Here is a 53,889-nt window from a genome sequence, read left to right on the forward strand (position 1 = left end):
GGCTCGATGCCGGCCTCGGCCATCATCCGGCTCGTCTCGCGGCGCTGGCCCGAGAGCACGAGCGTGACCACGCGGCCGGACTCACCGGCGCGGGCGGTGCGGCCGGCCCGGTGCACGTAGTGCGACAGGTCAGCGTCCATACGTGTCGTGGACATCAACCTGACCACCCGCTACCGCACCTGCCGGGCCTTCACCCCCGCCATGATCGAGCGCGGCCGGGGCCGGATCAACAACGTCTCATCCGTCAACGCCCGCCTCGGGCGCGCCGGACTCACGGCCTACAGCACCGCCAAGGCCGGAGTCCTCGGCCTCACCCCGTCGCTGGCGAGGGAACTTGGCCCGCACGGTATCACCGTGAACACTGTCCTCCCGGGGGCAATCCAGGTCCCCGCCGAGAACGACCTCCCCGCCCACCATCGCGCCAGGCCCGAGGACCAGATCGCCCGCCAGTGCGTCCCCCGCCACGGCCAGCCCGAGGACGTCGCCGCCGCCATCACTTTCCTCGCCAACCCCAACGCATCGTTCATCACCGCACAGTCGTTGACCGTCGACGGCGGCTGGATGCCCCACTGACCCACCACGACCACAGGGAGAAGCCCATGAAGGAGCGCGTCCGCGCCATCCTGCTCACCACCGCCGGCACCATGCTCGTCATCAACCGCATCCGCCCTGGCATCCCCCCGTACCAGGTCCTCGTCGGCGGCGGCGTCGAGCCCGAGGACGCCGACCTGGAAGCCGCGCTGCTGCGGGAGGTCCGCGAGGAGATCGCCGGCGACGCCATCGACCTGCACCCGTTCTGCCAGCTGGAGAACGACAAGGGCGAGACCGAGCACTTCTACCTCGCCCAGATCGCCGCCTGGAACTTCGACGACCGCACCGGCCCCGAGTTCACTCGCGACGACCGCGGCAAGTACCTGCTCCAGGAGGTCCCGCTCACCGCTGAAGCCGTCGAGGCACTGAACCTGATGCCGCCCCAGGTCAAGGAGGCGCTGCTCGACGCGATCCGCGCGGGAAGCCTCACCGTCCCCGTGGCGTAGCCAGCCGCCGCCGAGTCGAACCGGTCGGCTTCCCCGCTGCGAAGGTCGCCTTCACGAGAACGGGTTCGTCGTCGGAGGGAGTGACGACGAACCCGTGCGGATCAGGAGACCTTCACACGGACCGGATCGCCGAACAGACCCGGGGTGAACGTCACGTAGTCCGCCGTGAAGGCGCCCTTCCCCCTGACGACGCCGGACACGTTCTCGCCGGGGGCGAGCTTCACAGCGTCAAGCTGGTTCTCGTCCGCGGCCAGTTCGTGGGTGCGCTTCGTGCCGTTCGTGTCCGTGATGGTGAAGTACAGCGGGTTGACGTCGACCGTCTCGTCGCCGTTGTTCGTGATCGTGACCTTGACGCTCGTGTACGCCTCGTCTCCGGCCAGGATGGACTTGGCGAACTTGGTCTTCGTCGCGGTGACCTTCACCGGGGAGTCGCTGGCCGGCTCCTCCTTGGCCGGGGCCTGTGCGGCCGGCTTGGCGGCCGGCTGCTCCGCGGCGCTCGTGGGCGCGGGCGTGTGGGCCTTGTCGTCGCTGGTGCCGCCGTCGTACGTGAACAGGGCGATGGCGATGAACAGGACGCCGAGGACGAGGAGTCCGCCGCAGCCGAGCGCGATGCCGCCGCCGACGCCGATGCCCTTCTTCTGCGGGGGCGGGGGCGGCGCGCCGTAGGGGCCGGGCTGCTGGGGGTAGCCGTAGGAGGGCAGCTGGCCGGGCTGTTGGGGCTGCTGCGGGCCCCATCCGGGCTGCTGGGTCATGAGTCCCCTCCGGGGTGTTTGTGCTGTGAAGGCCAGGTGAACGTACCGTGTGCTGGCCTTATGCGGAGGGGTCGTTCGCGGATCGGTATGCGGAAGCCCCGCCGGGCGCTGTTCCGGCGGGGCTTGGGGTCCACGTATCTAGCAGCCGGGGACAGGGCCCACGGTATGGCGAGGGTCTGACATCGTGACGAGGTGCTCCGCGTTGGGCCTCGTGGGAGAGGCCGGGAGGAAGCGCCGAGAGTGTCCTCGCAGTGCAGGTAGAAGGAGCGGACGGCGCTGGCAGCGCGGGCCCGGGCGACCTCGCTCATCGGGGTGCCGTTGTCGGGTCTACGACCTGTTCCGCCGCTGGCAGCGCAATGGCATCTGGCACCGGATCTTCGCATTGCTCCAGGCCCGGGCCGACGCCAAGGACCTGATCACCTGGGACATCAACGTCGACTCCACGATCGTGCGCGCCCACCAGCACGCCGCCGGGTCGCGAAACAGGGGGACCTGCAGAAGGAGCCACCTGGCGGCGTTGTCGCCGAGTTGGACGATCACGGGCTCGGCCGCTCACATGGCGGCTTGACCACGAAGCTGCACTTGGCCGTCGAGCAGCGGCAGAAGCCCATGTCGATCGTGATCACGGCCGGGCATCGGCGCGACTCCCCGCACTTCGAGGCCGTGCTCGGCGGCACCCGGGTCCCCCGCCTCGGGCCGGGCAGGCCCCGCACCCAGCCGCTGCAGGTGCGCGCCGACAAGGCGTACGCCTCCCGCAGCAACGGTGGCTACCTGCGGCAGCGTGCCGCTGCACCATCCCGGACAAGGCTGACCAGGCCCTCAACCGCAAGCAACGCGGCTCGCGCGGCGGCAGGCCGCCGAAGTTCGACCCGGCCGACCACCGCGAGCGCCACGCGGTCGAGTGCGGCGCCAACCGCCCCAAGAGGAACGGACCGTGGCCACGCGGTATGACAAGCTTGCGGTCCGATACGAGGCGACCGTCCTCGTCGCGGCCATCAACGAGTGGCTGTGACCAGCACATTCAACTTACCTGCGGACGTGCTCAGTCGGGGACGTGGACGGCAGCATCCGTGCTGATGCGATCCGTCGCTACCTGCTGGAAATGGGCGCACTGGGTGAAGTCCTCGTGATCGCAGCCGAGGGCGCATTCGATGAGGTCGAGGGATGCCTGCGCAGCGGCGATACGGGAGCGAAGCGCCTTGGCCTCTGCGCACAGGATGTTCCGTCGCTTCACGGCATCGGCGGTAGCGGTCAGCGAGCGGATGATGTCGAGGGAGAGCCCTGCGTCCTTGGCGCGCAGGATGACGGCGACGCGTGTGAGGTCGGCGATGCGGTAGCGGCGGCGGCCGGCGGCGTCACGTGCGGGGGTCAGGAGTCCCATCGACTCCCAGTGACGCAGGACGTGCGTGGCCAGCCCGAAGCGTTTGGCGAGGGCCCCGATGCCCATCGAGTCACGCTCCCCGCCACCAGGCGCCCTTTGCTCGCTTGACTTCATGCCGACATTAAGTCCCAGTCTGGCGTTCATGACCAGGGAAACGGAACAGACGCCCCAGTCGGCGAACGACCTCGTAGCACGGCTCGACGCCGCCGACCGACTGCCGGGCGCCGAGTTACTGAGGGCTCTCTCCTATGACTTGCTCGGCGCCGAACCCGGAACGTCCGTGGTGGACGTGGGCTGTGGCGCCGGACGGGCCGTGGCGGAACTGGCCGAACGGGGCGTGAAGGCCGTGGGTGTGGACCCGAGCGAGCGGATGATCGCCGTCGCCCGTGGTCGGTGGCCCGAGGCGGACTTCCGGATCGCGGGAGCGTACGAGCTGCCGCTGCCGGACGCCTCGGTGGACGGTTACCGAGCCGACAAGGTCTTCCACGAACTGGACGAGCCGGAGCGGGCGTTGGCGGAGGCCAACAGGGTTCTTGCGCCTGGAGGGCGGATCCTGCTGGTCGGCCAGGACTGGGACACGTTCGTCATCGACTCCGACAATCCGGCCGTCACCCGCACCATCGTGCACGCCCGCGCCGACCTGACCGCCGACCCGCGTGCTGCTCGCCGATACCGTAACCTGCTACTGAACAGCCGCTTCAGCGATGTGACGGTCGAGGTGCACACAGGCGTGTTCACCGGGTCGGCGATGGTGCTCCTGCTCACCGGACTGGCCGAAGCAGCCTGCTCCACCGGCGCCATTACGCGCGAGCAGACGGACAACTGGATCGCCGAGCAGCGTGCGCGGGCCGAGGCCGACCGCCTCTTCCTGGCACTGCCGATGTTCGTGGCAGCGGCGACCGCACTACAGTGAGGCAGCGATCACCTGACCAGGCGTGGGCCAAAGCCGCGCGTCCAGGCCCGCCCCACCGCAGGACAGCCACGGCAGCGTAACGAGTCGGACCTCATCTCTCGATACACGCCCTAACGAGCTCGTGCACGGTTGGCGGTGAGACGTCGAGGTCTTCGGTGTGGCCCGTGTTCACGTTTTCCGTGTCAGGTTCAGGTCCGCCGTCTGCTGGTGGGACAGCAGGCCGGCGATGGCTTGGATGGTGTCGCTCATGTGCTCGCGACGGCCGAGGTGGCGGGCCGGGCAGGCTTCGAAGTCCTGGGGCTCGACGGCGGGGGCGTAGTTCCCGTAGCTGTCGAGGAAGCGGACGCCGACCCAGTTGGCGGTCTCCGTAGCCGATGCACCCCGACACCCTCTCCGCTCTGGTCAATGACCTCGGCATCCCCACCACCGCCGGCCGGGCGTCCGCGATCCGCCAGCACGTCCTGGTGATGCCCGCCCCGTCGTCGCCGACGCCCTCGGCTACCACCAGGTCACCACCGCCAAACTGGCCGCCCAAACCGGAGGAACCTGGAGCCGATACGCCGCTGGAGACCACCTGCGGTCACCATCCGGCTGAGCACCACAGAGAACTGACGACAGTTGAACAAGCAAGTTCACCAGTATCAGCTCCCGATCATGTCCCGATCCGGACACTCCACCGGGTGAGACCGCCGCTGCTGCTACGGTCCGGCGCCATGAACACTGACGACTGGACGGCGTTCGGTGCCATTGTTGCCGCGGTCGGGGTGGTGGTCTCCGCGGTCATGGCGTACTGGACGACCCGCAAAGCGGCGGCGGCCGCCGCGGACTCGGCTGACACCGCGCGAGAGGTGGCGCAGATCGAACGCGACCGCTGGCACCGCGAGCTGACTCCTGAGCTGGCCTTCAGCCTGATCCGCGTAGGATCCAACCGCCTGAGGCTCACCACCACACTCGCCGGCCCCGTCGGCCTGGATCACCTCGACACGATCACCCTCACGGTGCGCGACGAGGCCGGACGGGATCACTCAGCCAGACCGCATGACGACGAAGCCATGCGTACGGAGCTGCCGTCGGTGATCTGGGGGCCCGCCCGATTCAGCCCTGGGGTCGACGGGGTTGCCGCGCCCGGCCGCCAGAGCATTATCCGGAGCCTGGAGCGCGGCAACTTCGTGCACCGGCAGATGGATAACTCCGAGCCGCCGAGCTGGTTCCAAGACCCTGGAGACTGGGTGGACGGGTACTGGGAGGCGAAACTGCGCCTGCACGCGGTCTGCGAAGTGGAGGGGCACAAACCCTGGATCGTCGTTGCCGAGGTCGCGAACCCGGGGGTGGAGTACATCTCCGACGGTTCAGACGAGATCGAAATTCCGGAGCAGTACCGCTGAATCACGGCGGCCCGGGGTCGAGGCCCAAGCAGCCCGGCGGCAGGTCCTCGCCGAGCGCCGCTGAACGCCACCGGCCCCGGACCAGCACAAGCAACTCACCCGGAGTCGATACGCCGCTGGAGATCACACACGGTCTCCGGTGGGCTGGGCTCCTCGGGGAACTGGCGACAGTTGAATACGCGAGGTCACCAGTATCACACCCGTGTCCGGCCGCTAACCGGAGGCACCCCCACAGTCGAGAACGTGGCCACGCATCCGTAGTTCAGAGAACCGGCGCAGGCCGCAGCGCTGGAGCGCTTCGGGCTGCACACGATCGGCGCGCTCGCCGCGATGGACCAGGCGACCGTGTGCCGGATCCTGGGCGGCAAGGCCGGCCGGACACTGCGCGACCGCGCCCGCGGCATCGACCCGCGCGCCGTGACGGTCGCCCGCATGCCCGACTCCACCACTACAGCCACCCCTTCCCCGCGGACACACTCCCCCGCCGGTCCGCGGGAGCCTTCGTCGATTCGGGGCAACGTCATTGACCGGTAGCGCCCTTGACGGCTCCGGGCCTGCGCGAAATGGTCGTGCAAGAGCGCGCAAGCGGCTGGACAACGGAGATCGTCATGGCGTTACGGTTCGTCGGGATAGACCCCAACACCCAGGGCAACGGCTCCCCCACGGTGTGGGTGGACGACGAGAAGAACGAGCTGGTGATCCAGGGGTGGAAGGCGGACGACGTCACGTCGGCCGAGATCAGTGAGACCGAGTGGGTGACCGTCCACGCGACCGGCATCCCCGAGCACGAGACGGTCGTGCGGATCCCGCTTCGCATGGTGCCGATCCTGAGGGAGGCGTGTGATGTCGCAGAACGCGGTGCCGGAATTCGATGAGCTGCTGAGGGCCGCCCAGCACTCCGCGGTGCACCTGGAGATGCGCGACGTCTACGGAGTCGGCGACGAAACCGCGGACTTCGAGCGCTTCAAGCGCACGGGCATCCACCCCGACACGGACCCCGCGACGGCTGACTGGGGTGGCTGGGTGCCGCTGGTCAAGGAGACTGTAGCCCGCGGCGTCGTGATGCGCCGGGCCCGCATCGTATCCGAGCCGGTCACGGACTACATCCGGTTCGAGCACGCCGGAACCACCGTGAACCTGGCGGCCGGGGAGCTGGTCCGCTGGCTGCCGCGCCGGAAGGCGTCAGACATCGCGCTGCCCGGAAACGACTTCTGGATCTTCGACAACAAGGCGGTCCAGTTCAACCACTTCACCGGCGCAGGCGACTGGGCGAACCCGAAGTATTCGATGTCCGAGGACCCCGACGTGGTCAAGCTCTGCGCCTCCGCCTTCGAAGCGGTCTGGGAACGCGGCACCCCGCACGAGCAGTACGACGTCTGAGCCGGCCCGACACCGAGCAGACAGCCCATGCCCACGTCTCCCTCCTCCAGCGCCCAGGCCGCGCGTGAGGCCGTCGCCGCGCGTCTGCGGGAGCTGATGCTGGACGCCGGGATCGACGGCAAGCGGCTGTCGGCCCGGTGCGGGTGGAACCCGGCGAAGACCTCCCGCGTGCTGACCGCCAAGGCAGCCCCGTCCGAGAGCGACATCCGCCGCTGGTGCGCCGCCTGCAACGCCGATGACCAGGCCGCCGACCTGATCGCCACCTCCCGCGCCGTCGAGTCGATGTACCAAGAGTGGCGCCGGCTCCAGCGCACCGGGATGCGTAGATTCCAGGAACAGGTGTACGCCCTCAACGAGAAGGCGTCCCGTCAGCGCGTCTACGTCTCCAACGTCGTCCCCGGCTTCTTCCAGACGCCCGCGTACGCCACCGCACTCATGCGGAGCATCACCCGCTTCCAAGGCACCCCCGACGACGTCGCCGAGGCAGTGACCGCCCGGATCGCACGCAGCCGGTTCCTGTACGAAGGCGGCCACCGCTTCGCCGTGGTCGTCGAGGAGGGCGTGCTGCGCCACCGCTTCGGGACCGCCGAGGAGATGGCCGGCCAGCTGCGGCACCTTCTCACCGTCATGTCCCTGGCCTCTGTGTCCCTCGGCGTCATCCCGTCCGGGGCCGAGCGCACCGTCTGGCCGCTGGAGGCGTTCTACCTGTTCGACGACCGGCACGTGGTCGTCGAGACGCTCACCGCAGAGATCAACGTGCACCAGCCGCGCGAACTCGCCGACTATGCCCGCGCCTTCGCCGATCTGTCCAAGATGGCCGTCTACGGCGACCAGGCCCGCGCCCTCATCACGGCCGCGATCGACGCTCTCCGGTGAATCCGCGCAATCAGCCGCAATCGCGTTGAGGCGCTGACGCGTTCAGCCGTTCACTGGTCACATGCCCCCGGAGGGCCTGAAGGACGCTCCGGGTGGTTCCCCCGAAGGCAGCGGGCCGTGCTCGTCCCGTTCGTAGCGCGGCCCGCTGCTGCCTCATGAAGGAGTGCGCGATGACCACGCCCCTCCCCGCCGACGAGCAGCCGGAGTTCGGCGTCCCGAGTCCGGAGCTCGCCGCCCGCGCGGCCGACGGGTTCGCCAGGTTCCTCGCGCAGGCCGCCGACGACCAGGCCGAAGAGGAGACCGAGCAGTGAGCACCGCCGGGTCCTTCTTCCACGAGGACAATCACCCCTGGCTCCACAGGACCGTCCGCGACATCGCGAGCCGGGGCGAGGGAGAGCTCACCGCGATCGTCCACGAGGAGAGCCGAGGACGGACCGTTCGCGTCGCGCACATCCGTCCCGCGTCGGGGATCGAGTGGACCACGGCCGCGGACAATATCCAGCTCGTGCCGTGAGGCAGCGCGTGGCCGTCGTCACGTACGTCCTGGCCTTCAGCGCTCTCGTCATCACTCTGGCCCTCGCAGGCCGCTAAGACGTCCCTCGCCGACACCTCCTACAGCACTGCCGCCCGGCGAGGGCTGCACCACCCCTGCACCACTCGAAGCAGTCGAGAGGACCACCATGACCCTGCTGGCCACCGAGCCGGAAGCCGCCGACGCCCGCGAGTACCGCAACCCGCGGGACTACGTGAAGCCCGAGGTCTGGGATCGCGAGATCGCCCTCCTGATGCGCGACCACCCGTTCGACGAGGTGATGGCGACCCGGCTGTTCCACGCGGCCGTCTCGTACCTCATCACCGCGATGGAGCGGTACGACGAGAAGCTGGAGATGTGCTGCGGCCGGGTCGTCGACATCGCCGTGCACGTCTTCATCCTCGACACCCGGAACTACCGCGAGTTCTGCCACCAGCACTTCGACGGGAAGTTCCTGGAGCACATCCCCGAGCTGGAGTTCAAGTACGACGGCTCGGTGGAGCGCACCGCGCACATCATCGCGGACGCCGGGTTCGAGGTCGACTGGAAGCTGTGGGAGGCCGACTACGGCAAGTGCGGCCCCTGCGCGCCCGGTACGAGCTGCCACTGACCCGCACCAGCACGAGACAAGCCGGGGCTGCCTTCGGGCGGCTCCGGCCATCTTTTGTGCCCTTTTGCGTGAGTTTCGGGCTTTCGCTGCCGCCTCGGGGCTCCCACCGGTAGCGTCTCGCGCACACGCTACGGAGCCCGAGGAGCCTCATGTCCAGCGCGCCCACCACCCCCGCCGAATACTGGGACAAGTACAAGCCCCACCGCGGCGACGAGCCCCAGCAGCCCCCCGCGGCCGACTGCTTCGACTGGACCGGTGTGGGCAGCAACGGCCCCGGCGCCGAGCTCCTCGGCACCCCGAAGACCGCGCTCGACCTGGGTCCGGCGGAGGGCGAGAACGCCGCCTTCCTCGCTCGGGCCGGGGTGGAAGTGACCGCCGTCGACTTCTCGCCCGTCCAGACCGAACGCGCCCGGGCCTTCTGGCCCGACGTCGCCGGCCTGGAGTTCGTCTGCGCGGACGTGCTCGACTTCCTCGACCAGGACGTGCGGCAGTGGGATGCGATCTACTCGACGTGGGGAGCCGTCTGGTTCACCGACCCCGACGAGCTGCTCCCCCGCGTCGCCCAGCACGTGGCCCCCGGCGGCGTCTTCGGCTTCTCCCACCGCGAGCCCGTCGTCGGGCAGTACGGCGCGCAGAAGATGGGCGGCAAGTGGCTGGACATCCCGGACATGGAGCTCACCGTCTACCGCTGGCAGCACACCCCCGCGCAGTGGACCGACCTCCTCAAGCGCCACGGCTTCACCGACGTCCACGCCGACGTCGTCCCCGCCCCGGATGCCGCCCTCGGCACTCTTCTGGTCACCGCACGCGCCTGACCCGCGCACGCCGAAGCCCCCGCCTCCGGTACGTCGAGGGCACCTGGCACCGTGCTGTCGGCGCGGAGGCCGGCAGGAAGCCGGGCGGCATCGAGTCCGTCCCGCTGGCGTGACAGGATCGGGGAGGCAGGACTCGTCGTAGTGGACCCGAGCGCCGGAGAAGATCGCGTCGCTGGACACATGGATCAGGCGGGTTCCATGCCTCGCCGCCGTAATGGCGAGCCGAATCGGGCCTTCGGCTGTGACCGCCCAGTCCGTCTTGCCACTCGACACATTGACGATGAACTGTGGGCTCACTGCATCCATGACTGCGTCGAGGCTGCCCGCGTCCCGCAGATCAAGGAGGTACCACGCGGATGGGGAGGCGTTGCTGGGTTTGTTCGCGTACGTCGCGACCGTCGTGTGGCCGGCGCGACGCGCCTGTTCAACCAGCTCGGAGCCCAGGAAGCCGCTTCCGCCGCTGATCAGAACTGTCATTGCGACACCGTAGACCGCCTGCCGGGCGAAAACGGTGAGCGGGCGGGCCCCTGTCCGGCCCTGCCGCTCGCTGCACGCGGCTTCGCGGGAGCCTGCGCAGTGCGATCTTCGCGGCCAGGACAGAGCCGGTGAGGTCGGGTTGGAGGAGGAATGGTCAAATCCTGTGGATCGGTCGGGCCTCCATTGCTGGCTGAGCTGGCTGACGGCATGGGCTGCTGACCGAAGTGTCTAAAAGTGGTTGGCTGGCTATCGGCCGCTCTGGTGAGAATGAGCGGATGATCGCCTCCTCGCCCCAAGAACCTGTCGAGCCTCCACGTATCGTCACCGAGCTCGCGGCGGGGCAGCCGGTACGAGCCGTATGGAAGAACGGACTCGGCGGGTTGACGTACCAAGTCGGCTTGGGTGATACGCGTCGGTTTGTAAAGTGGACGCCGGTCGGCAGCGGTATCGACCTTGCGGCTGAGGTGGCGCGCCTGCGGTGGGCGGCGAGGTTCACCGTGGTGCCGCGGGTACTCGGTGAGGGCGCTGACGAAACGGGGTCCTGGATCATCACCCATGGCTTGCCCGGACGTATGGCGGTGGACGGTCACTGGAAGCGCGACCCCGGCACCGCGGTACGTGCGGTCGGCTCCGGGCTGCGGGCGCTCCATGACGCGCTGCCCGTCGCGGACTGCCCGTTCGACTGGTCGGCCGAGAAGCGCCTGGAGAGTGCGCGGTCACGAGCAGCGGCGGGCCGGACCATTTCGGCGGACTGGCCTCAAGAGCTTCAGCACTTCGGCACTGTCGAGCGCGCGCTCGGCGTGCTCGCTGACATCCCGTCCATCGACCGGCTCGTCGTCTGCCACGGCGATGCCTGCGCTCCCAACACGCTGGTCGGTGACGACGGCATGTGGACCGGACATGTCGATCTCGGCACGCTGGGTGTCGCGGACCGTTGGGCCGACCTTGCTATTGCCACATGGAGTACGCAGTGGAACTACGGTCCGGGATGGGAAGAGCCGCTGCTCGAAGCCTACGGAGTCGAGCCGGACCTGGAACGGATCATGTACTACCGACTGCTGTGGGAACTGTCGGACTGAGCAGTGCAAGCCGCAGTGACGTGGTTCACGCGGTCACCGCCTCCGGGCATACAACGAGGTGGCCGCGTTCGAAGCAGGCTCCGGCGCGGACGAGGGCGACGAGGTGGGGCGCGTTCACGGCTCGCCAGCGGGCCTGGGCGGACTCGACGAGCTTGAACACCATCGCGAGTGCGGCAGCGCGGCTGCCCGCGCCCTTGGTGACCTTCGTGCGCAGGCGAACGGTCGCGAAGGTCGACTCGATGGGGTTCGTGGTCCGCAGGTGTATCCAGTGCTCGGCGGGGAGGTCGCAGAACGCCAGCAGGTCGTCCTCGTCGTCGAGGTGTGGCCCTGCGCGGAAGACTCGCGGCGGTGAGTGGAGCCTGGCTCGTCTTCGAGGACGAAGCCGGATTCTCCATGACGCCGCCGCAGGCCAGGACCTGGTCCCAGCGTGGCCGGACCCCGATCGTGCGCGTGCGAGGCCGCTCCCGCAGGCGGATATCCATCGCGGCACTGACCTGCTACAAGCCCGGCCACCGGTCCCGGCTGATCTACCGACCCCGTCGGGACGACGGCCGGCGGGACGGACGCAAGAGCTTCTCCTGGCAGGACTACCGGGACCTGCTGACTGTCGCCCACCGGCAGCTCGGCGGTCCGATCGTGCTCGTCTGGGACAACCTCAACGTCCACAAGGCCGCCGACTTACGGCAGTGGGCGGAAGGCCGGGACTGGCTGACCATCTACTACCTGCCGCCCTACGCGCCCGACCTCAACCCCGTCGAAGGGATCTGGTCCCTGCTGCGGCGCGGCTGGCTCTCCAACGTCGCCTTCAACACCCCAGAACACCTCGTCCAGCGCAGCCGACGCGGTCTACGGCACATCCAGTACCGCAGTCACCTCATAGACGGCTGCCTCGCCGAGACCGGCCTGACCATCCGACCCGCATAACCCGTCACGACATCACGAGTTCAGCCTCAGTACTCATAGAGTACATGTCCGCAACGAGGGATTGGGGGGCATCGCTCGTCCAGTGGTCTCGGTGTTGGTGGCGGTCCTGCAGGGTCTCCCGTGGGCGTTCTGTCCGATCAGCCTTCGCTGTTGGTTTGTTGATCGATACGGTGAGAGAGATTGTCGTCTCGGGGAGGGGTGTCGATGGATCTCGCGGACAGATATCAGGCTCTGGCGCGTGGTGCGCTGTTGGTTGCTGAGTCTGCCGAGGACGCCTACCGGCTCGGTGCTCTTGATCGCTTCCTCAAGCCATGGATCCGGGACAGGCTGCACTCACTGGGCGGTCTGCTCGGCAGTTGCGACACCAGACCGCAACTGGCCGAGGATACAAGGGCCTTCGCCCAGGCGGCCGCCCGGTACTCGGAACTGCGGGACCAGCTCTTTTCCGACGTTCACCACACGCGTCCGGAGCCACCCTGGCGGATCGTGGGACAGAATGCGATGGCAATCCGGGCACAGTCCGGAGTGCTGCTGCGACAGCCGACGTTCGTCCTGCGGCGTCTGGACGCCGGCTCGGACGTCCCCGGAGCGGCAACCTGGGACTTCACGGTAATCGCTAATCCGTCTGACCCAGCAGACGAGGGTATGTCGTTCGTGGTCATGGTGTCGACCGGCGACCACGCCGGCGGCTTACCCGTTCAGGTGTCCAAGGAGCTTGAGAGCGAACGAGCGTGGTACCAGCAGCTGGAATACGGCTTCTATGCCCTGGGAATCACGCCGTTTCTCACCGCGATCTACGACCCTGATCGTCACCGGAAGCGGGCGGCCGATGACGGCTACGGCGGCTGACCCGTCAGGGCGTCGCGATTGCGGAGAGCCTGCCGTGTTGTCCGGCCCGACACCACGGTATCCCCGTGGGCATCGGGCCGGTCAAAGCGGCTTGTCACGGGTTCGCCAGCTGCCCGCGAGCTGGGCTTCGAGGTCAGCGACGCGTCGGTCCTGGAAACGGAGGTTGGACCGGGCGGCCTTCAGCCGTTCGTCGAGGGTGCGGTTGTCGGTCGCGAGTTGGCGGACACGCTGCTTGAGGGAGGTGTTCTCGGAAGGGATCCGCTGGATGGTCTCCTCGGTCCATTCGGCTTTCAAGTCGCGGATCTGGCCGAGGAGTTCGCCGATGCGGGTCCGCTGAGCGAGGATCTCGGCCTTGGCGGCCTTCAGGCTCTCCTCGGCGTTCAGCGCGCGTTCGCGCCAGTTGCCTCGCGTTCGTCGTCCTGCTCGGCGACCGTCCGGACGCGGCGTTCGCCGGCCTCGGCCATGGCGCGGTGGTGATGGCGGCTCTCGCCTCCAGGTTGTCATACAGGAAGGTGCGGGAGACGTCCGCGCGGCGGGCGACGGCGGCAACGCTGACCTGGGCCTTCTCACGCCGTAGCCGGGCGATGGCCGCGTGGACGCGGTGGAGGGCGGCTTCGGTCCGCTGGCGGCGGGCCGCCAGCGCCGCGGCCGTGCGCGGTGCGGGAACCGCTGCGGTGTAGGTGGGGTCGCGGGACGCTTCGCCTGGAAGCAGCAGGGAAGCAGCAGGCACGAGAGGAGCATCAGGCCGGCCGCGGTCGACATGCCCCTCGCCATCGACGACGCCGTGGCAGACGTAGGTGTCCAGGACTTCCGACACTGGCGTCATGCCCGGCCCGGACCCGGCAGCCCGCCCTCTCCAGCCCGGCCGCCGCCTCGCCCGTCTTCACGTCCGAGCCGGACACCTGCGCACCGCGTCCGGCGAGCAGGTGGGCCAGCGCGGACGTGCCCGCCCCGCAGATCTCCCCACGAAGTGAGGACGAGTCAGGTCCAGCGGACCGACCGGCGACGGGATCTCCACCTACCTTGTCTCAACCACAGCAGCGAATGGACCTGCTGAGCACCGCTGACTCCCGCGACACGTCGGCGGGGGTACTGCGCAGACCGGGCCCTGTCCGAGACGCCAACAGCGACTCCGTCCTCCCAGATAGGGCCACCAGCATGATCATTTGGCTGAACGGGACCTTCGGCGCCGGCAAAACGACGACCTCGGAGGAACTTGCCGCGCTCCTTCCTGACGCAAGGGTCTTCGACTCCGAGACCGTCGGCTTCATGCTGAGGCATGTCCTCAACTCCGTTCCCGTCAAGGACTTCCAGGAATGGCCGCCATGGCGTGGTCTGGTCGTGGAGACCGCTTCGCAGGTCCTCGACTTCGTCGGCGGAGTGCTCGTAATACCCCAGTCGGTGCTGGTCGAGCAGTACTGGGGAGAGATCCACGCCGGGTTGGCGAAGGCTGGCATTCCGGTGCGGCACTTCGTGCTGCACACCGATCCAGACACGCTGGCCCAACGCATCGAGAGCGACATGGTCGAAACCGGCGCTCGACAATGGCGCCTGGACCACATTCCTCGCTACCAGGACGCCCTGGCCTGGCTGCGTCAAGAAGCCGAAGTCATCGACACCACTCACCTCTCGCCCACCCAAGTTGCGCAGACGATCGCGAGCAGCGTTTCCAGCTGAGCGACTGGAGACGATTCGATCACCCGACATCGACATGTCCGTCTCGCAAACCAGCAGGTCAAAGGCACCAGAGACCGCAGAGATCGACATAACGTGGAAGAGCAGGACCCCGTTGCACAGCAGGGTCCAGCCCTGCTCGGGATAGGAGGCGGACGGCTTGGCCGCCTCCCGGTCGCGCGCCGTGGCGGACGGGCAGGGGGTCGGGTGCTCGCACAAGGTGGGGTCATTGCCGGAGAGGGATAGCGGAGGTGAGGCGGAGACGCGTCGGTCAGGCGCGCTGGGGGAGACGAACGCCCGCCGCGGCAGCTGGACGGGCACGACGCCGCGCCCCAGATGGAGCGCTGGGCGTATTGCGCCGGTAGTCGAAAGGCCGGGGTTCGTTCTTCTTGCCACTGCCGACGAGGTTTGTGCGGGTGAGGTCGGAGCGGCTCTTGAGGAACAGTAGGGTCTGTTTCACGCCGCCGGCGCAGGCGAGGAACGCCGAAGCAGCCGCCGCTTCCCGGACCGCGGTTCGGGCTGGCGCCCGGTCGGCCGGAGCTCTTCCAGGCCCCGGACTACGCCCGCCACCTCCTGGTACAAAGCGCCGATCTGATGCGGTCGCCGCGGGACACGGAGGCCGCCGTTCGCCGCCCGCATGCGCCGCCAAGAGGTCCTGTACGAACAGGGGAAGCTGTACCGGCAAGGTCATCGGCTCCCTCCACCGCCGCCATCGGGCGGCGGAGTTCAAGAAGTTCCTGGCCAGGCTCGACAAGGAAGTCCCCCGAAGGCCACGAAGTCCACCTGATCCTGAACAACTTCGCGACTCACAAGACACCGGACATCAAGCGGTGGCTGCTGGCGCATCTCCGGTTCCACCTGCACTTCACGCCGACCAGCCCGTCCTGGCTGAACCTGGTCGAGCGGTGGTTCGCCGAGCTCACGCAGAAGAAGCTCAAGCGCGGCGTCCACCGCTCCGTCCAAGCCCTCGAACGCGACATCCGAGCCTGGCTCGCCAACTGGAACGAGCACCCCAGACCGTTCGTCTGGACGAAGACCGCCGACGAGATCCTCGACAAAGTCGCCGCCTACTGCCGACGAATCTCTGACTCAGGTCACTAGGGGAAGCCCTCGGGTCAGTAGAGCTTGTTGACGGCGGTCTTCGTCGTGGTACGGAAGGCCGTCAGCGGGGCGTCCTTCAGATCGCCCATCTGACCCCACCGGACGAAGGTGACGGTCCGGCCGTCACGGCCCACCGAGAAGAGGTGGATGTCGGTGATGCCGATCTGCGGGTCGGCGGTGTCCAGGCTGTAGACCCAGGCGCCCTCCTCGACGGCGACCTTGCCGTGGGCGGCACTGACGGCGTGCAGGCCCGGGTTCTGCCGCTCCAGCAGCGGCCCGCAGCCGACGAGGGCCTTGCGGAGGGTGTCGACCAGCTTCACCGCCTCGGCCTCGGTGCGGGCGACGGTGGTGATCTGGACGCCGTTGGTGTCGAGCTCGGTGTTGAACTCGCGGTAGCGGGTGTTCTGCGCCGGGATCTTGTACGGGGCGCAGAGGGCGCCGCCGTTCTCCGGGACGCCGGTGAAGACCTGGGTGGCGGTCCACGGCGTCGACGACGGCGGCATCTGGGAGGCGGCGAGGAAGGCGGGCTGGACAGCGGCCTGCGCCGGGGCGGCGGCGAGGGCCGCGAGGCCCAGCGCGGCAGCGGCGGCGGTGGCGAGTGCGGTACGGAGCTTGTTCATGGTGGTGGATCCCCCGTCGGGTCGTTCGGTCAGTGCTCCACCAGCGTCGGGGCCGTGCCCGCCGCCTGCAAGGGTGACGCGCCCGGCATCCGTCCCGGAACCATTCCATCCCCACTGACGTGCAAGGACGTGAAGGGTGGGACGCAGGGTCGAGGGGGATGGAATGCCGAAGGACGCCGCCGTCGAGGAGTTCGCGCGGCTCGTGCGTGCGCTGAAGGCGCGGGACGGGAGGAGTTACGAGGCGCTGGGCCGGCGCCTGAGCGTCAGCGCGTCCACCCTCCACCGCTACTGCTCCGGCGCGACCGTCCCGGAGGAGTTCGCCGTCGTCGCCCGCCTCGCCCTGCTGTGCGGTGCGGACGGGGCGGAGCGGCGGGCCCTGGATGTGGCCTGGAACCGCGCGGACGCCGCCCGCCGCCCTCCGGCACCGGAACCCCGCGCGAAGCCGGCGCCCGAGCCCGCGCCGGCCCCGGAGGCGGCGCCAGAACCCGAGCTGGAACCCGTGCACGCGCGCGCGCCGGGGCTCCCGTCCGAGCGGTGGAGGCGCCGGTGGGAGCGGCCGGGTGTGGTCGGCGGGGTGCTGGCGGTCGTGGCAATGGTGACGCTCGGAGCCGTACTCCTGCCCGAGAAGGCCCGGGAGCGGCCGCCGAACCACCGGCGCCGCTGACATGGACGGTTGCCTCGGACCTCTGGAAGAACCGATGCGGGCACACCCACCTCGTGCGGCGGACGCCCCCTGCCTCGCCAGAGGCGGCCGACGCGCGGGACTGGGCGACGGCGCAGGGGCCGTGGACGGCGGGGAGACGCTGGTGCGGGTGTCGGTGCAGGGGAAGATCGGAGTCACACACGCACTCACGCGTCTCGGGTTGGGTGGTCATTCCGTGCCAACGCCAGAGCTTGGCGATGCGATCGGGCCCTGAGGCAGCGTCACCCATACCGCCGCGTGCTGCGCACGCCAGAGCGGCGGAGTCGCCGCTGGGCGGCGAGCCGGCCACTGGGAGCCGTGCTGCTCGGGGGATGGCACGGTTCCCAGCGCGGGGAGACAGCGCGTCCGGTCCTGTCCACGAACGCGGCTGTGGTTCCCAGATATACCGCTGCGGCACCACAGGCGCGTGTGGCGTAGGCGAGGCGGCGTAGCGCTGTCACACGCCGATCAGGCCCATTCCACGCCGAGTTCGGCGAGCTGAGGGCGCTGCGGGTCGGTGAGTTTGTCGCGGCGGGTCTTGGTGTTGGGGATCCACACCCCCAGCCGGACTGCCACGGGCTCGGCGGTGCCGTCGGGGAGGATCTCCTCGGTGTGGCCGCGGGGAACGCGGTGGGCGCCCTCCTTCGCGATGTACTGCGCGAGGGCCGCCAGGCCCCGCTGGAAGGCCGCGGCCGTCTTCCCATGTCCCTTCGCCGCGGCCACGGCCGGGTCGGGCGTGTTCCGGCGCCGGGCCGCTGGTCGCCGATCTGGTCCTTGGCGAACGGGGAGAAGTCGGGGCCACCGCCCTGGGCGAGGTGTCGTAGGAGGCCGCCTCACCGCACCGACCGAGCCGTCCGGGGCGGGGAACAGGCGTACGTGCCGGGGGCAGCCAGGTCAGCCAGTCCGGCCGTCCGCGTTTCACGAAGCACGGCTGGCTTCGGATGCTCGACGCCGCCGGGGTCGGGAAAAGGCCTCGTCCTACCGCTCTGGACAGTCGAGTTCCTGGGCACGTTTGGCAGCGTGCAGGGCGTCTCCCTGCTGACGCCACGTTGCGGCTTCCTCTGGCCGACCGAGTTTCTCGAGAACGTAGGCCCGGTGCCAGGCGCCTGCTGGTTCGCCTGCTTCTGCGAGTTGTTTCCAGCACTCTGCGGCTTCTTCCAGGCGGCCCTGCCTCAGGAGGAAATCGCCCAGGGAGTCACGCGCAGAAAGGCCGATCCAGCCGGGTTCATCCGTGGCTCTGCGGTACCAGTGCTCCGCTTCGGAGGCCCGTCCCATCTCGTCGAGAACGCCGGCGAGGTTCGACGGCGCCCAGGGATCGCCGGTTTCCACGGCTTTCCGGAGCCAGCACTCGCGCTCATCTTGGTCCGCGGCGTACGCAGGCATGCTCCGGATCGCTGGTATCCATCCTGCCTGGGCGGCCCGCCTGCACCAGGACGCCGCCGTGAACTCGTGGTCCCGGCCGTGCGGAGACGCGTTCACTGCCCGGTCATGGTGGACCCGGGTCAGGGAGTACATCGCTTCGGCATCACCGGCCTCCGCGGCAGCGAGCAGCCACTTCTCGGCTGGAGCGTTGCCTTGGCTCCCCGTTTGGTAGAGGTACTGTCCGAGCCGTTTCATCGCGGCTACGTCGCCGGCCTCAGCAGCCGGCTCGACCCACGACTCCAAGGGATCCGGACGCTTCGGTATCGCCACCTGGTCTCCATCTCGACCTCGTCACCCGGGTACCCGGGCTTTCACTGATCGCAGTATCCAACCGCATGCGAGCACCGCCGAGCAGGCACATTTCCTTGCAGGGGACCGGACCCCAGGTCCACGTCGCTCAACGGTCCGGCCGGGGTGGGCCGTTGTAGTGTCGGTGGGGCCGGATACCGTGCGCGTTGTGAAGATCGAATCCCTTCTCGACGACCTCCGTACGCTGCGCGACCGCGGCGCGTTGGGCACCGTGGACGCGCTGGAGGACCTCGGCGATCCGGGTACCCTCGGCGGTCTCCGTGGCCTTGGCGGTCTCCGGGGCCTGGGGGATCCGACCGGCGCCGACGGTGACGAGCGGGCCCGGGCCGAGGCCGTCCTCGCGCTCCTCACGGAGCGGGCCGACGACGTGGTGCCCGCGCTGCTGGCCGACGTCGCCGACGCCCGGTCGACTGCCACGCTCCAGCCCGTCATTCGGATCCTGGCCCTGATCGGGCCCGCCGCTTTCGACGCCGTGCTCGCGGCCTGGCGGCGCGGCAACGTGAAGGACTGGGCGGCGGGCCGGCTGCTCGGGTCGTTCGACGAGCGGTGCGCCGACCGGTACGCGGAGCTGGCCACCGATTCCGCTCGCGGCGCGTCGGGCAACGGGTTCGCGGGGCTCGTCCGGCTGCGGACGGACTCCGATGCCGGGCTGCGTGCCCTGGTGGAGTGCTACGCGGGCCGCCGCCCCGCCCCGTACAAGGCCGACGACTACGCCCTCCTGATGCACGAGGCGTACCGCACCAGGTTGCGCGCGCTGCGCCGGGACCCGGCCGCGTCGCCGCGGACCCGGCGGGGCGCGATGGCCGCGCTCGTCGCGGGCGGCGGCGCCGACGGGCTCGACGCCCGCGACCGTGCGGCGATCGAGCGCCTGATCCGGGTGAAGATCGTGGGCGAGACGCCGAGCGCACCGTCGCCCCAGCTCTCCGGCTGGTGGCTGGCCGTGCCGGGGGCCTCGTACGAAGGGCTCTTCGACGCCCTGGACCTGCACCACCGGCGACCCATCACGTGCGCCACGGGCGTCGAGGCGGCGGGCCGAGACATCCAGGTGCCCATCCCCGGCGGTGACGGCGCCGTCCAGACCGTGGGCCGCGTCTTTGTCACCCCGGAGCTGGACGGCTGGCGCCTCGTCTTCGGCCCGTACGACCTCCTCATCGGGGAGGGCTGGGAGGACATGGTCGAGACCGTCGAGCGCGTCAGCCGGCACTGCGCCCAGGCGCAGCTCTTCTTCGTCGACGAAGCGGGCGGCTCCGACGTGTGGTTCGTTGCCGAGGAGGGCTGCGTGATCCGACAGTACGCCGCCGAGAGCGACCCCGAATGGGAGGGCGACCCGCTCCCCTGGGAGACCCTCGCGGTCGATGACCCAGACTTCGACCCGGAGTACGACGACGCCCCGCCCAACGCGGGAACCGTCGGCGCGCGCACCGCCTGCAGCCACCTCTCGGTCGACCCGGACATGGTCGGCTCAGGCACCGAAACCCGGGGCCACGGCTGGCTCGCCCTCACCTCCCCGCATGCCGGCCACGGCGCCTTCCCCGGCATCCTCCCTCTCTGAGCCCTCCCCCCTCTCCCCCAGACCACTCGGCCCTGCCGACCGGACCCACGTGCCCTTGCGCCGCCCACGCCCGCCCCTGCACGGCTTCAGTGTGTGCGGCTCGGCACTTCGGGTGTCACCCGGGGGAAGGGCAGTACGTCACGACACCTGGCGGATGACGCCCGCGGAGTAACGCGAGGAGCCACCCCAGCGAGGTTCTGGGTGTCAGCGGTGGCAGGTCACGCAGCCTACGGAGCGGCACCGGGAGGCCGAGTCGGGCCGGGTCTATCCCTTGTCTTCCTGACCGGACACGAGCGCATCGCGCGGGCCTGCGACCTCGCCCGAGCCTTCACGGACCTCGTCCGCAAGCGCCGAGGCCAACTGCTGACCGCCTGCATCCGGCAGGCGGAGCAATCCGACGTTGTTCCCGTCGCCAAGTTCGCCGCGTTCCTCCGCCAGGACATCGACGCCGTCACCGCCGGACTCACCCACGAATGGAGCTCCGGCAGAGTCGAGAGCCACGTCAACCGCGTGAAAACGATCAAGCGAGCCATATACGGTCGGGCCCCGTTCCGGCTTCTTCGCATCCGGATCCTCACCCGGCCGAAGTAACGCAATCGCCCAGCTCAGCGTCCTATCGCCACAGATCCGCGCCACCGCGACCACTCGGATCCATCGTCAGCAAGTCCTCGTGAAGGCCAGTGAGGGGGCGACCGGTGGACGACCCGTCGTCACCGGTCTCCATGACCGCCCAGCCGACATCCACCCCGGACACGTTCACGTCCCCACCGCAGTCCAACTCGTCAACCGCAGCGAAGACGGCTTCGTAGGCAACAGCCCGCACCAGGAGCACCAGGTCGGTCCTGTCAGCCCCCGCGTCCAGCAGACGCTGGGCCGCCGCCACCTGCTCCAACGCTCCCGGGCCTGCCCAGCCGTCGATCGCACCACGCCACAGCGAACGGAGCAGGACGAAGCGTGCCAGGTGTGGCTGGTTCTCATCGATCTCCAGGGCGGCCCGGCACACCTGTGGGACGACGTCGCCGAGCACATCGCCCGCTGGCGCAGCGACGGCTCCCCAGACCTCGAACGGTTCAACGTCGTCGTCAGCCCCGCAGGGCACCCGCACCGGGCCGCCCACATCGCCCCGCCCGGGCCACGCCGATCCGAGCACCAGGCGCACGACGCGCTGTCGCGCTGACGCTGGGTCAGCCGGTACTCGTGAATGGCGTGGGCGGGCCAGTCCCCGCTACCTCGTCAACCTGCCCGGAGTTGTCGCCGGTCGAGTATGGCGTGCCGGTGGACGTTCCCGAGATGAGGGACTGTAGCCGGTCATGCCAGTTACCGAGTCGTCGGCAGCGTCGAGGTAGTCCAGTGCGTTCTTCTTCCGATCAAGCTGACCCCGGCGGCCGTGGCCGCCAGCGGGGCCACTGCGGTGTGCCGGCACTGCTTCTTGCTGTAATCCCAGTTGGCTGCATGGGTTCAGTTGGGCCTGACCTCTGTCCGCCGGAGACCTCACTCTCGGCGTCGAAGCCTTCACCCTATCGGCGGCCCCGACCACCCGGTACTGCCGCAACCACGGCTACGGCCGTCGTGCCGGTGATGGAGTGGGACCCCGCCGATGTCATCCGCTCCACGGAACTGCCCCCCGATCCACGGAACTGCCCCCCAAGACGACCGATCGCCGATCTCACCCGATCGACGCACAACGTTCCCCGGGCCGCGCCGTTCTCCAGAGAGGAAGGGACCTCCGCCAAGGAGGTCTGAGGAGGAAGTCACCAGTGACGGCTTCACCGGGGTCTCGGTCAGGATCGTCGCCGACAACGAGATCCTCGCCGACGTCAACGACACCATCCCGGCGTAACAAGCCACACAGCCTGAGTACGCAAAGGCTGGCGCCTTGCTGCCGAAGCGGGTGGTACGGGTGCCGGCCAACCGAAGACCTCCGAACCGTCACCGAAATCGACCATGCGCAAGGGAGCTCCAGTGGCCGACGCAACGACGAAAGCGATCATCGACACCATCTCGCGGTACCTCGCCCGGTGCACCGACGACGAGCTCGAGGCGGTGCGCAAGAAGTTCAACTGTGTGATGCGTCTGGACATCGCGGAATCCGGGGGCACCTCCTCCTACGTCCTGGATCTCAAGAGCCAGTGCACTGCCGGGCCGCTCACCGAGCAGTCCCCGAGCCCGCATGTCACCGTCGGCCTTTCCGATGAGGACTTCGTGCGGCTCGTGAACGGCTCGGAGGGCCACCAAAGGCTCTTCATGAAGGGTCGGCTGAAGGTGCAGGGAAACATGATGCTGCTCGACCACATCACCAGCCTTGGAAGGCTTCTGGATGCCGCTGAATGAAGGCGCGGCTCCGGGCGGCCCGCGGCCGTCGCCGCCCACTCCGGGTTGACGCCTCCAGCCGCTGACCGAGGTGGCTGCTGGACGCAGCCACGTGGGCGGCAAGCGGGAGAACACCCGAGGTGCGTGCCAGCGGCAGTGCGCGCATGAAGTCGCGGCCAGCGAGGGTGTCTTGCACTTGGGGGTCCACCGTCGCGTCCAGCTCGGCGGCGGGGCCGACGACGGATACGGCGCCGGCCTCTAGACGACGAGCACGGCGCTGTCGGCGGTCACCCGGTCCGCGGGGCTGCGATGACACGGTCGGCGGTGATCAGTAACGTGTTCACGGGGGTGGGGGCTCCTCTCGTGCCTGCTGCTTCCCTGCTGCTTGCAGGCGACGCGTTTCGAGAGCCCTCCTACGGGAACTGCTTCTCCTCGCGGCCGATGTCGTCGATCGGGCCGAGGATCGTCCAGCCGGGCCCGAGGGGGCGGGTGGAGCGGAAGCCGTGGGCGTCCGCGTACTCCTCGGCCTCCTCCGCGGTGTCCTCGGGGGCGCGCATGATCGTGTAGCGCGGGGGGTCCCCGTGGTAGAAGCGGTAGAACGTGCGGCCCTCGTCCTTGGGCTGGTAGAGGATCACGCTGACGCCCCAGAGGGCGTCGTACACCTTCTGGTCGCGCGGGGGCGTCGTCGTGCACGCGTCGGAGGGGCGGCCGGGCTCGCGGACGCAGGTCCGGTAACGGCTCCAGTCGATGCGTTCGGCGCGAGGGTGTTCCGCGATCAGCTTCCGCATCCGGGCGTCGGCCCGGGCGAAGGCGTCCTCGCGGCGGTGGTACTCCTGCTGCAGCCGGTTGAACCGCTGCTCGTCGAAGCCACTGCCGAAGTGGGCCTCCAGGCCCGCGAGGACGGCGACCCGCCAGGCCAGGTACCCGGCCGTCACGACGAGCAGCGTGACGACGAGGACCCGGCCCGGCGAGCGCATGTGGGGCATCAGGTCGGCGAGGTCAGAACGTGCCGCTGATGGGGATCTCGATGTCCGCCTGCGCGATCGGCGGGGGGTACTTCCCGTCGAACCGGTCATAGTGCTGGAGCGTAAACCAGTCGATGAAGCCGTACTGCGTGATCTCGTCGTCCGGGTCGAGACCGAAGTGGTCGTAGGAGTGGAAGACGAGCTTGCCGGAGAAGGAGTTGCCCTCGACCTTGTAGTCCTTCAGCGCGATCGTGTGCCCGTGGAACTGGTGGATCGCGATGGAGAGGGCGCGCTGGTTGGCGTCCCAGAGCGAGAAGTCGTACACCGGGTACTTCACGTCCTGGCGGAGGAACTCCTGGAAGAGGAAGTTCTGGGAGAGGTCCTCCTGGACCTTGAGCTGATCGGTGCGGCCCTTGTTGTCGATGAGGGACTGCTTGATGATCTGGCCGGCCTTGTCGGTGTACGTCTTCTCCTGCGGTGAGGCGCCGACGGCGCGGGAGAGGGCCGAGCCGGAGCCACGGTAGAGGAAGCGGCCGGGGTCGAAGTTGTCGTCGACGGTGACCGTGCCCGCGCTCTGGCCGCCGCGGCCGTAGCGGAAGGCGTTGCGGAGGTCGTCGACGGACTGGGTGTAGTCGGCGTCGGCGCCGAGCTTGCCGAAGTTCATGATGTCGTTGAACTCGGCCCACATCCAGGACTCGGGCGTGATGCGGGCGACCCAGAACTCCCAGCCGAGATCGGTGAGTTCGTCGAAGTTGTAGTCGTTGAAGGTGAGGTCGTCGGCAACGCGCAGGTCGGCCGGGACGGGCGGGTGCTGAGGGTCGGGGGCCTTGCGGCGGCCCTCGCGGAAGGACGACTGGTGGATCAGCATGTCGGTCGGGGGCGGGTCGCCCGGGTCACCCGGGTCTCCGCCGTTGCCGGGGTCGTCGGAGAGGATTCGCTTGCCAGGGGCCTCGGGGCCTGCCTTGTCGAAGGCGTGGCTGTCGAGGACGACGTACTTGGCGGAGCCGCCGGCCGTGGCGGTGGCCGTGATCGTGCTGCCGCTACGCTGCTGGCCCGACTGCTTGACGAGGTGGCGGGCCTTCTCGTCGTAGCGGTAGAGGGCCGGTGCGGTGCCCTCCGTACGGTCGGGGTCGAGGCGGAAGGTGAGCTTTGCGGTGCCGTCCGCGGGGGCGGAGACCTGGAAGCCGTTGCCGAGGTAGCCCGGAGTGGACTCCGGGAACTCCCGCTGCTTGGCAGGGAGCCTGGTGACCTGGAAGCCGCCGACCTGCTCGGCGCGCAGGCCCTTGAGCGTGGCCTCGGCGGCGGTGGCGCCGCCGTCCGCGCGGCGGGTCACGTCGAAGGCGGAGTTCTTGGCGCGGGGAGAGGCGTTGAGCCTCGTCTCCTCGCCGTCCTGGACGCCGTCGCCGTCGGTGTCGGCCTTGGTGGGCTCCGTGCGGAGCTTCAGCTCGCGGGCGTCCGCGAGTCCGTCCTGGTCGGTGTCGGCGCGGGTGGGCGTGGTGCGGAGCTCGAGCTCGCGGGCGGCCGTGAGGCCGTCCTTGTCGGGGTCCTCGGCGCCGTCCTCGGTGCCGTCGCCGTCGGTGTCGGCCTTGAGCGGGGAGCTGAAACGGTAGCCGAGCTCGGCGAAGTCGGAGAGGCCGTCGCCGTCGGTGTCCTCGGACTTGGGGTCGAGCTTGGCGCGCACCTCCAGGTCGTCGGGGAGGCGGTCGCCGTCGGTGTCCTCCGTCGGCGAGATGCCGTGCTTGGCGAAGGACGCCCAGGTCGGGGTATCTGCCTTGGCGCCGGGCTCGGCGCGATACCAGACGGTCTCGGTCCTGCCCGGCTGGAGGGTGTTCGTGGGGCCGACGCCCTGGAGCGTCGTGCGCGCGTCCTGGGGGGCGGCGAGCTTCGCGGCGGAGGTGTCCGTGATGCGGTCAGAGAGCTCGAAGGTCAGCGACCATTTGGAGACGGGGTGATCGGAGACGTTCTCGAGCTGGAGCCGGGCGACGTACGAGCCCTCCGTCGCTCTGCCGCGGAGGGCGGCCGGGACCTGGCTCCACGCCGCGTCGCCGGGGGCGACCTGGCGATAGGAGACGTCGACCGTGTTGTCGCGGTAGAGCGTCGCCCCGTCGGTGGCCGCGCCGTCGCCGGGGGTTCCCGCGGCGGCCGGCACAGCCGTGCCGACGAGAAGGAGTAAGGCCGCGCCGAGGGGCACGGCGGCGCTTCTGTTCATGGGGCCTCCCATGTCTGAAGCCATGCCTGAAGACATGCCTGCTGTCTCGAAGCTGCCGTTGTGTCACGGCAGTTCGGAATCGAACGGGGAAGCTAGCAGACGTGAGGGATGGTTCCCAAGGTGCTATGGAGGCGAAATTGAGACGTTTGGGAGATTGCCAAGCCCTGTTCCGCTTGTGTTCCTGCTCTGCCCGGGCATCAACCTGGCGACCAAGGAGGAGCTCGCGGCCAACGGCGGCGACGTGCTCTTCCCGGGCGATCCCCGACCTTCGAGTCCTACAACGTGGCCCTCTCCGGCGGCGTGGTCACGCGGGCCGCGGTGGTCAGCGTCGCCATGACTCTGGTCGGCACGGCGCTCAGCCTGCTCTGCACGGTGGCCCTGGCGTACGGGCTGTCGCGGCCGGGCACGGTGGCGGGCAAGCCGCTGCTGATGATCGTCCTCGGGGTCTTCCACTTCACCCCGGCATCATCCCCAACTACCTCCTCGTCCTTCCCGGATAGACGGTGGGGGCTCAGGTCGTCTGTCCGCCTGTGTTCATCAGTGTCGGCATCCCGAAGATCTACTCCTTCCAAGTGCGCGAACGCTGCCCGATGGACCGCGCCCGCCGCGCCTGCTGCCGCGACGTCCTCGGCGTCCAACTGGTACTCCTCGGCGAGCAGCGTGGCGTACAGGCTGACGCGGGCGTTGTGGCGGTTGCCGTGGTTGGAGTCGGCCCGCTGTGCGTCGGTGAACCAGGAGGCGGGCGGTACGAGCATCTGTCCGGGGCGTGGGAAGCTGGGCGCGGCATCGAAGTCCACCGGTCGGTTGCCCTCAATCCATGTCAGCGTCACGTGGTCCATTGGCTGGTGAGCTGCCAGGCGGCGCTGCTGGGCGAGTTCCCGCAGGCTTCGCTGCGGGCCTGGTGCAGGCATGGTTCTCCTTCGAGCAGATGGGTGCGGTCGTGAAGCTGGGCGTGGCGATCTTGACCATGGGTACGCGGCCGAAGGAGCTGGCCGAGCTCTTGGCCTCGGTCCACGCGCAGACGGCGCCGGCCGCGCGGGTGGTCGTGGTCGCCAATGGGTGCGAGCTGCCGTCGCTGCCGCCGTGGGTGCATGCCGTGCGGCTGGAGGAGAACCTCGGGGTCACCGGCGGCCGTAACGCCGCGTTGCAGCAGTTGCGGGACATGGACCTGGTGCTGGACCTGGACGACGACGGGCTGCTGGTCGCCGACGACGTCTTCGCCCGTATCGAGGCCCTGTACGCGGCGGACGAGCGGCTGGGCATCGCGGGCTTTCGCATCGCGGACGAGACCGGATTCACGCAGCGCCGCCACGTGCCGCGGCTGCGAGCCGGCGACCCGATGCGCGGCGGTGAGGTGACCGGCTTCCTCGGCGGCGCGCACGTGCTGTCGACGAAGATGCTCGCCGAGGTCGGGGACTGGCCGGAGGCGTTCTTCTTCGCCCATGAGGAGACCGACATGGCCTGGCGGGCCATCGACGCGGGCTGGAAGGTCGTCTACGAGCCGGAGCTGCTGCTGCAGCACCCGCGCACGTCCCCCGCCCGGCACTCGTTCTTCTACCAGGTCAACGCCCGCAACCGGGTCTACCTCGCGCGCCGCCACCTGCCGGCCCTGCTGGTGCCGGTCTACCTGGCGGTGTGGGTGGTCCTCACACTGGCCCGCACCCGCACCCTGACTGGCTTGCGGTCCTGGTTCGGCGGCTTCGCCGAGGGGTGGCGCACGCCATGCGGGCCGCGCAAGCCGATGCGCTGGCGCACCGTGCTCACTCTCGCCCGCCTCGGCCGGCCTCCGGTGATCTGAACTATTCATGCGGCCAGAGCCGCAGCCTCGGCGCGCAGCCACGGCTCGCACTGGCCCCAGTCTGATCAGGGCTCGTAGGTGATCGGCTTATCGATGTGGGGGTGCTCGATCTCGCAGCCGACGCCTGCGGCGCGCAGGTAGGCGCCGATCTCTTCGGCGATCGCGACGGAGCGATGGCGCCCTCCCCCGCACATCACGTGGACGTCGACCCGCTTCAGCCGGCGGGTTCCGGTCTGCTGCTGTCGGGCTTCGGCTTCGAGGAGGGCGAGGACCATGCGGGCGTTGCGGCGCACGAGCTGGTCGGCACCGGGTGTGGCCATGACGTACCGGCGGACCTCGGGGTCGAGGCCGTTGGAGTGGAGCATGCGTTCGCGGACGGCCGGGTCGTCCGGAGGGTTGCGCAGGATGCGGGTGTCGACGAGGACGGCGTCGCCGGAGGGGGTGTCGACGTGGTTCTCGCCGAAGCTGGTGATCACGCACTGGACGAGGCCGCCGAAGTGTGAGCGCGCGGTGCTGTTGCTGGTCATGCCGGTCCTTCGGTTGGGTCGCCGTCGGCGGATTCAACGATGGCAGCCGACGTGGCGGGGATCTTTCTGCTGACTCATACGTGGCGGGCGCCGACTGGACTCGGAGGCCCAGTTGATTCGTTCGCCCTCGTGAGGTTCAGTCGCCGGCGCGGGCGGCGCGGCAGATGGTGGCGTCGAGCAGGGTGAGCGCATGGGTGGCGGTGCGGCCGGGGGCGCGGTTCCAGGGGCCGATGAGGCCGCTCCAGCCTTGGGTGCGGAGTTCGGTGACGATCCAGGCGGCGGCGTGGTTCATGGTGTCCTGGCTGCCGTAGCCGAGGCGGTGGGCGGTCAGGAGCGCGCCGCAGATGCAGCGGGCTCCCCCTGCGGTGCGGAGCTTGTAGGGCTGGTTCTGCCAGCCCCACTCCTCAAGGACGCGGCTCGGGTGGGCGAGGTGGACGGACGGCCTCAGGTCGGCTTGTCCGATGCCTCGCCAGGCGTGGAGGCGGTCGGGGAGGATCGCGCCGAGCCGGCCGGGCAGTGGCCGTTCGGCGGGCGGAGCCGGGGGATGTGGGCGAGCGCGGTAGTGATGAACCAGTCGACGGGGACGGTCAGCAGTACTCGCCACGCCTCGGACGGGTCGTCGTGGCATGGGGCGGGTTCGGTCGCTTGGACCGCTGCGCGCGGGGCGGGTTCGGGGGCGCCCAGAGGCCCGCCGACACCGCGAGGCGAAGTCGGAGCACCGCGCGCCGCAGCCCGTCGCCGAGGCCCCCGAGCCGGCCGGCCATGTCGTCGACCTCACGGCCGCACTGGAGCAGTCGGTGCAGGCCGCGCGGGAGCGTCGCGGCGAGACGACCGGCGACGCCACGGTGCACGAGATGCCCGCCCCCAGGAAGAAGGTCACGGCGAAAAAGGCGTCCTCGAAGAAGTCCGCGGGCAAGAAGACGACGCCGAAGAAAGCGACCTGGAAGCGGTCAGCCTGAGGCGTGCCTTGCGGCACGCCCCGGTGGTGATTGGCTGTTCACTGCTGGAATACGCCTCCGCCTGGGCCGGGTTTCCACAGCAGCGTTCCGTGCTGGAAGACTTGCTTCCGGTCCGGACCGCCGGCGGCTTCCTCCGGCTTCGTCGGATATCCGAGCGGTCCGCCATATCCGCCTCGATCCAGCCAGCCCTGGCGAAGGGCTCCGTAGGTCTCGACAGCGCCTGTCGACGGGGACCAGTAGACGGAGTTCACCACGTTTCCCTGGATGTCGAGGAAATCGTTGTACGCGCCGGCCGGAGCAGGGAACGAGAGGGTTACCGTCTCATCGATGTTGGGATAGCCGTAGTACGTGCCTCCGATGTTCCTCAAGCGCTGCTCGATGTCTCCGGCGACTTTCTTGGCGCCGGTCTTGGGGTGGTAGACGAGAGTTCCGCGGGTGAACCTCTGGATTCGCCCGCCCCCCGGTTGCGTAACCTCTTCCGGCTGTAGAGGCATGCCCGGGCCGGTGTTGGTTCCGCCCATGGCCGCCCATTTGGCCCTGATCGCCCCCACGAAAGCACACCCACCGCAAGACCACCCCCGCACCCTCACGGACCTCTACCCCGCCTTCGACCACCCGCACGCCGTCACCATCACCTACCTCGAGCCCGGTGCGAGCGAACCCACCGTCAGGACCATCGAGGCGCACGACATCCGCACCACCACGAGCGGCCGCGTCCTCGTCCACGCCATGCGCCGGCTCCGCCGCAACGCGCCCGCGCCCTCCACGTCGAAGCGATCCTCGCCTACACGGTGCACCGCATCAGCTTCGTCCTGGAGCGCCCCGAGGCGACCACTCCCGACAAGAGCGGGAGCGGGATCGCGCTGCGCAGCATCAACGCCTTCATCGCCCATGAGCTGGATCGAGACAGCATCACCGCCGCCTACCGGGCCCGAGTAGGACTGGCCGCACGGCGCGCGGCCCGAGAGCCCGTCTACGCTGCGCATCTGCCACCTTGCCAGCGATGATCGTGAAGCACGTCTATCCGGCGCTGTGGTCGGTGCCGTCTCCGTCTGGACCGGGGGTGTCCTGTCCCAGACCCCGGCGGATCGCAATCTCTACGGGTGAGTACGCGCCGTCGGCCCGCTCCAGTTCGTACGGTGCTGTCGGCATCAACGGCGGCTGCGCCATCAAGCGTGGCCGCACCCCATGGTGCGGTTGCGCCGCGTGCACCAGGAACGGATGGCACAGGAAGACGTCGCCCGGGGACCCGGTCGCAAGGGCGAGTGGCCGGTGGTCGGACGCCGTCACCAGATCGGGGGCGAGGGTCAGCCCGCTCGCCCCGTCCTCCCCGTACTTCTCCAACACCTTCGGCACGTCGAGGTGTGAGCCGACCCGGATCCGGGTCGGGGCGTCCTCCTCGCCGACCTCGCTGAACAGGAACAGCATCAGCAGCGCCCGGCCCTGGGAGCGCAGATTCGTGAAGTACCAGCTCTCGCCCTCCGGCAGATAGCTCCCCTCGATGTGCCAGCCCGCGTCGTCCGGCTCCTCCTCGTGCGGGAAGCGCAGCGGGAACGTGCCCAGCGAGTAGCGAGGCTCCCAGCGTCCCGTGCCGACGAGCAGGTCGTACGCGTGGTGCAGGGACGGGGAGTTGGGAGCGGCGGCAAACGGTCCCTGAGCCATGCCGCCCACCCAGTGCACGGGCTGCGTCCACGTCGACGGGTCGTCCGGGTCGCAGCCCGTCTCCCGCCACAGCAGCCGCGCGCAGTCTGCGGCCACACGCGGCGCGACAGCGCCCTCCAACTTCACGAAACCGTCGCGGAGGAAACGGGAAACCAAGGTCGTGTCATCCATGCCCCCATCGTGCGGCGATACCTGCCCCGATCACCCGACATTCTCCGCACCGCCTTTGTCGGGTGATCACCGGAGTGCGGTCAGGCGGCGCACGCCGCCTAGTGGTGCTTCGTTACGTCGAGTGATCTCGCCTGGTGGCGGGCGGCTTTCGGCTATGAGGCTTGGGGAGGTGGAACGGCTCCGGGGTGAGTTATCGGAGTTCGTTGCCGATGTGTTCGGCTCGTTGCCGCGGCAGGATCAGCGGCGGTGGGGCGGGTGATATCTGCGGGGTCTGATGCTGGACGGTCGGCGGAAGTCGATCCAGCCGATGGCGGAACGGCTGCCGGACAGGAACATGCAGGCGCTTCAGCAGTTCGTGAACCAGTCGCCGTGGGATCCGCTGCCGATGCGGCGGCGGATCGCCGAGCGGTTGAGCGAAGCGATCGCGCCTGAGGTGTGCGTGATCGACGATGTGTCGTTCCCCAAGCGCGGGACCGCTTCGGCGGGGTGGCCCGGCAGTACTGCGGAGCGTTGGGCAAGCCTGCAAACTGCCAGGTCGCGTTCAGCGTGCACGCGGCGACCGACACCGCGTCGTGCCCGCTGGAGTGGGAGTCGTTCCTGCCCGAGGAATGGGACAGCGACGACCGGCGGCGCCGACAGGCCGGTGTCCCCGACGGAATCGGGCACGTTTCCAAGACCCGTCTGGCTCCGGGATTGCTGGACCGGCCGGCCACGCAGGGCCTGGCGTCCCGCTGATCACGGCCGACGCCGGCTACGGCCGCAGCGTCTCCTTCCGGCTCGCGCTCGAGGAACGCGGCTGGTCCTATGTGATGGCGGTCGACCCGAAGGAGGTCGCCCACCCGGCCACGGCCGAACCGTTCCAGCCGGCCTACGGTGGTCTGGGACGGCCCACGCTGCCCCCGACCGCGAGCCCGCCCAGCCCCTGAGATCAACGCGCCGCGCGGCAATCTGGTGGCGACGTTGAAGACACCGGAGGGTTCCCGGTTCTCGGAGCTGGAGCGGCGGCGCCGACCGCCGACGCGGACTACGGGCACCGCGTTCGCCCGCGCGCTGGAGCGGGTGGACGCGGTGCCCTGAACCTTGTGTCATCGAGGACGCGGCGGGTACCCGGCGTGGCCGCGCGCCGGCTACCGAGCACGCCGGTCCCGCAGCTCGTCCAATGTGGGGGCGGACGGCCGGGGGTCGTAAGCCGTCCGCCGGCAGGACCGTGAGCCCCCGAAACCCTTGGCGGCGCCGCCCCACCCGGGATCCCGGATCGTGGAATGCGATTCGTCCGACGGGGAGGTCCTGATCGCGGTCATGCCGCCGGCACTGGACCACGTGATCAAGGCTCTGGAGAGCGCGTAGCCTGCCGATCAAACTGTCGACTGAGGAGTGGTCAGCCGGCGGGCCGGTTCTTCTTCGTCCAGCTGTCGGTGCGGGAGCCCTTCCGGGCCAGGCGCCGGGTCATGAGGGTGAGCCTTGGCGTACACCGTGAGCGCGTCGACCTCGGCCTGGTCCGCGACGATCAGGGCGATCCCGCCTCATTCGAGTGATCGGCGCAATGTCGCGGGCGGGCGATAGCGATCATGCCGGGATCCTGTGAGGAGGATTCATCCAGACCCAAGGGGATATAGGCATGGACGCGTTCAGGCACACGGCGAGGGTAGTGGCGACCACCGTCGCCGCGCTCGCATTGGCCACCGGGTTGTCGACCAACGCCCAAGCGGCCAACGGAACGTTGCACTACGTCAATGTAAACGGGGACGACTTCACCACCGAGAACCCGGCGAATGGGGAGTGCTTCTTGCTGGTCTCGGGGGCGATCCGAGTCGACAACCGAACCGACTCCGAGGCCACCGTGTACTCGGACCACGGGTGCGAGGATCCCCTGGGCTCGCCGATGCCACCATTCTCCTCGCGCGACTTTGGCGAGCCTGTCCCGCACAGTGTGATGTTCGGCTGATAAGGGCACGGCTGCAAGAAGAGGTCCACCCCCTTCCTGACTGTGGATACAGTCCCCTCTCGGCGGGGTCACCGCCCGGTGATCACTTCTACACCGCCGCTTCACGCCCCTGGATCCAGCGCTCTGGACCAGGGGCGCAGTTGCGTCGGCGCGCGGGAGCTACGGTGCCGGGGGTAGTGCACGACATTCGTCTCGCAGGCCTCCGCGTACACGGTCAACGCTTCGACCTCGCCCTGGTCTGCGGACAGGCCCCAACGCAGCTTCGTGGCGGTCCACTCGCTGACGTACCGGCATTGGGCGTCGGGGCTCGGCAGCATCCATTGCGCCGGGTCCTGGTCGGCCTTCGAGCGGTTGCTGCGCGCGGTGACGGCCACGAGGCTCGTCGAGGCGGCCTGGTCTATGGCGTACGCCTCGCGCCGCGCGGGCGTCCAGGCGCTGGCGCCAGCTGGCGGGGAGCGCTATTGGGAATGTGCCGTATTCAAGGTCCAGGTGAACGCCCCTTGTCGAGGCCCCGGTCTCCGCGCTGCTGGCCGTGGGGGACGTGCTGGAAGAGGTATGCGGTGGCCGGGCGGGTGTAGGCAATGCCCCGGCCGGTGGCTTGGAGCTGCTTCCGGGTGGGGTGTGGTGGTGTCTTGGGCAGGAGGTAGCGCTCCAAGCCGTCGGTGGTCAGCCGGTAGCGGCCCGCGCGGTGGTGGATGGCGGCGGCGAGGCGGTAGTCGGGGTTGATGTGGGCCAGGCCGGCGTCGGCGTGGCTGTTGTTGGCCAGGAGCCAACCGCCTGACTTCAGGCAGCGGGCCACGTGCTCGGAGACCGGTCCTGCATAGAGGGAGATGGCCAGGTCCCATTCCGCTGCTGGGAGTTCCCGCAGGGTGTGGGTGTAGTCGCCTGGTACGAAAGTGATCTCGGGGATCTGGTGGTAGTGCCGGTGGAGTCCGGCCAGTTCGAGGGTGGTGGCGGGGTCGGCGAAGGCCTTGCGGGCGCGGGGGTCGGAGTCGAGGTAGGTGACGTCGGGCAGGGCGTAGGACGGGGTGAAATCGAGGTAGCTGCCAGGGTAGATCCCGCGGCGGGCGCCGGTGTGGGCGGCGACGGCGAGGAACAGACCGGTGCGGTCGCCGATGTGGCGGATGTAGTCGGTGAAGGCGCGGCTCGTCATGGTGGCTGGCTCCGTTGGAAGGCGGGTCAGTGGGGGTGGGCGAAGTGGATGGCGTCGGCTGCCGCGGCGCCGGCTCCGGCGGCGTTCATGGCGCCTTGCTCCCACTGGGTGGTGAGGTCTCCGGCGGCGTACAGGCCGGGGACGTTGGTCTGCTTGTCGGGGCCGACGGTGAGGAAGCCGTCTGCGTCGAGGGCCAGGCCAAGGGTGGTGGCGAGGCGGGTGACGAGCGCGACCTGCTGCTGGGGTGGTGACCAGAGCAGGGTCTGGCGCGGCAGAAGAGTGCCGTCGGCCAGCTCCACGGTGTGCAGGTCTCCGTCCCGGTGGTGCAGGCGGACGATCTCGCCTTCGACGAGGTCGCTTCCGGCCGCCCGGAGGGCCTGGCGGGTCTCGGCGGCGCGGTCCATGCCGGGCGGCGCGATGGCGATCACGTCGGCGGACCACGCGCTGAACGCCTTCGCGGCGGTTGCGGCGTAGGCGGAATCGTCGGCCACCAGGCCCCAGGTGCGGTCCGCGTTCTCCCACCCGACGCAGAAGGGGCAGTGGATGACGGTGCGGCCCCAGCAGTCGGCGAACCCCCCGACGCCCGCGGGGTGGACGTCGACAACTCCGGTGGCCAGGAGCACCGTGCGGGCCCAGGCGGTGGTGCCGTCGTCGAGGGTGATGCGGAAGCCGCCGCCCTCGGCGCGCGTCACGTCCTCGGCAGCTGCACAGCGGTGTTCGGCCAGGCCGTAGGCGTCCAGTTCCCTCCAGGCCCGGGCGCGGACCTCGGCCGGGGTGGCGCCTTCGAGTCCGATCATGCCGTGGACGCCGCGCGACGCGTGGTTGCGGGGCGGGACTGGGGATTCCACGACCAGGGTGCGGTGGCGGTAGCGGGTCAGGGCCAGGGCGGCGGTGAGGCCGGCGGGGCCGCCTCCGACGATCACGGTGTCGTACTGCGCGAGCGGGTTCACGAGACTCTCCAATGGGTTGACGAATTCGAATGACCGCGGGTCATACTACTGACCAACGGTCATTCGATCGTTTCCATTCCCACCGGAGGAACCGAGATGCACGACGCACGCCACACCCCGCACGATCCGCGGCCCGCCTTCGACTGGGACGCCGTCTACCGCGGCGACGGAAGCGACACCAGCGCCCCCGACCCGCTCCTGCTCGCCCCCGCCGAGGCCCTCACCCCCGGGAAGGCCCTGGACCTCGGCTGCGGCGCAGGAGGCAACGCCCTGGCCCTCGCCGAGCGCGGCTGGCGCGTCACCGGCGTCGACATCGCCCCCCGCGCCATCGCCGGCACCCGGGCCAGCGCCTGCGCCCGCGGCCTGGAACTGGAGCTGCTGGTCGCCGACACCGCGCACTGGCGGCCGGAGACCACGTACGGCTTCGTCCTCAGCTCGTACGCCCTGCCGCCCCGTGGCCAGGCCCGCACCGCGACCCTCGCCGCCGCAGCGGCCGCGCTCGCCCCCGGCGGCATCCTGGCCCTCGGCGAATGGGACGAAGAAGGCTGCACCTGGGGCGAGAGCGGCGACCTGGTCACCCTCGACGAAATCCGCACCCACCTGACCGCCCTCGGCCTGGACATCCTGCGCGCCGACCGGCTCCGCGTGCCCGTGCACCAGCACCCCGGCCACGAACAGGAGCCGGCCGACGACGCGGCCGTCATCGTGACCGCCCGCAAGCCACATGACACGCTGGAGAGCAGCGACTGACCGGCCGCCGGTCAGTCACCGCCCCTCGTGAGGAGTCATCCCGTGCCCGCCCAGCCCACCGGCCGCTTCCAGCCCCCGGACGTCCGCCGCCGCCAGATCCTGGACGCCGTCGCCGCCCTGCTCCTCGAGGACGGCTACGAGGCGCTGACCATCAGCAGGGTCGCCGCCCGGGCCGGAGTCGCCAAGGGCACGGTCTACCTCTACTTCGCCTCCAAGCAGGAACTCCTCGCCGCCCTCCAGGGCGAGATGTGGGCGCGCATGCTGGAGACCCCCGCCGCGCTGCTGACACAGCCCGAACTGTCCTGGGCCGACCGGCTCGACGGGCTCGTCGCCGCGTGGGTTTCCGCCGAACAGGACCACCACGAGCTCTACCACCGGCTCTTCCACGAGCTCGGGACCGCGGGCGAGGAGCCCATGGACCAGGCCCGCCGCCTGCTCGTGACGATCCTGACCGAAGGGCACAAGGCCGGTGAGTTCGACGTCACCGACCCTGAACTCACCGCCGACTTCCTCACCCATGCCTACGCCGGCCCCTGCCACCACGCCCCCGGCACCGACGTCACCACCGCCGTCCAGGCCCTCTTCCGCCGCGTCGCCGCCGCCCGCCCCTGAGCAGCCGCTCCGGCGGGGCCGACTTCGTGGAGGGTGGTGGCGGCAGGACTCCCCGAGGCCGAGGAGGTACTGGCGCCCGTTCTCGCCGACAGCCAGGTCCCGACGGAGCACGGTGCCGATCTTGGTTCGCCCGCGAGGCCGCGCCAGCGGCATGGCCTGTCCCGTCACTCCTCGGCCGTGTCGTATCTGTCTCGGTCTGCCCGTTCCTTCTCCGGGTCGGTCGCGGCGGTTTCGGTGCGAGCGGCAAGGTAGGCGGTCCAGTCGGTGGCGGCGCGGCGGCGCCACTGGACGGCCGTGATCGGGTGGAGGCCGAGCATCGGGCCGAGGACCGCGGGCGGAAGGTCGCATGCGAGGGCCACCAGCGCGGTGGCCCGGGCGGGCCGGTTGGGGATGTGGCAGGCGGCCAGGCGTCGGCTGAGTGCAGCGGCGGAGATGTGGGCGCCGGGCAGGTGGCCGGGGAACAGCCAGCCGGCGCTGGTGTTCGCGGCCCAGCCCTTGGGAGCGGGGCGGTCGGCGAGGGTGGTGAGGATGTCGGCCAGGGTGGTGGGCAGCGGGATCGGGGTCCGGCCCAGGGTGAGGGACGTCGCGCCGTCGTGGGTGGTCAGGGCGGTGGTGGGCAGGGCGGCGATCCGGGTGAGGTGCTGGCCGAAGAGCAGGAGGATCGCGCCGGCGGCCCGGACGTCGAGGTCGAGGCGGGTGTCGGTGAGGCACTGGTGGAGGAGGTCCCAGTGGGAGTCCTCGTCCAGGCCGACCGGGTCGGCTTTCGGGCGGTGCGGCACGAGGAGGTCGCGGGCGTGGTGGCGGCGGTGGGCCCAGACGACGAAGTCGCGGACCTCGTAGCGGGTGCCGGGCTTGGCCGCGAGCCAGGTGTCGAGGCGGCCTTGGTCGAGGGTGGCGATGGTCAGGCCGTGGCCGGCGGTCGTGGTGAGGAGTTCGGCGGCGAGGTTGATGCGGGTGTAGGCCCAGCGGATCCGGTGCTTGACCCCGCCGGCCCGGGCGGCCTGGTGGCGTTCGGCGCGGGGCAGCACGGACCAGCGGACGTAGGCGCGGAGCAGTGCGCCGTGCTCGGGGTGCCGGGCGACGGTCCGTTCCAGGTGCCGGACGATCCGCACCGTGAGCTCGTCCCGGGGCTCCAGGACCTGGTAGGCGGTCAGCAGGCCGCGCAGGTACTCGGCGGTCATCGCCGTGGCCCGGCCGTCGATCGTGGCGTCGAGGTCAGTGTGGGAGAGCGGGCGGCCTGAAGACATGAGGTCCCGCAGAAGACGGGCGGAGCGGGAGCCGCGCAGCCAGTTCAGGACCGTTCCCACATCCGGAGCCTCGGCCAACGCAGCCCGCATCGCCGCGAGCGGCCCGGTACCCGCCGCTTCGGGCACGTCGGTGAACAGGTCCTCCAAGTGGTCGGCGACCGCGCAGCGGTCGCAGAGTCGGCCGACCTTGTAGGAGCGCGGTCCGGCGCAGCGTTCGCAGGCGTAGGGGTCGGGGACGCCGGCGCAGGGCCCGCAGACCCGGCGGTGCTCGGCGCGACCGATCAGTACCCGGGTCCGGTCACAGTCCGGGCAGGGCGTGGGGTGGCTGCGAGCGGTCCGGTAGCAGGGGGTGCAGACCGGGCCGAGCGGCCAGCGTGCGGAGACTGGGGCGCTGGTGTGGCAGAGGGCGCACAGGGCCGGGGGCCGGGGGCGGCAGTTCGAGCAGGGGTCCAGCTCGGCCGGCTTGCCGCACGTCGAGCAGTTTCGGGTCGCCGCGATCTGCCGGCGGCGGCATGCCGCGCAGGTGTCCCGACTCGGCCGGGGGCCGGCCTTCCCGCAGCTCGTGCAGGTGCCGATGTTGCCGCGGGCGGCGAGGATGCCCTCGCAGCCGAGACAGACCCGGCCGCCGGATACCGCCCGGCGAAGCCTGCGGACGCGTCCGCAGCGCAGGCACGCCGGTGCCCGCACTCCGGTGACCCCGAGGTCCGCCAAGGTGGTGATGAGGACCTGGACAGAGCGGGGCGCGGCGGTTGCGCCGCTGACCAGGGCGTCAGGGTGGGCGGCGAGGTGGGCCCGGATGCGGCCGCGGGCGGCCGGGGTCAGATCGGCGACGATCCGGGCCGCATCCTGATCGGCAAGGTCAGGGAGGGACGCGGTCATCAGGCGGGCGAGTTCCCGCCAGGAGTCCGGGGCGGAGGCGGGGACGGTCATCGGTCTCCCGGCCGGGTCAGGCGTACGCGGCGTGCCGGCGGGGCCTTCGCGGCAGTGGCCGTCTCGCCGCTGGCGGTCGGCTTGGCGACCTGGACGTGGCTCTCGGTGATGGTGATCAGGTCGGCCGGGGTGACATGGAGGATCGAGCAGAGCGCGGCCAGCACGTCCATCGACAGCCTCTGCGGGACCTGGGCGACAAGGCGGTAGACCTGCTCGCGGGAGAGATGGACCCCGCACTCGGCCAGGGCCGGGATCAGATCGGTGGTCTGGAACATGTCCCGCTCGGCCATCAGCCGACGCAGGTTCCACACGATCCCCATGCGCTTCACCACGACAGCGCCACCTCCTTCTTCGTGCCCGGCTCCAGCCGTCGCCGCAGCGCGCTCTCGATCAGCCGGTTTCGGTACTCGTCCGACACCCACGTGTACAAGGCCGTCGTCGGGCCATAGGCGTGTCCGACCTGCTGCTGCACGAACCGCTCCGGATACCCGAACTCCACCAGGTGCGTGATGTAGGAGTGCCGCAGGCAGTGCAGATCCAGCTCGCCCGGCAGCCCGGCGCGCTCACGCACCATGGCGAACACCTCGTCCAGGCGCCGCACCCCGATCCGGCCGCACCGCTCCGTCACCCACAGCGCCGGATGCCGCCCCGGAGAGAAGCCGGGCCTCACCTCGGCCACCCACTCCTCGATGAGGGGGACGATCCACTCGACCTCCGGGACACTGGCGCAATGCGGGATCCAGGCTCACCTCGACCAATGCGGAACGTCCTCCATGTGCCAGGGGCGAAGAACGAGAGCGGGAGAGGCCGGCGTCGCGGCCACCTGAAAGCCCCGGCCGGCACCACCACATCCCCCGTCGCCGGCCGGGGCTGCCGTACCACCTCTGCAGGGAGACCGATGGCGGCGGCGATGAGCAGGCTGTCGAGCGTGGCCGAAGAGTGGGCCGCTCGATCCGTATACCCGCGCCCGGGCGGGGGGGGTCGGCCCCCCGCTCGTCCGGCGGCCGCATCCGCCTGGGGCCCGGCATCGACGTCCGCGCCCCCACCAGCGGCTCAGCGGGAACGTCGTCGGGCTCGGGTCGGTTATCGACGGCCCGGCGGTACGAGTTGGCAGTCGACGCGCTTGTGCAGCAGCTGCCGGTGTGGGTGGCCGAGTCGATCGTCGGACGAAGTTCGCTGTCCGGCCAACTGAAGTGACGGAACCCAAGGGCGTTCCTGACGCCGAACGGGGCTTTGGCCTTGTGATCAGGATTTCCAGGGTGGCGCGGTCAGATCTTCTCGTGCCGCATCGAAGAACTCCCACTGGACATCAATGAGCGCTGGGAGCTGTCCGGCGGATCATGCGCCAGCGGGCCGTGTTGCTGTACTCGGACAGTGCGGGCATCCGGAGTGCGGCGTAGATCACTCACGGCTTGTCTCCGTTCCAGGCCATTCCCGCCCTGGCTCTGCTTGGCTGGTGGCTCTGACGATCACAGGAGGTCGATACGTATGGCGCTCACACACTGGGGGTTCATCTACACGGCGGACGGCAGCGCGGCAGGTGGCGATGTCAGCGTCGTGGACACGGGTACGTGCCGCAGTGTGTTCGTCGGGGTGGAGAAGCCCGAGGAGGGCATCGAGGCCGCGCGCCGCCTGGTGGGCGAGGGCGTGCAGCTGATTGAACTGTGCGGGGGATTCGGGCCGGTATGGGCCGGGCGTGTGATCGAGGCGATCAACGGCGCAGTCCCCGTGGGCGCGGTTGGCTACGGACCCGAAGCGGTCGATCAGGTGCACGCGATCTTCTCGTGACGGGTGCCAGCTCCTTCACTCCGATAGGGACCGGAGCCAGAGCCGAATGGCTGCGCCGGTGACGGTGCCGTGAGATCGCCACCCGGATCCTGATCGCGTCAGCTGTGGGGCATGCCTGAACTGCGCACCGATCGTCTCCTGCTCCGCCGGTGGCGGGAGTCCGACCTTGAGCCGTGGGCGGCGATGAACGCCGATCCCGAAGTCCGAGAACACCTGGGGGAACTGCTGACGCGGGAGCAAAGCGATGCCACGGTGGCAGTCATGCAGACCGAGTTCGACGACCGAGGATTTGGGTGGTGGGCGCTGGAAGCAAGGGAGACCGGTGAGTTCATCGGCCGCGTCGGCTTGGACGAGGTGGACGCAGCCATGCCCTTCGCCGGGGTGGATATCGGATGGCGGTTGATGCGTTCGGCGTGGGGGCACGGTTACGCCACCGAGGCCGCCCTGGCATGCCTTGCCTTCGGCTTCGAGGCCCTCGGGCTGCCGGAGGTGGTTGCGTCGACGACCGTCAACAACCTTCGTTCCCAGGAGGTGATGCGCCGGATCGGCATGAACCGGGACCCGGCCGACGACTTCGAGGATCCGAGCGTGCCCGAAGGGCCGCTACGCCAGTGTGTGCTGTGCCGGGCCCCCGCAGAGACACTCACGGCCTACACCACGCGGCGGGACACCTTCAGGACGACGGTGTATCGGTGACCCGCCACGCACGCAAAGAAGCTCCAGTTGAAGGGGTGACCTTCCCAAGTCACACTGCCGGTGATGGGTGTCGTCATCGTCGGGCTCGACATCATGCCTGTGCTGTTCGCGATGATGCCTGGCTCGGATACCCGACCGGCCTCGGCACGCTCAGCACCACCGACGGCAGCGCCTCGGCCACGTTCACCGCGCCCGCGTCGGTGCAGACCGAACAGAGCGTCGCGGTTGTGACCTGGGGCAGAGCCCCGATGTGAGCGTTGGTGTCGGACTGTGTCAATTGACGGTGCTCGCCGGCTGAAACCGGCCGACGACGTCCGGCATCCGGGCTACCTCCGGGGGTCCCTCTTCTTCAGCTCCCGTTCCGCCCGCTCGGCCGTCCGGCGGGCGGCCTGGGCGGAGCGCTCGGCATCGCGGAGGGCGTCGGTGGCGTGGGTGGCCTCCGTACGGGCCTGGCGTGCGGCGTCGCGGGCGGCGCGGAGGCCGGCTTCCAGGGCGGTGACGTGTTCGGCGGCGGTGGTGGCGAGGTCGTCGGCCTTGTCGCGCCGCGACCGCGCGGCGTGGACCTCGGCGTCGAGCCGGCGGGCCTCCTCGCGGGCCTCGTCCAGCGCGGCGCGAGCCCGCCGGAGCCGCGGGTCCTCCGCCGCCGCGGGCGGCGGAGGACGCTCCGGCACCTGCTCGGGGCTGAGGGCGGCCGTGAAGCCGACCGTGGCCTCCGGCGCCTTCACGAGCCGCCCCGCGATCCACTCCTCGGCGACGTCCGGATCGGCGAGCACACTGCGCAGAATCCGCCCCAGCTCGTCCAGCGCCCCGCCCCGCACCGCCTGGCCGGCCTCCCCGGCCAGGGACGCGGCGTCCCGGACGAGGCCCGCGACGAGCCGGTGCTGCTGCGCGCTCAGCTGCCGCAGCTGCTCGGGATCGAGGGTCCGGTGCGCCTCGCGCAGGCCCTGCCCGAGCCTGAGCAGCTGCTCCGCCTCGGCGGGGCGGGTTCGGACCAGCAGGTTCGAGGCCCAGGCGGCCAGCGTCGGCCGGCGCAGGCCGGCGATCCGTTTCGCCCCTGCGGCGTCCTCCGCCTCGCGGGCCTGCGCGACGTACGCGTCACGGGCGGCGGTGAACTCCGCCGGCTTCAGCCCGTACAGCTCGTCGATGACCGCGTCGACATCCACTCCCCCACTCTCGCCCACCGCCCGCCGGACGCAACCGGGCCCGCCGCGGTCGGGCAGTCGGCGGTCAGAAGATGCGCTGACCGGGCGTGAGGATGCCGTCGGGGTCGTAGCGGTGGCGGGCGGCCTCGAACTCGGTCCAGAAGGCGCCGAAGTGGCTCGCCCATTCGTCCTTGGTCAGCGGCACCGAGCCGATCGGGTACCAGCAGCCGCCCGCGGCGCGGGTGACGTCGTACTGAACGCGGTTCGCGGCCACCATCTCCTCGGCGGAATCCGCCCCGGCGGATGCCGTCTTGAGGAGTGAGAAGAGGTACACCAGCTCCTCGTCCGGCATGACCGGGAGCGGGGTCGTGCACTTGGCGGTCGGGACGGGGTACAGCAGGATGACCGCGGTCGCGCCGATCGCGTTGCCCTTGAGGCCGGCGAGGGTCTCCTCGACGACGGCGTTCACGGCGGACGCGGGCAGGAAGCTGTCGTACCAGGGGTGGGGCCGCTGCCATTCGCCCATGGCCTTGAGCGCCTCCACCGACGGGGCGAGCCGGTTGACGAAGTCGAAGTAGGGCACGTCCTGGACGTCTGCCGAGGCGTGGCCCAGGTCGCCGGTGAGCCGCTCGTCGTCGGCCGCGACGCCGTCGTACGTCCCCGCCTCGATCATGTAGGTCCAGCCGTCGGGGCCCGGCAGGGCCTGACCGACGAGGTAGTCGAAGCGGCCTTCCTCGATCAGCTTCGTCTGCTGCGTGGTGATCGCCTCGACGGTCGGGAACGTCAGGACGTGGTGGCGTACGAAGCGGGGGGCGGGGACCAGGGAGATGGTGGCGCGGGTGATGATCCCGCACTGGCCGAGTCCGCCGAGGACGGCGCGGAAGAGGTCGGGGCGCACGCTGGGCGAGCAGGTCGTGAGCTCGCCCTCGCCGGTGACGACCTGGAGTTCGACCACGTTGTCGACCTGCGTTCCGTGGCGGCCGATCTGACCTCCCAGGCCGCCGGCCGAGAGGGTGCCGCCGACGGACAGCTCCAGGTAGTCGGTGAAGGCGGGCGGGGTGAGGCCGTGGGCCAGGGTGGCTCGGAGCAGGTCGCTCCACACGACCCCGCTGCCGACGGTGGCGGTGGCGGTGTCCTCGTGGACCTCGATCGTGTTGAGGGCGCCGAGCTCGACGACGAGTCCGGACCGCACCTGCGCCTGCCCGTAGGTGGAGTGCCCCTGGCCCCGCCCGGCGACCTTCAGCCCGTGCTCCCGGCAGTGACGGACCGCGATGGCGACGTCCTCGGGCGAGCCGGGTCTCAGGACCGCGGCCGGCCGTCTGTGGACGAGGCCGCCGAAGTCGTGGGACGCCGCGTCCAGGGCGGCCTTGTCGAAGCGCAGTTCCCCTTCCAGCGCGGGTATGCCGGAGAAGGGCTTGCCCGCGCGGAGGGCGTCGACCGCGTCCGGCTGCGGGGTGGGAAGGTCAGGCGTCACGCTGGCTCCAGAGACGACTCGGGTACGGAATGGCGACGTGCGCCGGTCCGCAGCGCGCAAGATCGCTCCGGGCATCGGCACACTTCCCACACATTGTGTGCATTCCCGAGCCCGAAGATCTACCTGCCGGTACCTCCGAGATGACTCCGGCTCAGATCAACGGCGCGTCTCGCGGTAGCGGTACAGGTCGCGGAGGAGGGCTATCTCGGCGGCGTGGTGCAGAAGTTCCTGGTTGACCCACCAGACGATGTCGACGAACGGGTCCTCGGGGTCGCTGCCGTGGGGGTACGTGCAGTAGCCGACGGTGTCGAGGGCGGTGTCGTCCAGGCCGGACAGGGCCTTGCGCCAGGCCGTCGCGCCGGCCGTGAACTCGGCGACCGCGCCGGCCGCGTCGCCGCTCGTGCGGTAGTCGTCGCGGGTGCGGGCGCGCGTGCCGGCGGTGTGGTCCGCGCGCAGGGTAAGGAGTTCGCTGAGGTGGCTCAGCCGCCAGGCGATCGTGGTGAACGGCGGCGGGACCGGGTGCGGGGGCGCGGCCGAGTCGCGGCCCCACTCGCCCGCACCGATCAGGAGCGTGGCCCGCGCCCCCGGGCCGTCCGTGCGGCGGCGCACCGACCAGCAGCCGGGGACGGGCTCCCACAGGTACTCCTCGTCGGTCATCGGCGGCACCTCGACCGGCGTGCCGTTGCCGCTGTCCATGTGCGGGCCGGCCAGCCGCGCGAGGAGGCGCTCGTACGCGAAGTCGAACTGCTCCAGCAAGGGGACGAGACGGGAAGGGGTGCTCATCGGACGCTCCTGCGACGACTGGTGGGACGGAAGGGACGGAACCCGTGACTCGGGTGCGAACGGAACCCGTGACCCGGGTGCGTACGGGACCGTGCGAACGGGACAGCGTGCCACGGTCCGGCCGGGTCACGCGCTCGAATTTCCGGCGCCCACCGGGCGGTTGCCGGGACGCACGGAAATCGTGTCGGCCGGCCGCGGGCCCGGCGGTATCGTCCCTCGTCCCGGCAGCCGCGAACCGCGGCCGCCCCGTTCGGAGAGCGATGCACCATGTCCAGCCGCACCACGACCCCGACGACGACTCTGTGGCGACCCACCGGGCCCGAGGAGCTGGAGTTGGTGTGCCGGTCCGACTGGCGTGCCTGGCCGCCCCGGTTGCCGGAGCAGCCGATCTTCTATCCGGTGCTCAACGAGGACTACGCGATCCGCATCGCCCGGGACTGGAACGTCAAGCACAGCGGGGTCGGCTACGTCACGCGGTTCGACGTGGAGTCGGAGTTCCTGAAGCGCTACCCCGTCCAGCAGGCCGGCGGGCGGACGATTCTGGAGCTCTGGGTACCGGCCGAGGAGCTCGACCTGTTCAACGCCCACATCGTCGGGACGATCGAGGTCGTGCACGAGTTCCGTTGACGAGGGCGCGGCACGCGCCGTGCCGCGGACGTGCTGCTCGGGCCGCGGGCAAGCGCTTCCTTTCTTCCTCTTTCGGCCCATGGTCCCGGACGCCGTCCTGGTCCATGCTGAGTCCAGCCCGAGGGGGAGCCGGGTATTCCTCTTCCGTCGGTCCGGCACGGGGGGCCGGGCCGGCGCAGGAGGGCTCAGGGCGCCCAGGCGCGGGCGAGGGCGGCCCGGTTCGGACACCCGGACTTGCGGCGGGCGGCGGCCAGGTGCTTCTTCACGGTGCCGATGTCGACCACCATGCGGCGGGCGATCTGCTCGTCCTTGAGCCCTTCCGCCAGCAGCGCGACCGCCTCGGTCTCGCGGGGTGTGAGCAGGTTCGCCCACGGCGGGCGGGCGTCCTGCAGGCCCGCCGCGATGCGGGCGATCGCCGGGCCGAGGAGCCCGAGCAGGGCGACCTCGCGGGGACCGAAGGCCTGCTCGTACGGGTCGAAGAAGGCGATCCCCAGCTGCGGGCCGGGCTCCGACGACGACCACGACTTCGCCATGACCGCGCCGATGCCGTGAGGGCGGAGGAAGTCGTCCACGAAGGGGCGCCGGTCCCCGTCCACGAGGTGGGCGGCGTCCAGCAGGGTCAGCGGCGGCGCCGGGTCGCCGCGCAGCACCGCCTCGGCGGCCGCTATCGCGATCGGGTCGAGACGGTGGAAGCGCTCGCGGTAGGCCTCCATGGCCGGCGCGACGATCCCGGACGCCTGCGCGGTGGAGTCCTGGAAGAGTCGCGGCCGGGTGTCCCCGGTGAGCACGGCCACGCTCCGGAAGCCCAGCCAGGCGGCGAGGGACTCGGTGAGCAGCCCGCCGAGCTCCGGCAGCGTGCGCGCGGAATGACAGTCGGCGACGACGGCGAGCAGCTGCTCGACGTCCGCCACGGGCAGTTGGTCCACACGAACCTCCGGGTCCCGGCCTGCACGGCCTTCCGCGCGTGATCGTACGGCGGCGGCCGCCGCTCCGCCTTCCGGAGTCGCCCCGCTGTCCGGAGTCGCCCCCGGGCCGCGATCACGGAGAGGCCTCTCAGGCCGAGGATCAGGCCGAGGATCAGGTCGAGGCGCGGATCGTCAGCTCGGTCGGCAGGACGCGGGCCCGCCGGTCCGCCGCGGACTCGGCCAGTTCCTGCAGGAGCATGCGGGCCATCGTGCGGCCCATCTCCTCGATCGGCTGGCGGACGCTGGTGAGCGGGGGGTCCATCAGCCGGGCGACCGTGGAGTCGTCGACGCCGACCAGGGCGACGTCGTCGGGGACGCTGCGGCCGGCCTCGCGGAGGGCGGCGCGCGCGCCGGCGGCCATCACGTCCGAGGCGGCGAAGACGGCGTCCAGGCCGGGGCGGCGGGCGAGGAGTTCGCGCATGGCGCGGATGCCGCCCTCCTCGGTGAAGTCGCCGGTGGCGATCAGCGCCTCGTCGGCGTCGAGGTCGGCCGCGGCGAGGCCCGCGCGGTAGCCGTCGAGGCGCGCGCGGGCGACGTACATGTCGAGGGGGCCGGTGATCGTGGCGATGGCGCGACGGCCCCGGGCCGCGAGGTGGTCGACGGCGGCGCGGCCCGCGCCGGCGTTGTCGGAGTCGACGTACGGGACCGGTTCGTCCTCCGTGCGCCGGCCGTTGAGCACGACGGGCAGGCCCAGTTCGCGGACGAGCTCGGGCAGCGGGTCGTCGGCGTGCACGGACGCGAGCAGCACGCCGTCGACGCGCTGGGCCGCCACGTACTGCTCGAAGCGGCGTCGCTCCTGCTCGGAGCGGACCAGGGTGAGCAGCAGCTGCTTGTCGGCCTCGGCCAGTTCGGCGCTCACGCCGCGGATGAGGTCCAGGAAGTACGGCTCGGCGAAGAGCCTGGCCTCCGTCTCGGGGATCACCAGCGCGATCGCGTCGGTGCGGCTGCCGGCGAGGGCGCGGGCGGCCTGGTTGGGGACGTAGCCGAGCTCGGCGATGGCGCGGTCGACGGCCGCCTTGGCCTGTTCGCTGACCCGCGGCGAGCCGTTGATGACCCGGGACACGGTGCCCCGGCCGACCCCGGCCCGGGCCGCGACCTCTTCCAGGGTGGGCCTGCCGCTCTGCCGTCCGCTCAAGGCTCGTACTCCCCTCGTCCTGCGTGGCGCTCCGCGCCGGTCAGCAAACCATAGAGGCCGACAATCGCATGGGAGCGCTCCCATGCCGTAGTCACCTTACCCGAGGCACGGCGCGAACCGAATCAGTGCACGCCTCTTGACACCCGCGCCGGGTGCGCAGGACGCTTCCGGGCAACGCCGTGGGAGCGCTCCCATCTTCATCGGCGCACCCCGGCCCCACCCGCACACCTCACTGAACGAGGAGAGCGCCATGCGCACATCCGGCACCGGCCGCAGACCGTTCCGCACGACCGAACGCACCACCACCCGCACCACTACTGGCACCACCGTCACCCGCACGACAGCCGCGCTCGCCGCGCTCGCCGCCGGAACCGCCCTGCTCTCCGGCTGCGGCAGCAGCGACGACGGCGACAACGCGGGCGCCGACGGCAGGATCACCCTGCGGATCGGCACCTTCGGCTCCTTCGGCTACGACGACAAGACCGGCGCCAAGCTCTACGCCGAGTACGAGCGGCTGCACCCGAACATCAAGATCGTCGAGTCGAACGTGGCCGACGGCCAGAAGTACTGGGACACCCTCAAGCTGCGGCTCTCCCGCAACAGCGGCCTCGCCGACATCCAGGCCCTCGAGGTCGGCTACATCGCCGAGGCCACCGGCCCCGCGCTCGCCGGCAAATGGGCCGACCTGAGCAAGACCGGCGGCGCGGACCTGGGCGCGTACCTCGACTGGAAGGTCAAGCAGGCCACCACCGCGGACGGCAGGGTCATCGGCCTCGGCACCGACATCGGCCCCATGGCGATCTGCTACAACAAGGACCTCTTCGCCAAGGCCGAGCTGCCCACCGACCGCGCCGAGGTGGCCAAGCTCTGGGCCGGCGACTGGGGCAGGTTCCTGGAGGCGGGCCGTACGTACGCGAAGAACGCCCCGGCCGGGACCGCCTTCCACGACTCCGCGAGCGGCCTGTTCAACGCGGTGCTCTCCAGCAGCCCCGTCCAGTACGCCGACGCGAGCGGCACGCTCGACTGGGAGAACAGCCCCGGCGTGAAGCAGGCCTGGGACACCGCCGTCGCCGCGGCGCAGGGCGGAATGACCGCGAAACTGCGCCAGTTCGACGAGAAGGGCACCTGGAACGCCGGCTTCAAGAACTCGCGGTTCGCCACCGTCGCCTGCCCCAGCTGGATGACCGGCATCATCAAGGACCAGGCCGGCCCGGACAACCAGGGCAGGTGGGACATCGCCGCGCCGCCTGTGGCCGGCAACTGGGGCGGTTCGTTCCTCGGCGTCCCCAAGTCCGGCAAGCACGTCAAGGAGGCCGCCGAGCTGGCCGCCTGGCTGACCGCGCCCGCGCAGCACGCGAAGGTCTTCGGCGTGAACGGCAACATCCCGTCGACCAAGGACACGCTCACCTCCCCGGCCGTGCAGGGCGCGAAGCTGCCGTACTTCGGCGACACCCCCGTCGGTCAGATCTACTCGGCCGCCGCGGCCGGCATCAGGCCCGCGCCGATCAGCCGCTGGGACGGCCAGGTGAAGACCTTCCTCACCGACAACGGCATCCTGGACATCGAGCAGCGCGGCACGGAGCCGGCGAAGGCCTGGGAGAACGTCAGGAAGCTCGTCGACGACAAGATCGACCAGTGAGCGCGACTGCGGCCGTCCGGCGCAGCCGGCCGGCCGTCCGGCACAGCCGGCTCTACCGCTGGGACCTGAAGGCGACCCCGTACGCCTTCGTCGCTCCCTTCTTCCTCACGTTCGCCGCGTTCGGGCTCTTCCCGCTGATCTACACGGGCTGGCTCTCCCTGCACCGGGTGGAGCTCGGCGGCGAGGCCGCCTGGAAGGGACTGGAGAACTACACGGACCTCGCGGGCAGCGAGTTCTTCTGGAACGCGCTGGGCAACACCTTCACCATCGGGGTCATCTCGACCGTGCCCCAGCTCCTCATGGCGCTGGGCCTGGCCCATCTGCTCAACTACCGCCTGCGTGGCCGCGCGTTCTTCCGCGTGGCCGTGCTGGCCCCCTACGCCACCTCGATCGCGGCGGCGACCCTGGTCTTCGCCCAGCTCTTCAACCCCGACTACGGGTTGATCAACACCTTCCTGGGGTGGGCGGGCGTCGGATCGGTCGACTGGGAGGCGTCGAAGTGGCCGGCGCAGATCGCCATCTCGACGATCGTCATCTGGCGCTGGACCGGCTACAACGCGCTGATCTACCTGGCCGCCATGCAGGCCGTGCCGCGCGATCTGTACGAGGCGGCGGCGCTCGACGGGGCCTCCCGCCGGCGGCAGTTCGTCAGCGTCACGATCCCGTCGATCCGGCCGACCATCCTGTTCACGATCGTCGTCTCCACCATCGGCGCGACCCAGCTGTTCGGCGAGCCGATGCTGTACGGCGGGAGCGTCGGCATCAGCGGCGGCAGCGGCAACCAGTACCAGACGCTGAGCCTGCTGATGTACGAGAAGGGCTGGATCACCGGCGCGCTGGGCCAGGCGTCGGCCGTCGCATGGGTCATGCTGCTGCTCCTGCTGCTGATCGGAGCGGTCCAGGCCCTCGTCGCCCGTACGCAGCGCAAGAATCCGGGGGTCCGCGCATGACGCAGACGCAGACGCAGACAGAGACGAAGTCCCAGTCGGCTCCACGGTCGGACATTCCGGCCGCACCCCCTCGCCGCCGCGGCGCCGGCCGCCAGCACCACGCCGGGCCGCTCGCGTACGTGCTCCTCGGCGTGGCGGCGCTGGTCTCGCTCTTCCCGCTGTACTGGAACCTCGTCGCCGCCTCGCACACCGGCGAACGCGTGGTGGAGGCCCCGGCGCCGCTGCTGCCGGGCCCGCGGCTGTTCGACAACCTGTCGTTCGCCTGGAACCAGGTCGACATGGGCGAGGCGCTGGTGAACACCACGGTGGTCGCGGGTCTCGTCGCCCTGTCCACGGTGCTGTTCTCCACGCTCGCCGGCTTCGCCTTCGCCAAGCTGCCGTTCCGGGGCCGGAACGCGCTGCTCGCCCTCGTGGTCGCTACGATGACGGTTCCGCCGCAGCTCAGCGTCATCCCGCTGTACCAGATCATCACGGACCTCGGCTGGGTGGACCAGCTCCAGGCGGTGGTGCTGCCGTCGCTGGTCGCCGCGTTCGGCGTGTTCTTCATGCGCCAGTTCCTCGTCGAGGCGCTGCCCGTCGAGCTGGTGGAGGCGGCCCGGGTGGACGGGGCGCACAGTCTGCGCGTCGTCTGGCACGTGGTGTTCCCGGTGGCCCGGCCGGCCATGGCCGTGCTGGGGATGCTGGTGTTCGTGCAGGCCTGGAACGATTTCTTCTGGCCGTTCATCGCGCTGACGCCGGACGGGAACCCGACCCTTCAGGTGGCGCTGGCCGGCCTCGGCTCCGGGAACCACAGCGTCGACCAGGCCATCGTGCTCACCGGCGCGCTGATCTCCACGCTGCCGCTGCTGCTGGTGTTCGCCGTGCTCGGCAAGCACATCGTCGGCGGCATCACGGCCGGAGCCGTGAAGAACTGACACCCCCTCTTCGTCGCGAACCTCCTGCCTTCGAACCTTCTCCTTTCGAACATCTCTCCTGCGTTGGGAGCGCTCTTCCATGACCGCGTCCGAGACCCGGCCGCTCACGGCCACCGCCCGGTCCCTGTCCTTCCCGCCCGGCTTCCTGTGGGGCGCCGCCACCGCCGCGTACCAGATCGAGGGCGCGGCCCGTGCCGACGGGCGTACGCCGTCGATCTGGGACACGTTCTCGCACACCCCCGGCAAGGTCTTCGAGGGCCACACCGGCGATGTCGCCGTGGACCACTACCACCGGTACCGGGACGACGTCCGACTGATGTCCGAACTCGGCCTCAGCGCCTACCGGTTCTCCGTCTCCTGGTCCCGGGTCCAGCCGACCGGCCGGGGGCCGGCCGTGCAGAAGGGCCTGGACTTCTACCGGCGCCTCGTCGACGAACTGCTGGCCGCCGGCATCGAGCCCGCGCTCACGCTGTACCACTGGGACCTGCCGCAGGAACTGGAGGACGCGGGCGGCTGGCCGGAGCGGGCGACCGCGGAGCGCTTCGCGGAGTACGCCGCCCTGCTCGCGGGCGCGCTCGGCGACCGCGTCGAGCGCTGGACGACGCTCAACGAGCCCTGGTGCAGCGCCTTCCTGGGGTACGGCTCCGGCGTCCACGCGCCGGGCCGCACCGACCCGGTGGCCGCGCTGCGCGCCGCCCACCACCTCAACCTGGGCCACGGCCTGGCCGTCCAGGCGCTGCGTGCGGGGCTGCCGTCGGGCGGCGAACTCGCGGTCTCGCTGAACCTCCACGAGGTACGCCCGCTGACCGGCTCCGTCGCGGACCGCGAGGCGGCGCGGCGGATCGACACGGTCGGCAACGGAGTCTGGCTCGGCCCGATGCTGGACGGCGGATACCCGCCGGAGCTGCTCGCCGACACGGCGCACCTGACGGACTGGTCGTTCGTACGGGACGGGGACGAGGCGGCCATCGGGCAGCAGCTCGACTGGCTGGGCGTCAACTACTACACACCTACGGTGGTTTCGGCCGTCGCCGAGGGCGAGGCGAAGCCACAGGACGACGGGCACGGCGACAGCGAGCACTCCCCCTGGCCGGGCGCGGACGCGGTGGCCTTCCACCGGGTGCCCGGGGAGCGGACTGCGATGGGCTGGGGAGTGGACCCGAGCGGCCTGTACGACCTGCTGACCCGGGTGTCCGCCCGGTATCCGGGACTGCCGCTCGTGGTGAGCGAGAACGGAGCGGCGTACGAGGACGAGGTCGGTCCGGACGGCTCCGTCGACGATCCGGAGCGGATCGCCTACGTGCGCGGCCATCTGGAGGCCGTGCACCGGGCGATGGCCGACGGCGCGGACGTGCGGGGCTACTTCCTGTGGTCGCTCCTGGACAACTTCGAGTGGGCGTACGGGTACGCGAAGCGGTTCGGGGCGGTGAGGGTCGACTACGAGACGCTGGAGCGGACGCCGAAGGCGAGCGCGCGGTGGTACGCGCGGGTGGCCGCGTCGGGCGAAGTCCCGCCGCCGCCCGCCTGAGGACGGGTCCGGCGTGGTGCCCGCCGGTCGGCGCGGGATCGGCGCGGGATCCGCGACGCTCGGCGGCTGATCCGTTCGGGCCGCGTCCCGAGGATGGATGTCGTCAACGGCGAACAGAGCCGCCCTCTGGGGTTCGGCCCCGCTCGCCCTCCTCGATCGCGAAGGGACGACACCATGAGGATCCGAAGGGCGCTCTGCGGAAGCGCGGTCGCGCTCAGTGTGTGCGTGGGGACCGTGGCGGCGGCTCCCGCGCCGCACGGCGCCGGAGCCGTGCACGCGGCCGAGGACGGCCTGGACACGGCGGAGCTCCGGTCCGCCATGGACGGACTCCACCGGGCCGGCATGCCGGGCGTGTTCGGCGAGGTGCGGGACCACGGGCGGGTGTGGCGCGGGGCGTCCGGCGTCGCCGACGTGCGGACCGGCAGGCCCGTCCGCCCCGACATGCGGCACCGGGTCGGCAGCGTCACCAAGACCTTCACGGCCGCGGCGGTCATGCAGCAGGTGGAACGCGGCCGGATCCGGCTCGACGCGCCGGTCGGCGACTATCTGCCGGACCTGGTGCCGGGCGAGCGCGGCCGCCGGATCACGGTCCGGATGCTGCTCAACCACACCAGTGGGCTGCCCGACTTCATCCCGTACGCCTTCCCGTCGATCCAGGGCTTCCCGTCCCTGCCGGAGGTGTCGGCCGAGAGCCTCGACGAGAACCGCTACCGGCGGTTCCGTCCGGCCGAGCTGATCGCCCTGGGGCTCCAGGCCCCGCCGACCGGCGAGCCCGGCGGCTCCGTCGGCGTGTACTCGAACACCAACTACCTGCTGCTCGGGCAGCTGTTGGAGCGGGTGACCGGCACCACGGCGGAGCAGTACATCACCCGGAACGTCATCCGGGCGGCCGGCCTGCGGCACACCGGGTTCCCGTCCGGCGCACACGTGGAGGGGCCGCATTCGCGGATGTACGAAGGGCTGTGGGGCGTGCTGAACCCGCCGCGGGACTACAGCGTGTACAACATGTCCTGGGTGACGACCGGGGCGGGGCTGGTGTCGACCATGGAGGACCTGAACCGCTTCTACGCCCTGCTGCTCGACGGCCGGATCGTCGGCCGGCAGTCGCTGGAGGAGATGCAGCGGACGATCCCGGTCCATCACCTGGACGGCTCGATGATCGAGTACGGCCTGGGGCTGCAGAAGGTTCAGGTCCCCGGCTGCGGTGTCTTCTGGGGTCACGGCGGCACGGTGTGGGGCGCGGGCACGATGACGCTGACCCGGGACGACGGGCAGCGGCAGATGTCCGTCGCGATCAACCTCATGCGCTGGGCCGCGCCGGGCGAGGAGGAGTCGCACCCCATCGACCGAGCCCTGTCGGCGCTGCACGGCAAGGCCCTGTGCGGGGACGCGGCCGACGCGGGGTGAGCGCCTACTACCGAGCCGGGGTGAGCGGCTACCGCGCCGGGCGCTGCCCGAGGCAGCAGGCGACGAAGTCCTGGACGAGGGGATCGGCATCGGCGGCCGGCGGCCAGGCGACGCCGACGCTGGTGGGCGCGACGCCGGTGACGGGGCGGTACACGACGCCGGGGCGTGGGTAGAAGCGGGCCGCCGACTCGGGGGCGAGGGCGATGCCGTAGCCGTTGGCGATGGCGGTCAGCCAGTCGTCGGGGTGCTCGGTGACCGCCCCGATGCGGACCGGCCGCCCCTC

58 protein-coding genes and 9 pseudogenes (1 of these 67 only partly in view) are annotated in these 53,889 nt (G+C 70.4%); 35 read left to right on the forward strand and 32 right to left on the reverse strand.

Annotation, left to right across the window (positions count from 1 at the left end; translation table 11 throughout):
* Positions 1-131: pseudogene (locus tag ACGFMM_RS31345) on the reverse strand (RNA helicase); the annotation flags it as partial.
* A gap of 16 nt (positions 132-147) precedes the next feature.
* On the opposite strand from ACGFMM_RS31345, the gene ACGFMM_RS31350 reads away from it, so the two are divergent.
* Together ACGFMM_RS31350 and ACGFMM_RS31355 are read left to right on the forward strand one after the other, a co-directional pair.
* Entirely contained in the window at positions 148-573 is a 426-nt protein-coding gene (locus ACGFMM_RS31350; protein ID WP_393649864.1) for an SDR family oxidoreductase, read from the forward strand.
* Between the two features lie 26 nt (positions 574-599).
* Positions 600-1,037 carry an NUDIX domain-containing protein gene (locus ACGFMM_RS31355; protein WP_393649865.1) on the forward strand — a complete coding sequence of 146 codons (438 nt, stop codon included), beginning with the start codon at positions 600-602 and terminating at the stop codon, positions 1,035-1,037.
* Between the two features lie 101 nt (positions 1,038-1,138).
* On the opposite strand, the gene ACGFMM_RS31360 is transcribed toward ACGFMM_RS31355, so the two are convergent.
* Entirely contained in the window at positions 1,139-1,789 is a 651-nt protein-coding gene (locus ACGFMM_RS31360; RefSeq protein WP_393649866.1) for a DUF4352 domain-containing protein, read from the reverse strand.
* 1,042 nt (positions 1,790-2,831) lie between these two features.
* A complete protein-coding gene (locus ACGFMM_RS31365) occupies positions 2,832-3,236 on the reverse strand; it encodes a MerR family transcriptional regulator (RefSeq protein WP_393649867.1) in 405 nt (134 codons plus the stop codon).
* A gap of 76 nt (positions 3,237-3,312) precedes the next feature.
* Between ACGFMM_RS31365 and ACGFMM_RS31370 the strand changes: the two genes are divergently transcribed.
* The 9 genes from ACGFMM_RS31370 (at position 3,313) to ACGFMM_RS31410 (ending at position 9,681) form a co-directional block, all read left to right on the forward strand.
* A complete protein-coding gene (locus ACGFMM_RS31370) occupies positions 3,313-4,083 on the forward strand; it encodes a methyltransferase domain-containing protein (RefSeq protein WP_393649868.1) in 771 nt (256 codons plus the stop codon).
* A 713-nt stretch (positions 4,084-4,796) separates the two neighbouring features.
* Positions 4,797-5,468, forward strand: coding sequence for a hypothetical protein (locus ACGFMM_RS31375; protein WP_393649869.1), 672 nt, complete (start codon positions 4,797-4,799; stop codon positions 5,466-5,468).
* A gap of 608 nt (positions 5,469-6,076) precedes the next feature.
* Positions 6,077-6,343: a hypothetical protein gene (locus tag ACGFMM_RS31380; protein WP_393649985.1), complete on the forward strand. Its 267-nt coding sequence runs from the start codon at positions 6,077-6,079 to the stop codon at positions 6,341-6,343.
* Entirely contained in the window at positions 6,312-6,848 is a 537-nt protein-coding gene (locus ACGFMM_RS31385; protein WP_393649870.1) for a DUF6879 family protein, read from the forward strand. Before ACGFMM_RS31380 ends, ACGFMM_RS31385 begins: the two co-directional genes overlap by 32 nt.
* A 27-nt stretch (positions 6,849-6,875) precedes the next feature.
* Positions 6,876-7,724, forward strand: coding sequence for a DUF5753 domain-containing protein (locus ACGFMM_RS31390; RefSeq protein WP_393649871.1), 849 nt, complete (start codon positions 6,876-6,878; stop codon positions 7,722-7,724).
* 170 nt (positions 7,725-7,894) lie between these two features.
* Positions 7,895-8,035 carry a hypothetical protein gene (locus ACGFMM_RS31395; RefSeq protein ID WP_393649872.1) on the forward strand — a complete coding sequence of 47 codons (141 nt, stop codon included), beginning with the start codon at positions 7,895-7,897 and terminating at the stop codon, positions 8,033-8,035.
* Positions 8,032-8,238, forward strand: coding sequence for a hypothetical protein (locus tag ACGFMM_RS31400; protein WP_393649873.1), 207 nt, complete (start codon positions 8,032-8,034; stop codon positions 8,236-8,238). The genes ACGFMM_RS31395 and ACGFMM_RS31400 overlap by 4 nt, the downstream gene beginning before the upstream one ends.
* Positions 8,239-8,404: 166 nt before the next feature.
* Positions 8,405-8,866, forward strand: a complete 462-nt coding sequence (locus tag ACGFMM_RS31405; protein WP_393649874.1) for a hypothetical protein — start codon at positions 8,405-8,407, stop codon at positions 8,864-8,866.
* 149 nt (positions 8,867-9,015) lie between these two features.
* On the forward strand, positions 9,016-9,681 hold the full coding sequence (locus tag ACGFMM_RS31410) for a class I SAM-dependent methyltransferase (protein ID WP_393649875.1): 666 nt from the start codon (positions 9,016-9,018) through the stop codon (positions 9,679-9,681).
* Between the two features lie 147 nt (positions 9,682-9,828).
* Here ACGFMM_RS31410 and ACGFMM_RS31415 read toward each other — a convergent pair.
* Positions 9,829-10,158, reverse strand: a pseudogene (locus tag ACGFMM_RS31415) (sugar nucleotide-binding protein); the annotation flags it as partial.
* Positions 10,159-10,433: 275 nt separating this feature from the next.
* Between ACGFMM_RS31415 and ACGFMM_RS31420 the strand changes: the two are divergent.
* Positions 10,434-11,237, forward strand: a complete 804-nt coding sequence (locus tag ACGFMM_RS31420; RefSeq protein ID WP_393649876.1) for an aminoglycoside 3'-phosphotransferase — start codon at positions 10,434-10,436, stop codon at positions 11,235-11,237.
* 25 nt (positions 11,238-11,262) lie between these two features.
* On the opposite strand, the pseudogene ACGFMM_RS31425 reads toward ACGFMM_RS31420, so the two are convergent.
* A pseudogene (locus ACGFMM_RS31425) lies at positions 11,263-11,556 on the reverse strand (transposase); the annotation flags it as partial.
* A gap of 74 nt (positions 11,557-11,630) precedes the next feature.
* Here ACGFMM_RS31425 and ACGFMM_RS31430 point away from each other — a divergent pair.
* Together ACGFMM_RS31430 and ACGFMM_RS31435 are read left to right on the forward strand one after the other, a co-directional pair.
* A complete protein-coding gene (locus ACGFMM_RS31430; protein WP_393649877.1) occupies positions 11,631-12,161 on the forward strand; it encodes a transposase in 531 nt (176 codons plus the stop codon).
* A 204-nt stretch (positions 12,162-12,365) separates the two neighbouring features.
* Positions 12,366-13,010 (forward strand): hypothetical protein, encoded by a 645-nt coding sequence (locus tag ACGFMM_RS31435; RefSeq protein ID WP_393649878.1) that lies wholly within the window; start codon positions 12,366-12,368, stop codon positions 13,008-13,010.
* Between the two features lie 81 nt (positions 13,011-13,091).
* Here the strand turns inward: ACGFMM_RS31435 and ACGFMM_RS31440 are convergent, their stop codons facing one another.
* The 3 genes and pseudogenes from ACGFMM_RS31440 to ACGFMM_RS31450 form a co-directional block, all read right to left on the reverse strand.
* Positions 13,092-13,514, reverse strand: coding sequence for a hypothetical protein (locus ACGFMM_RS31440; protein WP_393649993.1), 423 nt, complete (start codon positions 13,512-13,514; stop codon positions 13,092-13,094).
* Positions 13,515-13,536: 22 nt separating this feature from the next.
* Positions 13,537-13,836: pseudogene (locus tag ACGFMM_RS31445) on the reverse strand (hypothetical protein); the annotation flags it as partial.
* Positions 13,751-13,969 carry a Mur ligase domain-containing protein gene (locus tag ACGFMM_RS31450; protein WP_393649986.1) on the reverse strand — a complete coding sequence of 73 codons (219 nt, stop codon included), beginning with the start codon at positions 13,967-13,969 and terminating at the stop codon, positions 13,751-13,753. The pseudogene ACGFMM_RS31445 and the gene ACGFMM_RS31450, both read right to left, overlap by 86 nt.
* Positions 13,970-14,168: 199 nt before the next feature.
* Here ACGFMM_RS31450 and ACGFMM_RS31455 point away from each other — a divergent pair, with 199 nt between their 5' ends.
* Positions 14,169-14,687: an AAA family ATPase gene (locus tag ACGFMM_RS31455; protein ID WP_393649879.1), complete on the forward strand. Its 519-nt coding sequence runs from the start codon at positions 14,169-14,171 to the stop codon at positions 14,685-14,687.
* Positions 14,688-14,783: 96 nt separating this feature from the next.
* Here the strand turns inward: ACGFMM_RS31455 and ACGFMM_RS31460 are convergent.
* A pseudogene (locus ACGFMM_RS31460) lies at positions 14,784-14,903 on the reverse strand (DUF5999 family protein); the annotation flags it as partial.
* A 458-nt stretch (positions 14,904-15,361) separates the two neighbouring features.
* On the opposite strand from ACGFMM_RS31460, the pseudogene ACGFMM_RS31465 reads away from it, so the two are divergent.
* Positions 15,362-15,785 (forward strand): annotated as a pseudogene (locus tag ACGFMM_RS31465) (transposase); the annotation flags it as partial.
* Positions 15,786-15,799: 14 nt separating this feature from the next.
* Here the strand turns inward: ACGFMM_RS31465 and ACGFMM_RS31470 are convergent.
* Positions 15,800-16,405 (reverse strand): hypothetical protein, encoded by a 606-nt coding sequence (locus tag ACGFMM_RS31470; RefSeq protein ID WP_393649880.1) that lies wholly within the window; start codon positions 16,403-16,405, stop codon positions 15,800-15,802.
* Positions 16,406-16,568: 163 nt separating this feature from the next.
* On the opposite strand from ACGFMM_RS31470, the gene ACGFMM_RS31475 reads away from it, so the two are divergent.
* Positions 16,569-17,069: a helix-turn-helix domain-containing protein gene (locus ACGFMM_RS31475; RefSeq protein ID WP_393649881.1), complete on the forward strand. Its 501-nt coding sequence runs from the start codon at positions 16,569-16,571 to the stop codon at positions 17,067-17,069.
* A gap of 486 nt (positions 17,070-17,555) precedes the next feature.
* On the opposite strand, the gene ACGFMM_RS31480 is transcribed toward ACGFMM_RS31475, so the two are convergent.
* Together ACGFMM_RS31480 and ACGFMM_RS31485 are read right to left on the reverse strand one after the other, a co-directional pair.
* Positions 17,556-17,810 (reverse strand): helicase associated domain-containing protein, encoded by a 255-nt coding sequence (locus ACGFMM_RS31480; protein WP_393649882.1) that lies wholly within the window; start codon positions 17,808-17,810, stop codon positions 17,556-17,558.
* 255 nt (positions 17,811-18,065) lie between these two features.
* Positions 18,066-18,779, reverse strand: a complete 714-nt coding sequence (locus ACGFMM_RS31485) for a hypothetical protein (RefSeq protein WP_393649883.1) — start codon at positions 18,777-18,779, stop codon at positions 18,066-18,068.
* 187 nt (positions 18,780-18,966) lie between these two features.
* On the opposite strand from ACGFMM_RS31485, the gene ACGFMM_RS31490 reads away from it, so the two are divergent.
* Both ACGFMM_RS31490 and ACGFMM_RS31495 read left to right on the forward strand, forming a co-directional pair.
* The gene (locus ACGFMM_RS31490) at positions 18,967-20,370 is read left to right on the forward strand and encodes a hypothetical protein (protein ID WP_393649884.1); all 1,404 of its coding nucleotides are present in this window, start codon (positions 18,967-18,969) and stop codon (positions 20,368-20,370) included.
* A 210-nt stretch (positions 20,371-20,580) separates the two neighbouring features.
* Positions 20,581-20,961, forward strand: a complete 381-nt coding sequence (locus ACGFMM_RS31495) for a transposase (protein WP_393649987.1) — start codon at positions 20,581-20,583, stop codon at positions 20,959-20,961.
* Between the two features lie 22 nt (positions 20,962-20,983).
* On the opposite strand, the gene ACGFMM_RS31500 is transcribed toward ACGFMM_RS31495, so the two are convergent.
* Positions 20,984-21,529 (reverse strand): hypothetical protein, encoded by a 546-nt coding sequence (locus ACGFMM_RS31500; protein ID WP_393649885.1) that lies wholly within the window; start codon positions 21,527-21,529, stop codon positions 20,984-20,986.
* A gap of 803 nt (positions 21,530-22,332) precedes the next feature.
* Here ACGFMM_RS31500 and ACGFMM_RS31505 point away from each other — a divergent pair.
* Entirely contained in the window at positions 22,333-22,701 is a 369-nt protein-coding gene (locus tag ACGFMM_RS31505; RefSeq protein WP_393649886.1) for an SCP2 sterol-binding domain-containing protein, read from the forward strand.
* Positions 22,702-23,093: 392 nt separating this feature from the next.
* Here the strand turns inward: ACGFMM_RS31505 and ACGFMM_RS31510 are convergent, their stop codons facing one another.
* The 3 genes from ACGFMM_RS31510 to ACGFMM_RS31520 all read right to left on the reverse strand — a co-directional run bounded on the left by ACGFMM_RS31510 (position 23,094) and on the right by ACGFMM_RS31520 (position 26,765).
* Positions 23,094-23,657, reverse strand: coding sequence for a hypothetical protein (locus ACGFMM_RS31510; protein WP_393649887.1), 564 nt, complete (start codon positions 23,655-23,657; stop codon positions 23,094-23,096).
* Between the two features lie 22 nt (positions 23,658-23,679).
* The gene (locus tag ACGFMM_RS31515; RefSeq protein WP_393649888.1) at positions 23,680-25,854 is read right to left on the reverse strand and encodes a DUF3289 family protein; all 2,175 of its coding nucleotides are present in this window, start codon (positions 25,852-25,854) and stop codon (positions 23,680-23,682) included.
* Between the two features lie 275 nt (positions 25,855-26,129).
* The gene (locus ACGFMM_RS31520) at positions 26,130-26,765 is read right to left on the reverse strand and encodes a hypothetical protein (protein ID WP_393649889.1); all 636 of its coding nucleotides are present in this window, start codon (positions 26,763-26,765) and stop codon (positions 26,130-26,132) included.
* Between the two features lie 17 nt (positions 26,766-26,782).
* On the opposite strand from ACGFMM_RS31520, the gene ACGFMM_RS31525 reads away from it, so the two are divergent.
* Positions 26,783-27,652, forward strand: coding sequence for a glycosyltransferase family 2 protein (locus ACGFMM_RS31525; protein ID WP_393649988.1), 870 nt, complete (start codon positions 26,783-26,785; stop codon positions 27,650-27,652).
* A gap of 65 nt (positions 27,653-27,717) precedes the next feature.
* On the opposite strand, the gene ACGFMM_RS31530 is transcribed toward ACGFMM_RS31525, so the two are convergent.
* Complete coding sequence (locus ACGFMM_RS31530) at positions 27,718-28,179, reverse strand: hypothetical protein (RefSeq protein WP_393649890.1); 462 nt, start codon at positions 28,177-28,179, stop codon at positions 27,718-27,720.
* A gap of 136 nt (positions 28,180-28,315) precedes the next feature.
* Positions 28,316-28,872 (reverse strand): annotated as a pseudogene (locus ACGFMM_RS31535) (hypothetical protein); the annotation flags it as partial.
* Between ACGFMM_RS31535 and ACGFMM_RS31540 the strand changes: the two are divergent.
* Positions 28,806-29,138, forward strand: a complete 333-nt coding sequence (locus ACGFMM_RS31540; protein ID WP_393649891.1) for a hypothetical protein — start codon at positions 28,806-28,808, stop codon at positions 29,136-29,138. The pseudogene ACGFMM_RS31535 and the gene ACGFMM_RS31540 overlap by 67 nt on opposite strands.
* Before the next feature lie 38 nt (positions 29,139-29,176).
* Here ACGFMM_RS31540 and ACGFMM_RS31545 read toward each other — a convergent pair whose 3' ends face one another.
* Positions 29,177-29,659, reverse strand: coding sequence for an LGFP repeat-containing protein (locus tag ACGFMM_RS31545; protein ID WP_393649892.1), 483 nt, complete (start codon positions 29,657-29,659; stop codon positions 29,177-29,179).
* Positions 29,660-29,929: 270 nt separating this feature from the next.
* On the opposite strand from ACGFMM_RS31545, the gene ACGFMM_RS31550 reads away from it, so the two are divergent.
* The gene (locus ACGFMM_RS31550) at positions 29,930-30,145 is read left to right on the forward strand and encodes a hypothetical protein (protein ID WP_393649893.1); all 216 of its coding nucleotides are present in this window, start codon (positions 29,930-29,932) and stop codon (positions 30,143-30,145) included.
* Between the two features lie 13 nt (positions 30,146-30,158).
* Here the strand turns inward: ACGFMM_RS31550 and ACGFMM_RS31555 are convergent, their stop codons facing one another.
* Positions 30,159-30,971 (reverse strand): phytanoyl-CoA dioxygenase family protein, encoded by an 813-nt coding sequence (locus ACGFMM_RS31555; RefSeq protein WP_393649894.1) that lies wholly within the window; start codon positions 30,969-30,971, stop codon positions 30,159-30,161.
* Positions 30,972-31,278: 307 nt separating this feature from the next.
* Here ACGFMM_RS31555 and ACGFMM_RS31560 point away from each other — a divergent pair.
* Positions 31,279-31,897 (forward strand): annotated as a pseudogene (locus ACGFMM_RS31560) (transposase).
* Positions 31,898-32,589: 692 nt separating this feature from the next.
* Entirely contained in the window at positions 32,590-32,916 is a 327-nt protein-coding gene (locus ACGFMM_RS31565; protein WP_393649895.1) for a hypothetical protein, read from the forward strand.
* 173 nt (positions 32,917-33,089) lie between these two features.
* Here the strand turns inward: ACGFMM_RS31565 and ACGFMM_RS31570 are convergent.
* From ACGFMM_RS31570 to ACGFMM_RS31580, 3 genes and pseudogenes are all read right to left on the reverse strand, one after another.
* Positions 33,090-33,362 (reverse strand): annotated as a pseudogene (locus ACGFMM_RS31570) (HNH endonuclease); the annotation flags it as partial.
* 32 nt (positions 33,363-33,394) lie between these two features.
* Entirely contained in the window at positions 33,395-34,069 is a 675-nt protein-coding gene (locus tag ACGFMM_RS31575) for a hypothetical protein (protein WP_393649896.1), read from the reverse strand.
* 26 nt (positions 34,070-34,095) lie between these two features.
* Entirely contained in the window at positions 34,096-35,019 is a 924-nt protein-coding gene (locus tag ACGFMM_RS31580) for an NAD(P)/FAD-dependent oxidoreductase (RefSeq protein ID WP_393649897.1), read from the reverse strand.
* 96 nt (positions 35,020-35,115) lie between these two features.
* Between ACGFMM_RS31580 and ACGFMM_RS31585 the strand changes: the two genes are divergently transcribed.
* Positions 35,116-35,769 (forward strand): class I SAM-dependent methyltransferase, encoded by a 654-nt coding sequence (locus ACGFMM_RS31585; protein WP_393649898.1) that lies wholly within the window; start codon positions 35,116-35,118, stop codon positions 35,767-35,769.
* A gap of 42 nt (positions 35,770-35,811) precedes the next feature.
* The gene (locus ACGFMM_RS31590; RefSeq protein WP_393649899.1) at positions 35,812-36,381 is read left to right on the forward strand and encodes a TetR/AcrR family transcriptional regulator; all 570 of its coding nucleotides are present in this window, start codon (positions 35,812-35,814) and stop codon (positions 36,379-36,381) included.
* A gap of 164 nt (positions 36,382-36,545) precedes the next feature.
* On the opposite strand, the gene ACGFMM_RS31595 is transcribed toward ACGFMM_RS31590, so the two are convergent.
* From ACGFMM_RS31595 to ACGFMM_RS31605, 3 genes are read right to left on the reverse strand one after another with little or no spacing between them, the layout of a single operon-like run.
* Positions 36,546-38,558: a hypothetical protein gene (locus ACGFMM_RS31595; protein WP_393649900.1), complete on the reverse strand. Its 2,013-nt coding sequence runs from the start codon at positions 38,556-38,558 to the stop codon at positions 36,546-36,548.
* Positions 38,555-38,890 (reverse strand): helix-turn-helix domain-containing protein, encoded by a 336-nt coding sequence (locus ACGFMM_RS31600; protein ID WP_393649901.1) that lies wholly within the window; start codon positions 38,888-38,890, stop codon positions 38,555-38,557. The genes ACGFMM_RS31595 and ACGFMM_RS31600 overlap by 4 nt, the downstream gene beginning before the upstream one ends.
* Positions 38,884-39,297: a tyrosine-type recombinase/integrase gene (locus ACGFMM_RS31605; RefSeq protein WP_393649989.1), complete on the reverse strand. Its 414-nt coding sequence runs from the start codon at positions 39,295-39,297 to the stop codon at positions 38,884-38,886. Before ACGFMM_RS31605 ends, ACGFMM_RS31600 begins: the two co-directional genes overlap by 7 nt.
* Before the next feature lie 749 nt (positions 39,298-40,046).
* On the opposite strand from ACGFMM_RS31605, the gene ACGFMM_RS31610 reads away from it, so the two are divergent.
* Together ACGFMM_RS31610 and ACGFMM_RS31615 are read left to right on the forward strand one after the other, a co-directional pair.
* Entirely contained in the window at positions 40,047-40,346 is a 300-nt protein-coding gene (locus tag ACGFMM_RS31610) for a DUF6506 family protein (RefSeq protein ID WP_033220913.1), read from the forward strand.
* Positions 40,347-40,457: 111 nt separating this feature from the next.
* Positions 40,458-41,042 carry a GNAT family N-acetyltransferase gene (locus ACGFMM_RS31615; protein ID WP_393649902.1) on the forward strand — a complete coding sequence of 195 codons (585 nt, stop codon included), beginning with the start codon at positions 40,458-40,460 and terminating at the stop codon, positions 41,040-41,042.
* A 326-nt stretch (positions 41,043-41,368) separates the two neighbouring features.
* Here ACGFMM_RS31615 and ACGFMM_RS31620 read toward each other — a convergent pair whose 3' ends face one another.
* The 3 genes from ACGFMM_RS31620 to ACGFMM_RS31630 form a co-directional block, all read right to left on the reverse strand.
* Positions 41,369-42,205: a hypothetical protein gene (locus ACGFMM_RS31620; RefSeq protein WP_393649903.1), complete on the reverse strand. Its 837-nt coding sequence runs from the start codon at positions 42,203-42,205 to the stop codon at positions 41,369-41,371.
* A gap of 64 nt (positions 42,206-42,269) precedes the next feature.
* Positions 42,270-43,658, reverse strand: a complete 1,389-nt coding sequence (locus ACGFMM_RS31625) for an FAD-binding protein (RefSeq protein WP_393649904.1) — start codon at positions 43,656-43,658, stop codon at positions 42,270-42,272.
* Positions 43,659-43,814: 156 nt separating this feature from the next.
* Entirely contained in the window at positions 43,815-44,441 is a 627-nt protein-coding gene (locus ACGFMM_RS31630) for a DinB family protein (RefSeq protein ID WP_393649905.1), read from the reverse strand.
* Positions 44,442-44,708: 267 nt separating this feature from the next.
* On the opposite strand from ACGFMM_RS31630, the gene ACGFMM_RS31635 reads away from it, so the two are divergent.
* Positions 44,709-45,068, forward strand: a complete 360-nt coding sequence (locus ACGFMM_RS31635) for a hypothetical protein (protein ID WP_393649906.1) — start codon at positions 44,709-44,711, stop codon at positions 45,066-45,068.
* 185 nt (positions 45,069-45,253) lie between these two features.
* Here ACGFMM_RS31635 and ACGFMM_RS31640 read toward each other — a convergent pair whose 3' ends face one another.
* Together ACGFMM_RS31640 and ACGFMM_RS31645 are read right to left on the reverse strand one after the other, a co-directional pair.
* Positions 45,254-45,994: a response regulator transcription factor gene (locus tag ACGFMM_RS31640; protein ID WP_393649907.1), complete on the reverse strand. Its 741-nt coding sequence runs from the start codon at positions 45,992-45,994 to the stop codon at positions 45,254-45,256.
* A gap of 151 nt (positions 45,995-46,145) precedes the next feature.
* Entirely contained in the window at positions 46,146-47,168 is a 1,023-nt protein-coding gene (locus ACGFMM_RS31645; RefSeq protein ID WP_393649908.1) for a LacI family DNA-binding transcriptional regulator, read from the reverse strand.
* Positions 47,169-47,418: 250 nt separating this feature from the next.
* Between ACGFMM_RS31645 and ACGFMM_RS31650 the strand changes: the two genes are divergently transcribed.
* The 5 genes from ACGFMM_RS31650 (at position 47,419) to ACGFMM_RS31670 (ending at position 53,606) form a co-directional block, all read left to right on the forward strand.
* Positions 47,419-48,807: an ABC transporter substrate-binding protein gene (locus ACGFMM_RS31650; protein ID WP_393649909.1), complete on the forward strand. Its 1,389-nt coding sequence runs from the start codon at positions 47,419-47,421 to the stop codon at positions 48,805-48,807.
* Entirely contained in the window at positions 48,804-49,757 is a 954-nt protein-coding gene (locus ACGFMM_RS31655; RefSeq protein ID WP_393649910.1) for a carbohydrate ABC transporter permease, read from the forward strand. The genes ACGFMM_RS31650 and ACGFMM_RS31655 overlap by 4 nt, the downstream gene beginning before the upstream one ends.
* Positions 49,754-50,671 carry a carbohydrate ABC transporter permease gene (locus ACGFMM_RS31660; RefSeq protein ID WP_393649911.1) on the forward strand — a complete coding sequence of 306 codons (918 nt, stop codon included), beginning with the start codon at positions 49,754-49,756 and terminating at the stop codon, positions 50,669-50,671. Before ACGFMM_RS31655 ends, ACGFMM_RS31660 begins: the two co-directional genes overlap by 4 nt.
* Positions 50,672-50,750: 79 nt before the next feature.
* The gene (locus tag ACGFMM_RS31665; RefSeq protein WP_393649912.1) at positions 50,751-52,199 is read left to right on the forward strand and encodes a GH1 family beta-glucosidase; all 1,449 of its coding nucleotides are present in this window, start codon (positions 50,751-50,753) and stop codon (positions 52,197-52,199) included.
* Positions 52,200-52,373: 174 nt separating this feature from the next.
* Positions 52,374-53,606 carry a serine hydrolase domain-containing protein gene (locus ACGFMM_RS31670; RefSeq protein WP_393649913.1) on the forward strand — a complete coding sequence of 411 codons (1,233 nt, stop codon included), beginning with the start codon at positions 52,374-52,376 and terminating at the stop codon, positions 53,604-53,606.
* A gap of 28 nt (positions 53,607-53,634) precedes the next feature.
* On the opposite strand, the gene ACGFMM_RS31675 is transcribed toward ACGFMM_RS31670, so the two are convergent.
* Positions 53,635-53,889, reverse strand: partial view of a LysR family transcriptional regulator gene (locus ACGFMM_RS31675; protein WP_393649914.1) — the 3' portion only. It continues 642 nt past the right edge of the window; 255 of the gene's 897 nt are visible here — the last part of the coding sequence; its start codon lies off the right edge, out of view — the gene reads right to left on this strand; the stop codon is at positions 53,635-53,637.

This window comes from Streptomyces sp. NPDC048604, from assembly GCF_043199435.1.
Taxonomy (GTDB): domain Bacteria; phylum Actinomycetota; class Actinomycetes; order Streptomycetales; family Streptomycetaceae; genus Streptomyces.

Coding starts and splice junctions, on each gene's coding strand:
- ACGFMM_RS31355 (WP_393649865.1), top strand. CDS start 600: ATGAAGGAGCGCGTCCGCGCCATCCTGCTCACCACCGCCGGCACCATG.
- ACGFMM_RS31360 (WP_393649866.1), bottom strand. CDS start 1,789: ATGACCCAGCAGCCCGGATGGGGCCCGCAGCAGCCCCAACAGCCCGGC.
- ACGFMM_RS31365 (WP_393649867.1), bottom strand. CDS start 3,236: ATGGGCATCGGGGCCCTCGCCAAACGCTTCGGGCTGGCCACGCACGTC.
- ACGFMM_RS31370 (WP_393649868.1), top strand. CDS start 3,313: ATGACCAGGGAAACGGAACAGACGCCCCAGTCGGCGAACGACCTCGTA.
- ACGFMM_RS31375 (WP_393649869.1), top strand. CDS start 4,797: ATGAACACTGACGACTGGACGGCGTTCGGTGCCATTGTTGCCGCGGTC.
- ACGFMM_RS31380 (WP_393649985.1), top strand. CDS start 6,077: ATGGCGTTACGGTTCGTCGGGATAGACCCCAACACCCAGGGCAACGGC.
- ACGFMM_RS31385 (WP_393649870.1), top strand. CDS start 6,312: ATGTCGCAGAACGCGGTGCCGGAATTCGATGAGCTGCTGAGGGCCGCC.
- ACGFMM_RS31390 (WP_393649871.1), top strand. CDS start 6,876: ATGCCCACGTCTCCCTCCTCCAGCGCCCAGGCCGCGCGTGAGGCCGTC.
- ACGFMM_RS31395 (WP_393649872.1), top strand. CDS start 7,895: ATGACCACGCCCCTCCCCGCCGACGAGCAGCCGGAGTTCGGCGTCCCG.
- ACGFMM_RS31405 (WP_393649874.1), top strand. CDS start 8,405: ATGACCCTGCTGGCCACCGAGCCGGAAGCCGCCGACGCCCGCGAGTAC.
- ACGFMM_RS31410 (WP_393649875.1), top strand. CDS start 9,016: ATGTCCAGCGCGCCCACCACCCCCGCCGAATACTGGGACAAGTACAAG.
- ACGFMM_RS31420 (WP_393649876.1), top strand. CDS start 10,434: ATGATCGCCTCCTCGCCCCAAGAACCTGTCGAGCCTCCACGTATCGTC.
- ACGFMM_RS31430 (WP_393649877.1), top strand. CDS start 11,631: ATGACGCCGCCGCAGGCCAGGACCTGGTCCCAGCGTGGCCGGACCCCG.
- ACGFMM_RS31435 (WP_393649878.1), top strand. CDS start 12,366: ATGGATCTCGCGGACAGATATCAGGCTCTGGCGCGTGGTGCGCTGTTG.
- ACGFMM_RS31440 (WP_393649993.1), bottom strand. CDS start 13,514: ATGACAACCTGGAGGCGAGAGCCGCCATCACCACCGCGCCATGGCCGA.
- ACGFMM_RS31455 (WP_393649879.1), top strand. CDS start 14,169: ATGATCATTTGGCTGAACGGGACCTTCGGCGCCGGCAAAACGACGACC.
- ACGFMM_RS31470 (WP_393649880.1), bottom strand. CDS start 16,405: ATGAACAAGCTCCGTACCGCACTCGCCACCGCCGCCGCTGCCGCGCTG.
- ACGFMM_RS31475 (WP_393649881.1), top strand. CDS start 16,569: ATGCCGAAGGACGCCGCCGTCGAGGAGTTCGCGCGGCTCGTGCGTGCG.
- ACGFMM_RS31510 (WP_393649887.1), bottom strand. CDS start 23,657: ATGCGCTCGCCGGGCCGGGTCCTCGTCGTCACGCTGCTCGTCGTGACG.
- ACGFMM_RS31515 (WP_393649888.1), bottom strand. CDS start 25,854: ATGAACAGAAGCGCCGCCGTGCCCCTCGGCGCGGCCTTACTCCTTCTC.
- ACGFMM_RS31520 (WP_393649889.1), bottom strand. CDS start 26,765: ATGCCTGCACCAGGCCCGCAGCGAAGCCTGCGGGAACTCGCCCAGCAG.
- ACGFMM_RS31525 (WP_393649988.1), top strand. CDS start 26,783: ATGGGTGCGGTCGTGAAGCTGGGCGTGGCGATCTTGACCATGGGTACG.
- ACGFMM_RS31530 (WP_393649890.1), bottom strand. CDS start 28,179: ATGACCAGCAACAGCACCGCGCGCTCACACTTCGGCGGCCTCGTCCAG.
- ACGFMM_RS31540 (WP_393649891.1), top strand. CDS start 28,806: ATGGGGCGGGTTCGGTCGCTTGGACCGCTGCGCGCGGGGCGGGTTCGG.
- ACGFMM_RS31545 (WP_393649892.1), bottom strand. CDS start 29,659: ATGGGCGGAACCAACACCGGCCCGGGCATGCCTCTACAGCCGGAAGAG.
- ACGFMM_RS31555 (WP_393649894.1), bottom strand. CDS start 30,971: ATGGATGACACGACCTTGGTTTCCCGTTTCCTCCGCGACGGTTTCGTG.
- ACGFMM_RS31565 (WP_393649895.1), top strand. CDS start 32,590: ATGGACGCGTTCAGGCACACGGCGAGGGTAGTGGCGACCACCGTCGCC.
- ACGFMM_RS31575 (WP_393649896.1), bottom strand. CDS start 34,069: ATGACGAGCCGCGCCTTCACCGACTACATCCGCCACATCGGCGACCGC.
- ACGFMM_RS31585 (WP_393649898.1), top strand. CDS start 35,116: ATGCACGACGCACGCCACACCCCGCACGATCCGCGGCCCGCCTTCGAC.
- ACGFMM_RS31595 (WP_393649900.1), bottom strand. CDS start 38,558: ATGACCGTCCCCGCCTCCGCCCCGGACTCCTGGCGGGAACTCGCCCGC.
- ACGFMM_RS31610 (WP_033220913.1), top strand. CDS start 40,047: ATGGCGCTCACACACTGGGGGTTCATCTACACGGCGGACGGCAGCGCG.
- ACGFMM_RS31615 (WP_393649902.1), top strand. CDS start 40,458: ATGCCTGAACTGCGCACCGATCGTCTCCTGCTCCGCCGGTGGCGGGAG.
- ACGFMM_RS31630 (WP_393649905.1), bottom strand. CDS start 44,441: ATGAGCACCCCTTCCCGTCTCGTCCCCTTGCTGGAGCAGTTCGACTTC.
- ACGFMM_RS31635 (WP_393649906.1), top strand. CDS start 44,709: ATGTCCAGCCGCACCACGACCCCGACGACGACTCTGTGGCGACCCACC.
- ACGFMM_RS31650 (WP_393649909.1), top strand. CDS start 47,419: ATGCGCACATCCGGCACCGGCCGCAGACCGTTCCGCACGACCGAACGC.
- ACGFMM_RS31660 (WP_393649911.1), top strand. CDS start 49,754: ATGACGCAGACGCAGACGCAGACAGAGACGAAGTCCCAGTCGGCTCCA.
- ACGFMM_RS31665 (WP_393649912.1), top strand. CDS start 50,751: ATGACCGCGTCCGAGACCCGGCCGCTCACGGCCACCGCCCGGTCCCTG.
- ACGFMM_RS31670 (WP_393649913.1), top strand. CDS start 52,374: ATGAGGATCCGAAGGGCGCTCTGCGGAAGCGCGGTCGCGCTCAGTGTG.